Annotated in this window: 55 protein-coding genes (2 of these 55 only partly in view); 29 read left to right on the forward strand and 26 right to left on the reverse strand. The window is 60.0% G+C overall.

What is annotated here, in order from left to right; translation table 11 throughout:
* Nucleotides 1-267, reverse strand: the 5' portion of a protein-coding gene (locus ACR0E6_RS05620; protein WP_480581511.1) for an Lrp/AsnC family transcriptional regulator. Its footprint begins 162 nt before the window's first position; only the first 267 of its 429 coding nucleotides appear in the window; the start codon lies at nt 265-267; the stop codon falls past the left edge of the window.
* An 86-nt stretch (nt 268-353) separates the two neighbouring features.
* Here ACR0E6_RS05620 and rocF point away from each other — a divergent pair, with 86 nt between their 5' ends.
* Both rocF and ACR0E6_RS05630 read left to right on the forward strand, forming a co-directional pair.
* The gene (gene rocF, locus ACR0E6_RS05625) at nt 354-1,274 is read left to right on the forward strand and encodes an arginase (protein ID WP_170451277.1); all 921 of its coding nucleotides are present in this window, start codon (nt 354-356) and stop codon (nt 1,272-1,274) included.
* A complete protein-coding gene (locus ACR0E6_RS05630) occupies nt 1,274-2,317 on the forward strand; it encodes an ornithine cyclodeaminase (protein ID WP_170621676.1) in 1,044 nt (347 codons plus the stop codon). Before rocF ends, ACR0E6_RS05630 begins: the two co-directional genes overlap by 1 nt.
* A gap of 261 nt (nt 2,318-2,578) precedes the next feature.
* Here ACR0E6_RS05630 and ACR0E6_RS05635 read toward each other — a convergent pair whose 3' ends face one another.
* Genes ACR0E6_RS05635 through ACR0E6_RS05645 form a run of 3 tightly spaced genes read right to left on the reverse strand, consistent with a single transcriptional unit; the run spans nt 2,579 to nt 5,692 of the window.
* Entirely contained in the window at nt 2,579-3,982 is a 1,404-nt protein-coding gene (locus ACR0E6_RS05635; protein ID WP_170451282.1) for a TRAP transporter large permease, read from the reverse strand.
* A 3-nt stretch (nt 3,983-3,985) separates the two neighbouring features.
* The gene (locus ACR0E6_RS05640) at nt 3,986-4,615 is read right to left on the reverse strand and encodes a TRAP transporter small permease subunit (protein WP_480581513.1); all 630 of its coding nucleotides are present in this window, start codon (nt 4,613-4,615) and stop codon (nt 3,986-3,988) included.
* Between the two features lie 60 nt (nt 4,616-4,675).
* The gene (locus ACR0E6_RS05645; RefSeq protein ID WP_170621674.1) at nt 4,676-5,692 is read right to left on the reverse strand and encodes a C4-dicarboxylate TRAP transporter substrate-binding protein; all 1,017 of its coding nucleotides are present in this window, start codon (nt 5,690-5,692) and stop codon (nt 4,676-4,678) included.
* Nucleotides 5,693-6,120: 428 nt separating this feature from the next.
* Here ACR0E6_RS05645 and acs point away from each other — a divergent pair, with 428 nt between their 5' ends.
* From acs to ACR0E6_RS05685, 8 genes are all read left to right on the forward strand, one after another.
* Nucleotides 6,121-8,085 (forward strand): acetate--CoA ligase, encoded by a 1,965-nt coding sequence (gene acs / locus ACR0E6_RS05650; protein WP_480581515.1) that lies wholly within the window; start codon nt 6,121-6,123, stop codon nt 8,083-8,085.
* A gap of 7 nt (nt 8,086-8,092) precedes the next feature.
* Entirely contained in the window at nt 8,093-8,776 is a 684-nt protein-coding gene (locus tag ACR0E6_RS05655; protein ID WP_480581517.1) for an adenylate kinase, read from the forward strand.
* A 181-nt stretch (nt 8,777-8,957) separates the two neighbouring features.
* Complete coding sequence (locus ACR0E6_RS05660; protein ID WP_170451294.1) at nt 8,958-9,242, forward strand: DUF4212 domain-containing protein; 285 nt, start codon at nt 8,958-8,960, stop codon at nt 9,240-9,242.
* A gap of 15 nt (nt 9,243-9,257) precedes the next feature.
* Complete coding sequence (locus ACR0E6_RS05665; RefSeq protein WP_480581519.1) at nt 9,258-11,042, forward strand: sodium:solute symporter family protein; 1,785 nt, start codon at nt 9,258-9,260, stop codon at nt 11,040-11,042.
* 109 nt (nt 11,043-11,151) lie between these two features.
* Nucleotides 11,152-12,975 (forward strand): DUF294 nucleotidyltransferase-like domain-containing protein, encoded by a 1,824-nt coding sequence (locus tag ACR0E6_RS05670; RefSeq protein ID WP_480581521.1) that lies wholly within the window; start codon nt 11,152-11,154, stop codon nt 12,973-12,975.
* A gap of 93 nt (nt 12,976-13,068) precedes the next feature.
* Nucleotides 13,069-13,587 (forward strand): hypothetical protein, encoded by a 519-nt coding sequence (locus ACR0E6_RS05675; RefSeq protein WP_170451300.1) that lies wholly within the window; start codon nt 13,069-13,071, stop codon nt 13,585-13,587.
* Between the two features lie 2 nt (nt 13,588-13,589).
* Nucleotides 13,590-15,002, forward strand: a complete 1,413-nt coding sequence (locus tag ACR0E6_RS05680; protein WP_480581523.1) for a 3'-5' exonuclease — start codon at nt 13,590-13,592, stop codon at nt 15,000-15,002.
* An 88-nt stretch (nt 15,003-15,090) separates the two neighbouring features.
* The gene (locus ACR0E6_RS05685) at nt 15,091-15,591 is read left to right on the forward strand and encodes a flavin reductase family protein (RefSeq protein WP_170621669.1); all 501 of its coding nucleotides are present in this window, start codon (nt 15,091-15,093) and stop codon (nt 15,589-15,591) included.
* Here ACR0E6_RS05685 and ACR0E6_RS05690 read toward each other — a convergent pair.
* Genes ACR0E6_RS05690 through ACR0E6_RS05700 form a run of 3 tightly spaced genes read right to left on the reverse strand, consistent with a single transcriptional unit; the run spans nt 15,588 to nt 17,820 of the window.
* A complete protein-coding gene (locus tag ACR0E6_RS05690) occupies nt 15,588-16,067 on the reverse strand; it encodes a DUF6505 family protein (protein WP_170621668.1) in 480 nt (159 codons plus the stop codon). The two genes, ACR0E6_RS05685 and ACR0E6_RS05690, sit on opposite strands and share 4 nt — an antisense overlap.
* Complete coding sequence (locus tag ACR0E6_RS05695) at nt 16,067-16,762, reverse strand: biotin/lipoate--protein ligase family protein (protein WP_480581526.1); 696 nt, start codon at nt 16,760-16,762, stop codon at nt 16,067-16,069. The genes ACR0E6_RS05690 and ACR0E6_RS05695 overlap by 1 nt, the downstream gene beginning before the upstream one ends.
* Nucleotides 16,759-17,820, reverse strand: a complete 1,062-nt coding sequence (locus tag ACR0E6_RS05700) for an Mrp/NBP35 family ATP-binding protein (RefSeq protein WP_480581528.1) — start codon at nt 17,818-17,820, stop codon at nt 16,759-16,761. Before ACR0E6_RS05700 ends, ACR0E6_RS05695 begins: the two co-directional genes overlap by 4 nt.
* Nucleotides 17,821-17,925: 105 nt before the next feature.
* Between ACR0E6_RS05700 and ACR0E6_RS05705 the strand changes: the two genes are divergently transcribed.
* Nucleotides 17,926-18,654 carry a c-type cytochrome gene (locus ACR0E6_RS05705; protein ID WP_480581530.1) on the forward strand — a complete coding sequence of 243 codons (729 nt, stop codon included), beginning with the start codon at nt 17,926-17,928 and terminating at the stop codon, nt 18,652-18,654.
* Here the strand turns inward: ACR0E6_RS05705 and ACR0E6_RS05710 are convergent.
* The gene (locus ACR0E6_RS05710; RefSeq protein ID WP_480581532.1) at nt 18,648-20,603 is read right to left on the reverse strand and encodes a 4Fe-4S binding protein; all 1,956 of its coding nucleotides are present in this window, start codon (nt 20,601-20,603) and stop codon (nt 18,648-18,650) included. The two genes, ACR0E6_RS05705 and ACR0E6_RS05710, sit on opposite strands and share 7 nt — an antisense overlap.
* A 263-nt stretch (nt 20,604-20,866) precedes the next feature.
* Here ACR0E6_RS05710 and ACR0E6_RS05715 point away from each other — a divergent pair, with 263 nt between their 5' ends.
* From ACR0E6_RS05715 to ACR0E6_RS05760, 10 genes are all read left to right on the forward strand, one after another.
* Complete coding sequence (locus ACR0E6_RS05715; protein ID WP_170630211.1) at nt 20,867-21,421, forward strand: DUF3305 domain-containing protein; 555 nt, start codon at nt 20,867-20,869, stop codon at nt 21,419-21,421.
* Nucleotides 21,418-21,987 (forward strand): DUF3306 domain-containing protein, encoded by a 570-nt coding sequence (locus ACR0E6_RS05720; protein WP_170734577.1) that lies wholly within the window; start codon nt 21,418-21,420, stop codon nt 21,985-21,987. The genes ACR0E6_RS05715 and ACR0E6_RS05720 overlap by 4 nt, the downstream gene beginning before the upstream one ends.
* Before the next feature lie 3 nt (nt 21,988-21,990).
* The gene (locus ACR0E6_RS05725; RefSeq protein WP_480581535.1) at nt 21,991-22,602 is read left to right on the forward strand and encodes a TorD/DmsD family molecular chaperone; all 612 of its coding nucleotides are present in this window, start codon (nt 21,991-21,993) and stop codon (nt 22,600-22,602) included.
* 61 nt (nt 22,603-22,663) lie between these two features.
* Complete coding sequence (locus ACR0E6_RS05730) at nt 22,664-22,852, forward strand: twin-arginine translocation signal domain-containing protein (RefSeq protein WP_170451315.1); 189 nt, start codon at nt 22,664-22,666, stop codon at nt 22,850-22,852.
* Between the two features lie 132 nt (nt 22,853-22,984).
* A complete protein-coding gene (locus ACR0E6_RS05735; protein WP_480581537.1) occupies nt 22,985-25,879 on the forward strand; it encodes a formate dehydrogenase subunit alpha in 2,895 nt (964 codons plus the stop codon).
* 17 nt (nt 25,880-25,896) lie between these two features.
* On the forward strand, nt 25,897-26,493 hold the full coding sequence (gene fdh3B / locus ACR0E6_RS05740; RefSeq protein ID WP_039530246.1) for a formate dehydrogenase FDH3 subunit beta: 597 nt from the start codon (nt 25,897-25,899) through the stop codon (nt 26,491-26,493).
* Nucleotides 26,494-26,563: 70 nt separating this feature from the next.
* Nucleotides 26,564-27,772: a formate dehydrogenase subunit gamma gene (locus ACR0E6_RS05745; protein WP_170734574.1), complete on the forward strand. Its 1,209-nt coding sequence runs from the start codon at nt 26,564-26,566 to the stop codon at nt 27,770-27,772.
* Nucleotides 27,773-29,035, forward strand: coding sequence for a c-type cytochrome (locus ACR0E6_RS05750; protein ID WP_480581540.1), 1,263 nt, complete (start codon nt 27,773-27,775; stop codon nt 29,033-29,035).
* 14 nt (nt 29,036-29,049) lie between these two features.
* Nucleotides 29,050-29,175, forward strand: a complete 126-nt coding sequence (locus ACR0E6_RS05755) for a hypothetical protein (RefSeq protein ID WP_480581542.1) — start codon at nt 29,050-29,052, stop codon at nt 29,173-29,175.
* Nucleotides 29,176-30,048 carry a helix-turn-helix transcriptional regulator gene (locus ACR0E6_RS05760; RefSeq protein ID WP_170451319.1) on the forward strand — a complete coding sequence of 291 codons (873 nt, stop codon included), beginning with the start codon at nt 29,176-29,178 and terminating at the stop codon, nt 30,046-30,048. It begins immediately after the preceding gene.
* A gap of 52 nt (nt 30,049-30,100) precedes the next feature.
* Here ACR0E6_RS05760 and ACR0E6_RS05765 read toward each other — a convergent pair whose 3' ends face one another.
* The 10 genes from ACR0E6_RS05765 to ACR0E6_RS05810 all read right to left on the reverse strand — a co-directional run bounded on the left by ACR0E6_RS05765 (nt 30,101) and on the right by ACR0E6_RS05810 (nt 39,433).
* Entirely contained in the window at nt 30,101-30,916 is an 816-nt protein-coding gene (locus ACR0E6_RS05765; protein ID WP_170451320.1) for a substrate-binding domain-containing protein, read from the reverse strand.
* 20 nt (nt 30,917-30,936) lie between these two features.
* On the reverse strand, nt 30,937-31,671 hold the full coding sequence (locus ACR0E6_RS05770) for an ATP-binding cassette domain-containing protein (protein ID WP_170451321.1): 735 nt from the start codon (nt 31,669-31,671) through the stop codon (nt 30,937-30,939).
* Nucleotides 31,664-32,377, reverse strand: a complete 714-nt coding sequence (locus tag ACR0E6_RS05775) for an ABC transporter permease (RefSeq protein ID WP_170451322.1) — start codon at nt 32,375-32,377, stop codon at nt 31,664-31,666. The genes ACR0E6_RS05770 and ACR0E6_RS05775 overlap by 8 nt, the downstream gene beginning before the upstream one ends.
* A gap of 158 nt (nt 32,378-32,535) precedes the next feature.
* The gene (locus ACR0E6_RS05780) at nt 32,536-33,525 is read right to left on the reverse strand and encodes an ABC transporter substrate-binding protein (protein ID WP_170518045.1); all 990 of its coding nucleotides are present in this window, start codon (nt 33,523-33,525) and stop codon (nt 32,536-32,538) included.
* A 62-nt stretch (nt 33,526-33,587) separates the two neighbouring features.
* Nucleotides 33,588-34,433: an ABC transporter permease gene (locus ACR0E6_RS05785; protein WP_480581546.1), complete on the reverse strand. Its 846-nt coding sequence runs from the start codon at nt 34,431-34,433 to the stop codon at nt 33,588-33,590.
* Nucleotides 34,430-35,362, reverse strand: a complete 933-nt coding sequence (locus ACR0E6_RS05790; protein WP_480581548.1) for an ABC transporter permease — start codon at nt 35,360-35,362, stop codon at nt 34,430-34,432. Before ACR0E6_RS05790 ends, ACR0E6_RS05785 begins: the two co-directional genes overlap by 4 nt.
* Entirely contained in the window at nt 35,359-35,796 is a 438-nt protein-coding gene (locus ACR0E6_RS05795) for a GNAT family N-acetyltransferase (protein WP_480581550.1), read from the reverse strand. The genes ACR0E6_RS05790 and ACR0E6_RS05795 overlap by 4 nt, the downstream gene beginning before the upstream one ends.
* A complete protein-coding gene (locus ACR0E6_RS05800) occupies nt 35,786-36,583 on the reverse strand; it encodes an ABC transporter ATP-binding protein (protein WP_480581552.1) in 798 nt (265 codons plus the stop codon). The genes ACR0E6_RS05795 and ACR0E6_RS05800 overlap by 11 nt, the downstream gene beginning before the upstream one ends.
* Before the next feature lie 53 nt (nt 36,584-36,636).
* Nucleotides 36,637-38,091: a dihydropyrimidinase gene (hydA, locus tag ACR0E6_RS05805; RefSeq protein ID WP_170451328.1), complete on the reverse strand. Its 1,455-nt coding sequence runs from the start codon at nt 38,089-38,091 to the stop codon at nt 36,637-36,639.
* Between the two features lie 91 nt (nt 38,092-38,182).
* Entirely contained in the window at nt 38,183-39,433 is a 1,251-nt protein-coding gene (locus ACR0E6_RS05810; protein ID WP_480581554.1) for a Zn-dependent hydrolase, read from the reverse strand.
* Nucleotides 39,434-39,604: 171 nt separating this feature from the next.
* On the opposite strand from ACR0E6_RS05810, the gene ACR0E6_RS05815 reads away from it, so the two are divergent.
* Nucleotides 39,605-40,213 (forward strand): TetR family transcriptional regulator C-terminal domain-containing protein, encoded by a 609-nt coding sequence (locus ACR0E6_RS05815; protein WP_480581556.1) that lies wholly within the window; start codon nt 39,605-39,607, stop codon nt 40,211-40,213.
* A 3-nt stretch (nt 40,214-40,216) separates the two neighbouring features.
* Here ACR0E6_RS05815 and ACR0E6_RS05820 read toward each other — a convergent pair whose 3' ends face one another.
* From ACR0E6_RS05820 to ACR0E6_RS05835, 4 genes are all read right to left on the reverse strand, one after another.
* Nucleotides 40,217-40,696 (reverse strand): hypothetical protein, encoded by a 480-nt coding sequence (locus tag ACR0E6_RS05820; RefSeq protein WP_170451334.1) that lies wholly within the window; start codon nt 40,694-40,696, stop codon nt 40,217-40,219.
* Nucleotides 40,697-40,769: 73 nt separating this feature from the next.
* Entirely contained in the window at nt 40,770-42,074 is a 1,305-nt protein-coding gene (gene preA, locus ACR0E6_RS05825) for an NAD-dependent dihydropyrimidine dehydrogenase subunit PreA (RefSeq protein ID WP_480581559.1), read from the reverse strand.
* 20 nt (nt 42,075-42,094) lie between these two features.
* Complete coding sequence (locus tag ACR0E6_RS05830) at nt 42,095-42,931, reverse strand: methyltransferase domain-containing protein (RefSeq protein WP_170451338.1); 837 nt, start codon at nt 42,929-42,931, stop codon at nt 42,095-42,097.
* A gap of 43 nt (nt 42,932-42,974) precedes the next feature.
* Entirely contained in the window at nt 42,975-44,309 is a 1,335-nt protein-coding gene (locus tag ACR0E6_RS05835) for an NAD(P)-dependent oxidoreductase (RefSeq protein ID WP_170451340.1), read from the reverse strand.
* A 277-nt stretch (nt 44,310-44,586) separates the two neighbouring features.
* Between ACR0E6_RS05835 and ACR0E6_RS05840 the strand changes: the two genes are divergently transcribed.
* From ACR0E6_RS05840 to ACR0E6_RS05850, 3 genes are all read left to right on the forward strand, one after another.
* Complete coding sequence (locus ACR0E6_RS05840; RefSeq protein WP_480581561.1) at nt 44,587-45,582, forward strand: hypothetical protein; 996 nt, start codon at nt 44,587-44,589, stop codon at nt 45,580-45,582.
* 70 nt (nt 45,583-45,652) lie between these two features.
* Nucleotides 45,653-46,945: an O-acetylhomoserine aminocarboxypropyltransferase/cysteine synthase family protein gene (locus ACR0E6_RS05845; RefSeq protein WP_170518006.1), complete on the forward strand. Its 1,293-nt coding sequence runs from the start codon at nt 45,653-45,655 to the stop codon at nt 46,943-46,945.
* A gap of 3 nt (nt 46,946-46,948) precedes the next feature.
* Nucleotides 46,949-47,659, forward strand: coding sequence for a GNAT family N-acetyltransferase (locus ACR0E6_RS05850; RefSeq protein ID WP_480581564.1), 711 nt, complete (start codon nt 46,949-46,951; stop codon nt 47,657-47,659).
* Between the two features lie 2 nt (nt 47,660-47,661).
* Here the strand turns inward: ACR0E6_RS05850 and ACR0E6_RS05855 are convergent, their stop codons facing one another.
* Nucleotides 47,662-48,357 (reverse strand): SIMPL domain-containing protein, encoded by a 696-nt coding sequence (locus ACR0E6_RS05855; protein ID WP_170630232.1) that lies wholly within the window; start codon nt 48,355-48,357, stop codon nt 47,662-47,664.
* Between the two features lie 164 nt (nt 48,358-48,521).
* Here ACR0E6_RS05855 and ACR0E6_RS05860 point away from each other — a divergent pair, with 164 nt between their 5' ends.
* Nucleotides 48,522-50,483 (forward strand): hypothetical protein, encoded by a 1,962-nt coding sequence (locus tag ACR0E6_RS05860; RefSeq protein ID WP_480581566.1) that lies wholly within the window; start codon nt 48,522-48,524, stop codon nt 50,481-50,483.
* Between the two features lie 23 nt (nt 50,484-50,506).
* On the opposite strand, the gene hppD is transcribed toward ACR0E6_RS05860, so the two are convergent.
* On the reverse strand, nt 50,507-51,604 hold the full coding sequence (gene hppD / locus ACR0E6_RS05865; RefSeq protein ID WP_480581568.1) for a 4-hydroxyphenylpyruvate dioxygenase: 1,098 nt from the start codon (nt 51,602-51,604) through the stop codon (nt 50,507-50,509).
* Nucleotides 51,605-51,751: 147 nt separating this feature from the next.
* Here hppD and ACR0E6_RS05870 point away from each other — a divergent pair, with 147 nt between their 5' ends.
* Together ACR0E6_RS05870 and ACR0E6_RS05875 are read left to right on the forward strand one after the other, a co-directional pair.
* The gene (locus ACR0E6_RS05870) at nt 51,752-52,207 is read left to right on the forward strand and encodes an Lrp/AsnC family transcriptional regulator (RefSeq protein ID WP_170451354.1); all 456 of its coding nucleotides are present in this window, start codon (nt 51,752-51,754) and stop codon (nt 52,205-52,207) included.
* A gap of 19 nt (nt 52,208-52,226) precedes the next feature.
* Nucleotides 52,227-54,107 (forward strand): monovalent cation:proton antiporter-2 (CPA2) family protein, encoded by a 1,881-nt coding sequence (locus tag ACR0E6_RS05875; RefSeq protein ID WP_480581571.1) that lies wholly within the window; start codon nt 52,227-52,229, stop codon nt 54,105-54,107.
* A gap of 31 nt (nt 54,108-54,138) precedes the next feature.
* Here the strand turns inward: ACR0E6_RS05875 and cobT are convergent, their stop codons facing one another.
* Nucleotides 54,139-55,149: a nicotinate-nucleotide--dimethylbenzimidazole phosphoribosyltransferase gene (gene cobT / locus ACR0E6_RS05880; protein WP_480581572.1), complete on the reverse strand. Its 1,011-nt coding sequence runs from the start codon at nt 55,147-55,149 to the stop codon at nt 54,139-54,141.
* 78 nt (nt 55,150-55,227) lie between these two features.
* On the opposite strand from cobT, the gene cobS reads away from it, so the two are divergent.
* Complete coding sequence (gene cobS / locus ACR0E6_RS05885; RefSeq protein ID WP_480581574.1) at nt 55,228-55,992, forward strand: adenosylcobinamide-GDP ribazoletransferase; 765 nt, start codon at nt 55,228-55,230, stop codon at nt 55,990-55,992.
* On the opposite strand, the gene ACR0E6_RS05890 is transcribed toward cobS, so the two are convergent.
* Nucleotides 55,989-56,294, reverse strand: the 3' end of a protein-coding gene (locus tag ACR0E6_RS05890) for a potassium channel family protein (RefSeq protein ID WP_480581576.1). It continues 456 nt past the right edge of the window; only the last 306 of its 762 coding nucleotides appear in the window; its start codon lies off the right edge, out of view; the stop codon is at nt 55,989-55,991. The genes cobS and ACR0E6_RS05890 overlap by 4 nt on opposite strands.

Raw genomic sequence — 56,294 nt, forward strand, 5'->3', positions numbered from 1 at the left:
TACCTGCTGCATTGCAGCGATACGGGCCATCGTACGCTCGGTCCCGCGCCCTTCGATTTCCAACATCATCAACCCACGCACCGGGCTTTGCGCCACGTCGCGGCGGGTCAGGACCGTAAAGCCGACAACCTCACCCGACTGTTTCAACCGCTGCATCCTGCTGCGCACGGTTGTGCGGGTCACCCCCAGCGTCTCAGCCAGTTCCGACAGCGACGCCCGTGCATCCCGGTGCAGCGCGCTGATCAGTCGATTGTCCAGTTCGTCCATAACTTGTTTCCGTTTCGGATTTCTTAAGTTCATTTTGAACAATTTGCCGTCTTCCAGCAAGATATATCGAACGGTTAAATGGACACATGGATATCAAGAACATCATATTGATCGGTGCACCCCTGGATGCCGGCAAACGGCGTCAGGGGTGCCGAATGGGCCCCGATGCCTATCGTGTTGCCGGGTTGGAAACCGCGCTGGCCGAGTTGGGGCATACTGTCACCGATTGGGGCGATGTGGCCCCTGACGCGGTGCAGATGCCGGAACATGAACACCTGTTTTCGCTGCCCGAATGCGTGGGTTGGACAAGCGCGCTCAGCCGCGCAACGCAGAAGGCCGCGCCCGAGGGAACACCGGTCTTTTTGGGCGGGGATCACGCCTTGTCGATGGGCACCGTTGCCGGAATGGCAGCATATGCACAACAGATCGACCGCCCGCTATTTGTCCTGTGGCTCGACGCCCACAGCGATTTTCATACGCCGACCAGCACCGGCAGCGGAAACCTGCACGGCACGCCGGTCGCCTATTTCACTGGCCAGCCGGGGTTCGAGGCGTTTCCGCCCCTGCCCGCCACAGTGCCCACAAATCGGGTCGGCATGATCGGCTTGCGTTCTGTCGATCCCGCCGAACGCGCGGTTCTCGAGCAGGACCAGGCCATGCTGGCCGACATGCGCAGTATCGACGAACACGGGATCAAAGCACCTCTGATGGCATTTCTGGATCGGGTTCGGGCCGAAAACGGCCTGCTGCACGTGTCGCTGGATGTGGATTTCCTCGATCCGGCCATTGCGCCAGCGGTCGGAACCACCGTGCCCGGCGGCGCAACTGAACGTGAGGCGCATCTGGCCATGGAACTGCTGCATGAAAGCGGATTGGTCAGCTCGCTCGATCTGGTGGAACTGAACCCGTTTCTGGACGAACGCGGGCGCACCGCACGACTGATGGTGGATCTGACCGCGTCGCTGATGGGACGCCGGATCTTTGACCGCCCCACACGGAGCTTCTGATGACTGCACCTTCCGACAAGGCCCTGGTCCCGTTCGTGTCCGTCGACAACATGATGCGGCTGGTCCACCACATCGGCGTCGAAGCGATGATCGCCAAAATCGCCACTCAGATCGAAGCCGATTTCAAACGGTGGGAAAGCTTTGACAAAACCCCGCGCATCCCAGCGCACTCACCACATGGGGTGATCGAGCTGATGCCAACATCGGATGGTGAGGCTTACGGGTTCAAATACGTCAACGGCCACCCGAAGAACACGTCCGAGGGGCTGCAGACTGTCACCGCCTTTGGTTTGCTGGCAGATGTTTACACCGGCTACCCCACTCTGTTGACGGAAATGACCATTCTGACGGCGCTGCGAACTGCGGCCACTTCGGCACTGGTGGGTCAATATCTTGCGCCCAAGGGCGCGACCACCATGGCTATGATCGGCAATGGCGCGCAGTCCGAATTCCAATGCCTTGCGTTCAAGGCAATGTGCGGGATCGAAACCGTTCGCCTCTACGACATCGACGCAAACGCGACCGCCAAATGCGCGGCAAACCTTCACGGCAAGGGCTTGAACGTGGTGGCTTGTAAAACGGCCGAGGAAGCGATCGAGAGTGCTCAGATCATCACCACCTGCACTGCCGACAAGAAATACGCCACCATCCTGACAGACAACATGGTCGGACCCGGTGTTCACATCAACGCAATCGGCGGCGATTGCCCCGGCAAAACCGAACTGCACCGCGATATCCTGCTGCGCTCGGACATATTTGTGGAATACCCCGAGCAGACGCGGATCGAGGGTGAGATTCAGGCGCTTGAACCTAATTACCCCGTCACCGAGATCTGGCAGGTTATGACCGGCCAGATCGAAGGTCGCACCGATGACAGGCAAATCACCCTGTTCGACAGCGTGGGTTTCGCAATTGAGGATTTCTCGGCCCTGCGCGTGATCAAAAGCGTGGTCGAGGGGACCGATTTCTACGAACCGCTGGATATGCTCGCTGACCCCGACGACCCGCGCGACCTGTTTGGGATGCTGATGCGGGCGGGATAGTAGCCCAACCGATCACTGCTTGAGCCATGGCCGGCAAAGGGGGCTCTGCCCCCGCCGCCCTGCGGGCGACTCCCCCGGGATATTTATAGCCAGATGAAGCAGGGATCCGCCCTCTGACCGACCGGCCAGAGAGCTTCACCTGGCGCGGTCATCGGCGTCCCCGCCTGTACCGCAGAACTCTTTTCCATCAGAATGGTTAAGGATCCGTTTCTTCATCTGGCCAAAAATATCCCGGAGCGCGAGGCAGAGCCTCGCATGGCTCTACCCGGCCAAAGACGGCAGGTAGAGAACGATCCCCGGGAACGCCACAAGCAAGGCAATCGTCGCAGCATCTGCGATGAAGAAAGGTGTGACGCCTTTGAAGACATCCTGAACACTCAGATCCGGCCGCACGCCTGCGACGACGAAACAGTTCAATCCGATTGGGGGCGTGATCAAACAGAACTCGGCCATTTTAACCACCAGTATTCCGAACCAGATGGCGCACATGGGGCCGGACATGCCAAAGGCGCTCTCGGCCGCGCTGACGGTTTCACCGCCGTTCAGGGCCATGACCGCCGGATAAACCACCGGAAGGGTCAGCAACAGCATGCCGATTGCGTCCATGAACATGCCCAGCACGGCATAGGCCAGAAGGATGCAGATCAGGATCAGCATCGGGGACATTTCCAAAGAGGTAATCCAGTCCGAGAACGCGCCCGGCAGGTCGGCGAAGCCAAGAAAGCGCACATAGATCAACACGCCCCAGATGATCGAAAAGATCATGGCCGTCAGTTTGGCCGTTTCCAGCAGGGCGGATTTGAACTCGGGCCAGCGCATGCCGTGAAACAGAGCAAAGCAGAACACGATGAAAGCGCCAATTGCGCCGCCTTCGGTTGGGGTACCCCAGGCTTTGTCTCCGAACGGGTTGTAGACAAAGCAGATGATGATCAGGATGACGGCAACGATGGGGATTGCTCCCGGCAGAGCAGCGAAACGTTGCTTCCAACTGAAGCCGGTGACGGGGGGGCCGACGGATTTGAACACGACCGCGATCCCAACGATCAATAGCCCGTAGACAAGGGCTGAAAATGCCCCCGGTATGAACCCGGCCAGAAGCAGTTTTCCGACGTCCTGCTCGACGATGATTGCGTAGATCACAAGGATCGCTGATGGCGGGATGAGAGAGGCCAATGTGCCCCCAGCGGCCACAACACCAGCGGCGAAGCGTTTGTTGTATCCGACGCTCAGCATCTCGGGGATGGCGATGCGGGCGAACACGGCAGAGGTGGCGACTGACGCGCCGGACACGGCGGCAAATCCTGCGGTGGCGAAGATGGTCGAGACGGCCAACCCGCCGGGCACCCAGGCAATCCAGCGTTTGGCCGCTTCGAACAATGCTCGGGTCAGACCGGCGTAGTAGGCCAGATATCCGATCAGGATGAAGGTCGGGATCAGGCTGAGTGTATGGGCGGCCACCTTGGAATGCGGCACCTGCCCCGCCGTTTTGACGGCAACGGTGACGGCCTTGCCGAACCGGTCGGGGTCGTAGCCGAACTTGGCCCAGAAGATCCAGATCAGGCCGAACAACCCGGCCAGACCCGCTGCAAAGGCCACTCGCATACCGGTTACAACCAGAACCAGCAGGCCACCCGTGACCCAAAGGCCGATCTCGATCGTGTCCATGCGCTAGTCCTGCCCTTCGAACTGATCGGCCTCGGCAGCGGCCTGTGCGGCGGCGTCCTGGATCAGGGGCACGGCCACCGGCGCATCCAGCCCCAGTACAAAAGCGCGCCCGTATCCCCAGATCTGCAAGACCAGCCGCAGACACAGCACCGAGAACGCCACCGGTGCCAGCAGTTTAGCAGGCCACAGAGGTATTCCGATGTCGATGGAACTGTCGCGGCTCCATAACGGCGCACCAAAATCGAATGACCGGTCGAAATGGGACCAACTGCCCCAGACCAACGCCAGCATCAACACCAGGATCAGGATGACCGACACCGTCTCGAATAACCACAAAGCACGTCCCCGCAGGCGCGAGATGACAATATCCATCCGGATATGTCCGCCGTCCCGCTGAACGTAGGAGATGCCCAGAAAGGCAATCAGGGGCATGGCCTGCTCGATCCAGTCCACATAGCCGGGCAGAGGTGCGTTGATTGCGTTTCGCCCGCTGACCGAGACGACGGCCAGAACCATCAGACCAAATACGGCAAGACCGCTGATCAGCGCCAAAAAACGCTCGACCGTCAGCAGACGCTGATCCAGCTGGCTGAGGCGGCTGCCGTCTTCCAGCACCGTGGCTGTACCTGCCATTCCGGTGATCCTTTATGTCAGGGATCTCCGGGCACCCTGACCGAGCGCCCGGAGATACGATCAGTTGCCGCCGCGCTGTTGCTGCAACGTGGACTGAACCAGATCATAAAGCTCTTGCGCGGGAAGGCCTTGCGCGGACATGTCCGCAATCCACTGTTCACGGATCGGATCAGCGGCCTTGGTACGGAACTCTTCGATGACCGCATCATCGATCATCACCTTGGTCACGCCCTTTTCTTCCAGAACGCTGTCCCACTGTTCCAGCAAGCCGCCGTAATTGGCCAGATAGTGATCAATGGCTTCGTCAATCGAGCTGTCGAGCGCTTCGCGGTGTTCCGGTGACAAAGCCTCATACGCGTCGATATTGACCACAACCGGGCAGTTCACCGTGCCGGGGTTCAGGTTTGCGGTCCACCAGTCGGCCTCATTGATCGTGCCAAAGGACAGATGCGCGTGCTGGGCAAAGGCCACTGTGTCGACCACGCCGGATTCCATCGCGTTGAAGGCTTCGGTGGCCGGAACCGAGGTCGGGACCCCTCCAACCGCTTCAAACGCTTGCCCCAGACCACCGGTTGCACGGACGCGCATGCCTTCGAACTCGGCCAGTTGATCGCGTGGGTCGCCGGTGCCAACCAGATTGTATTGCGGCATGGGCGAGGTCATGAGCAGGCGCGCGTTCCACTGCGCCATCTCATCCTGCACGGCGGGATGGTCATAGACCGCGTGGCTGACGGCAACCTCTTCCGCCAGGTTGTTCACGCCAAGGAATGGCAGTTCCAGCACAGTGATCGCCCGGTTCTTGTCGCGGTGATAACCTGCGCAGAACTGCGCCATCTCGAAGGCACCGATCTCGATCCCGTCCAGATTCTCACGCGGCTTGGACAACCCGCCATAGCTGACATTGATGGTAAAATCCCCGCCGGTTTTTTCATTCACCAGCTCGGCCAGTTTTTCGACATGTTCGGTAAAGGCCCGGCGCTTGCCCCAGACCGAGGCATTCCATTCGGTCGCTGATGCCTCGGCGACAAAGGCAATGCTTATTGCGGCGGCGGCAGCACCGCTCAACATCTTTTTCATGTGATCTCTCCCTTATGTGCACCTCCTCCCGAGGCGCTTGGAAAAAAGCTAGCGCCAACATTCGCCGATGCCAACCCTGCACAGAGATTGGCAAAGTTTTGCCGGACACTTCGAGAGGCGCTTGATCGGTACATCCAGCGGATCCACCCACCCATCATGGAAGCCTGAGGGCAAGCCAGCGCCGTTATCATCATTACAACTTAGCTTTTGTTTTTTAACAATATTTAATCAAAAGTTTAGGCTTTGTTTACACATTTACCCAACGGAAAGAAATTTTTTGACAAACAAATTCAAGGATTACGGCAATTTATTTCATTATTTTCTGAACCCGGCCATACTGCGATCGGGGAGGAATGGGATCGACTTTGCCCGATCTTGGGGAAAGAAATGACCCAGTGAAATCCAGTCCAGAGGGAGGAGCCTCAAAAATGACCACCGCTGCCCAGGCAGATGCCAAGACTTATCCGCCATCCGCAGAAACCGTCGCACGTGCGCATGTCGATGCTGCGAAATATGACGCGATGTATGCAGCTTCGATCAGCGACCCTGACGCGTTTTGGGCCGAACAGGGCAAGCGCGTTGACTGGATCAAGTCTTTCTCTCAGGTCAAAGACGTCGATTACAGCTTTGGCTCGGTCAAGATCAACTGGTATGCCGATGGTACGCTGAACGTCTCGGCCAATTGTCTGGACCGTCATCTGGAGACGCGTGGAGATCAGACAGCGATCATCTGGGAACCGGATGATCCAAACGACCCTGCCCAGCACATCACCTATGCCGAGTTGCACCGCCGCACCTGCCGGATGGCGAATATTCTGGAATCACTGGGTGTGCGCAAAGGCGATCGCGTGGTGATCTACCTGCCGATGATCCCCGAGGCGGCCTATGCCATGCTGGCCTGCGCGCGGATTGGTGCAATCCATTCCATCGTTTTCGCCGGATTCTCGCCCGACGCGCTGGCGGCGCGGATCAACGGCTGCGATGCCAAGGTTGTCATCACCGCCGACGAAGCGCCGCGTGGAGGGCGCAAGACGCCACTGAAATCGAACGCGGACGCGGCCCTGTTGCACTGTAAGGACACGGTGAAATGTCTTGTCGTCAAGCGCACCGGAGGTCAGACCACGTGGATCGATGGACGCGACTATGATTACAATGAGATGGCCTTGGAGGCAGACGACTATTGCGCGCCCGCCGAGATGAGCGCCGAGGATCCTCTGTTCATTCTCTATACCTCCGGTTCGACCGGACAACCGAAAGGCGTTGTGCACACCACCGGCGGCTATCTGGTTTACGCCGCCATGACGCACGAGATCACGTTCGATTATCACGAAGGCGACGTGTACTGGTGTACGGCGGACGTGGGCTGGGTGACCGGCCACAGCTATATCGTCTACGGCCCGCTGGCCAATGGCGCGACCACGCTGATGTTCGAAGGTGTGCCGACCTATCCGGATGCCAGCCGCTTCTGGCAGGTTTGCGAAAAGCACAAGGTCAACCAGTTCTACACCGCGCCGACTGCAATCCGCGCCCTGATGGGTCAGGGCAACGAGTTTGTCGAGAAATGCGACCTGAGCGATCTACGCACACTGGGTACCGTGGGTGAGCCGATCAACCCCGAAGCCTGGAACTGGTACAACGACGTTGTCGGCAAGGGCAAATGCCCCATCGTGGATACATGGTGGCAGACCGAAACCGGCGGTCACCTGATGACCCCCCTGCCCGGCGCACATGCGATGAAGCCCGGTTCGGCGATGAAGCCGTTCTTTGGCATCCAGCCCGTGGTTCTGGACCCCCAATCCGGTGTCGAGATCGAAGGCAACGGCGTCGAAGGCGTTCTGTGCATCAAAGACAGTTGGCCCGGTCAGATGCGCACCGTCTGGGGTGATCATGAGCGGTTCGAGAAGACCTATTTCTCGGACTACAAAGGCTATTACTTCACTGGTGACGGCTGCCGTCGCGACGAAGATGGCGACTACTGGATCACCGGCCGTGTGGATGACGTGATCAACGTATCCGGTCACCGCATGGGCACGGCCGAGGTGGAAAGCGCTCTGGTCGCGCATGCCGCTGTGGCCGAGGCCGCCGTTGTGGGCTATCCCCATGAAATCAAAGGACAAGGCATCTATTGTTATGTCACTTTGATGAATGATCGCGAACCTTCGGATGATCTGCTGAAAGAGTTGCGCACATGGGTTCGGACCGAGATCGGCCCGATTGCCTCGCCCGATGTAATCCAGTGGGCCCCGGGCCTGCCCAAGACCCGTTCAGGCAAAATCATGCGCCGTATCCTGCGCAAGATTGCCGAGAACGACTTTGGCAGCCTGGGCGATACGTCGACACTCGCCGATCCTTCGGTTGTCGAAGACCTGATCGAAAACCGCGCGAATAAGTGAGGATGTGATGGACGCTGCCACGACCATATCCCCCGCTGTTCTGATCCTTCTCGGCCCTCCGGGCGCCGGGAAGGGTACGCAGGCCCGGATGCTTGAGGACAAATTCGGCCTCGTTCAACTCAGCACGGGCGATCTTTTGCGCGCCGCCGTGGCCGCAGGCACCGAGGCCGGTAATGCGGCAAAAGCAGTAATGGAGGCTGGTGATCTGGTCAGTGACGAGATCGTCATCGCCATCCTGCGCGACCGTATGGCCGAGCCCGATTGCGCCAAGGGCGTTATCCTAGACGGCTTCCCCCGCACAACCGTTCAGGCCGAGGCTTTGGATGGGTTGCTGGCGGAAAGCGACCAGAAGATCAGCGCCGCAATCAGCCTTGAGGTTGAGGACGCCGAAATGGTGATCCGGATCTCGGGCCGCTACACCTGTGCAGGCTGTGGCGAAGGCTATCACGACCGGTTCAAACAGCCCGCCGTTGAAGGCACCTGCGACAATTGCGGCGGCACCGAGTTCAAGCGTCGCGCGGATGACAACGCGGAAACGGTGGCTTCGCGCCTGACCGCCTATCACGCGCAGACCGCACCGCTGATCAGCTACTACGAAACCCAAGGCGTGCTGAAACGTACAAACGCCATGGGCCAGATTGAGGACATCGCGCGCGACCTGGAGGTGATCGTCAGCGACGCGATGAAGTAAGGGGAGGAGAAAGGCCGCAAGGCTTTGATCCCACAACAGAATACTTCAATGAACCGCCCTGGCGGAACAGAGAAGTTATGCCGGACGTCACGGGGCGTTTGGAAACATCGAGAAGCGGCCCGCAGCACTGGAGGAGTTGGGCAACGGGTCGCCCAACGAGGAAGCGAAGGAGGAAACCGCAATGGCGGATCAATCTACAAACTCCGCGCAGACTGCCGAAGCCGATAAGGGCTATTGGCAGGCCAACCTGCGCCTCATCTACATCAGCCTCGCGATTTGGGCGCTGGTGTCGTTTGGATTCGGCATTCTGCTGCGTCCGCTGCTGTCCGGCATTTCTGTTGGCGGCACCGATCTGGGCTTTTGGTTCGCCCAGCAGGGATCGATCCTGGTCTTTCTGGTGCTGATCTTCAACTACGCCTGGCGCATGAACAAGCTGGACGCCGAATACGGCGTGGATGAAGAGTAAGGGAGAGCGGGGATAATGGATCAGTTTACCATCAACCTGCTGTTTGTTGGCGCATCCTTCGCGCTATACATCGGCATCGCGATCTGGGCCCGCGCGGGTTCCACATCTGAATTCTACGCCGCCGGTCGCGGCGTTCACCCGGTCACCAACGGTATGGCAACAGCGGCAGACTGGATGTCTGCGGCCTCGTTCATCTCGATGGCGGGCCTTATTGCCTTTACCGGCTATGACAACTCGACCTTCCTGATGGGTTGGACCGGTGGCTACGTGCTGCTGGCTCTGCTGCTTGCGCCCTACCTGCGTAAGTTCGGCAAATACACCGTCTCGGAATTCATCGGCGACCGTTTCTACAGCCAGACCGCACGTGTCGTTGCGGTTGTCTGTCTGATCGTTGCGTCAGTGACCTACGTGATCGGTCAGATGACCGGCGTGGGCGTGGCCTTTGGCCGCTTCCTCGAGGTTGACAACACTACCGGCCTGCTGATCGGTGCCGCTGTTGTGTTTGCCTACGCGGTGTTTGGTGGGATGAAGGGCGTGACCTACACTCAGGTCGCTCAGTACTGCGTGCTGATCACCGCCTACACCATCCCGGCCATCTTCATCTCGCTGCAGCTGACAGGCACGCCGATCCCGGCGCTGGGTCTGTTTGGCGATACCGCAAGCGGTGAGCCGCTGCTGACCAAGCTGGACGCGATCGTGACCGAGCTGGGCTTTAACGAGTACACGGCCCACCACTCGAACACGCTGAACATGGTGCTGTTCACGCTGTCGCTGATGATCGGTACCGCCGGTCTGCCGCACGTGATCATGCGCTTCTTCACCGTGCCGAAAGTGTCTGACGCACGTTGGTCCGCTGGCTGGACGCTGGTCTTCATCGCTCTGCTGTATCTGACTGCCCCTGCGGTTGGTGCTATGGCGCGTCTGAACATCAGTGACATGATGTGGCCCAATGGCGGCATCGAAGGCGGAGCCGTGTCGGTCGAGGAAATCAACAACGATCCGCGCTATGACTGGATGGCCACATGGCAGAAAACCGGTCTGCTGGATTGGGAAGACAAGAACGGCGACGGCAAGATCCAGTACTACAACGATGCCAATGCAGATATGCAGGCACTCGCTGAAGAAAAAGGCTGGGTCGGAAACGAGCTGACCAAGTTCAACCGCGACATCCTGGTTCTGGCGAACCCGGAGATTGCCAACCTGCCAGGTTGGGTTGTGGGTCTGGTTGCTGCCGGTGGTCTGGCCGCTGCCCTGTCCACGGCTGCGGGTCTGTTGCTGGCGATCTCGTCGGCGGTGTCCCACGACCTTGTCAAAGGTGCGATCAACCCGTCGATCTCTGAAAAGGGTGAACTTCTGGCGGCGCGGATCGCAATGGCCGTGGCTATCGTGGTCGCAACATGGCTGGGTCTGAACCCACCGGGCTTTGCGGCGCAAACCGTGGCCTTGGCCTTTGGTCTGGCGGCAGCCTCGATCTTCCCGGCGCTGATGATGGGGATCTTCTCGACCCGCATCAACAACACCGGCGCGGTTGCTGGCATGATGGCTGGTCTGGTTGTGACCCTGGTCTACATCTTCCTGCACAAGGGCTGGCTGTTCATTCCGGGTACCAACTCGTTCACCGATGCTGACCCGCTGCTGGGTCCGATCAAGTCGACCTCGTTCGGCGCAATCGGTGCGATGATCAACTTCGGCGTAGCTTACATCGTTGCCGGTATGACCAAAGAGACTCCGCAGGAGATCAAAGATCTGGTCGAAAGCGTTCGCATTCCCCGTGGTGCTGGCGCAGCTCAGAATAAATGAGCATGATGCGGTGCATGGATAACCTCTATGTGCCGCGTCTTTCGACTTACTGTTCCCGCCCGGCATTCCACCGGGCGGGATTTTTACTCAGACCACCCGGAGGTATCTGATGCCCCTGTCCCACGACCAGATCACCCGGTTTCTGAAATCCGTTCACCCCTATGACGCGCTTCCCGACTCGGTGCTGGCGGATATCGCCCAGCAGATCGAGGTGTGGGAGGTCGACGAGGACTCGGAAGTCTACGATCTGGGCCATACCCTGCCCGGCGTATTTCTGATCTACGAAGGTCAGGTCGAAATATCCGATGAAAACGGCGCTGTGGTTTCGCAACTTGGGCTGCGAAATTCCTTTGGCGAGCGCGGGCTGCTGAAGGACGGCAAGGCAGCCACCAAAGCGCGGGCGCATTCGCCATCTGTGCTGATCGTTCTGCCGCCTGATCTGGTGCGCGAGCTGATCGACGGGCACGAAATCGTATCGAAATTCTTTGACCGGTCGCGCGGCGACCGGGCCGGGCCGCAAAGCCTTGCGACCAGTGCCATCGACACGCTGATGGCGCATAACCCGGCCACCTGCCCCCCTGCGACGCCGGTGCAAGACGCAGCGCGCATCATGCGTGACAAGCGCATTTCATCCCTCTGCGTGACGGATGCCGATGGCTTGGTGGGAATTGCCACGCTGCGGGATATCTCGGGCAAATACGTGGCGGACGCGCTTCCGGCGGATACCCCGGTCTCGCAGATCATGACGCCGAACCCCACGACGCTTTCGCCTTCGGACATCGGATCGGATGTGCTGCATGTGATGATGGAGCGTGGTATCGGCCATATCCCGATTTGCGAAGGGGGACGTCTGGTCGGGATCGTAACGCAAACGGATCTGACCCACTATCAGGCCGTCAATTCGGCGGAGCTGGTGCGCCGCATCGCCAATGCCAACAACGCCGAGGACATGGCCAAGGTCACGGCAGAGATCCCACAGCTTCTGGTGCAGCTTGTGGCCGGGGGTAACCGGCACGAGATCGTGACAAGGCTGATCACCGATATTGCCGACACAGCCACAAGACGGCTGTTGGCGCTGGCCGAGGAAAAACTGGGCCCACCACCTGTTCCTTACCTGTGGCTGGCCTGCGGTTCACAAGGGCGGCAGGAACAGACAGGCGTGTCCGATCAGGACAATTGCCTGATGTTGGATGACAGCGCCTCCGACACCGATATGCCATATTTTCAATCGCTTGCGAAGTTCGTCTCGGACGGGCTGGACGTATGCGGATATTTCTATTGCCCCGGCGACATGATGGCGACCAATCCGCGCTGGTGCCAGCCTGTGCGGGTCTGGCGCGAATATTTCGGCGGCTGGATTACCAAACCCAACCCCGAGGCGCAGATGCTGGCCTCGGTCATGTTTGACCTTCGCCCCATCGGCGGCGCGTTCGAGCTGTTTGCCGATTTGCACGCCAACACGCTGAAAGCGGCCAGTTCGAACTCGATCTTTGTGGCGCATATGATCTCGAACTCGCTGAAGCATACTCCGCCGCTGGGCTTGCTGCGCGGGTTTGCCACGATCCGGTCAGGCGAGCATCGCAACACATTGGATCTGAAGCATAACGGCGTCGTGCCCGTGGTCGATCTGGCCCGGATTTACACCTTGCAAGGGCAATTGACCGAGGCAAACACCCGCGCGCGCCTTAAAGCTGCCGAGGCGGCAGGTGTTCTCAGCCCGTCTGGGGCGCGGGACCTATTGGATGCCTATGACCTGATCGCAGAAACCCGGCTGGAACATCAGGTCCGGATTGTGAAAGCTGGACGGGAACCGGATAATTACCTGCCGCCCTCGGACCTGTCGGATTTTGAGCGCAGCCATTTGCGGGACGCGTTTGTTGTCATCAAGACGATGCAATCGGCTGTGGGTCACGGCAAGGGGATGCTAGGCTAAACCTGCGCCTGTGTCGCACAAGGGATCGCCTTCGGCGACCGTATTTGGAACGAGAAGAAGGGGCGTGTCGCGCCCGAAAACTGGAGGAACCGCATGTTTCTGGAATTGATCGGCACAATATTCGCGGGTTTTGCATTCGCCGGGATCGTGATGGTGCTGAACAAACTGACGGGCGGTCTGTTGCCGCGTTGGGCCACTCCGGTCGCGGCAGGTTTGGGGATGATCGGGATGACGATCGCCAGCGAGTATTCCTGGTATGATCGCACCCGGGACACTCTGCCCGACAGTCTGGCGGTGATCCAAGAGGTCGAAAGCCGCGCGTTTTATCGTCCCTGGACCTATGCGGTGCCCTTCGTGGACCGGTTCGCCGCGATTGATACGGTCTCCGTGAAGACCAACGATCAGGTGCCAGATCAGCGTCTGGTCGATCTGTATTTCTTTGGCCGCTGGTCACCGGTCTCCAAACTGCCCGTCGCCGTGAACTGCGCCGAATATCGCCGTGCGAGCCTGGCGGATGGGGCCGAATTTGGCGATGACGGTCAGTTGCTGAACGCCGACTGGATCACAGCCGAGACCGGCGACCCGATTATCGAGGCAACCTGCGGAGTGTAACCATGCTGACCCGCCTCAGCCTTCGGATCCGGATTTTTCTGTTCTTCTGCCTTCTTGCCGCTGGCGGGGTGGTCGTCAGCACCGTTGCGCTGTGGGTCAGCTATGCCCGCGCAGACATGCCGGAATTGTTGGATGCCTTTGTCTTCTCGGGCCTGTTGATCGGGTTTGGGTTGCTGGCGCTTATCGCGGGGGTTTGGCTGTTGTTCGACGACAACGTCGCCAAGCCCATTGAGCGCCTCTCGGCTGAATTACGGGCCCGCGCGCATGCCGGGGTCAGCACCGATATGGATGTTGATGCGGCGAAATATCTGGGTGATCTGGCCCCTGCCGCTGCGGGCTTGGCGGATCAGCTATCCGACAAAACCCTGAATATCGCCGAGGCAGTCGCCGCCGAAACCGCCAATCTGGCCGCGGAAAAGCAACGCCTGACCGCGTTGTTGACCGAAATCCCGGTGGCCATGCTGCTGTCCAGCCCATCGCACAAGATCGTTCTTTATGACGCGCAGGCGGCAGAGGTTTTGGCGCAGATCGCACACCCACGCCTCAACGCGTCCCTGTTCGAATACCTCAATCCCGAGCCGCTGGAAAAAGCTTATGCCCGATTGACCAAGACCGGCATGGATGTCGAATGCACCCTGATCAGCATTGACGGCAATCAAAGCTATCAGGCTCGTATGAAGCCTTTGGGCGATGCGCCGGGCTATATGCTGATCTTCGACGACAGCGCCGCGCGGATTGCGCCTGAGGCCGCCCGCCCCCTGGTTTATGACTTCGACCTGCTGACCACGGCTGCAGAGGAATCGTTCGAGCAGCGCGCCCTGTCGGATTTGTGCTTCGTCGTCTTTGATACCGAAACCACCGGCCTTTTGCCGCACAAGGATGAAATCGTTCAGATCGGCGCAGTGCGTGTCATCAAAGGGCGCATCGTTGAGGGTGAGCAGTTGGACATGCTGGTCGATCCGGGCATCCCGATCCCCGCAGCCTCGACCAAAGTGCACAAGGTCAGCGACCACATGGTTCAGGGCGCGCCGGATATCGCGCAGGCCGGACGGGTGTTTCATCAATTCGCCCGCGACGCCGTGATCGTGGCGCATAACGCGCCGTTCGACATGGCCTTTTTGCGCCGTCATGCGAAACGCATGGATGTCGAATGGGATCACCCCATTCTGGACACCGTTCTGCTGTCGGCGGTCCTGTTTGGGGCCAGCGAAACGCATACGCTGGACGCTGTGTGTGACCGGCTGGACGTCACCATCCCCGAGGCGCTGCGCCACACCGCCCTTGGGGACGCCGTCGCAACGGCCGAGGCCTTGGTCAGGATGCTGCCGATGTTGCAGGCAAGGCAGATGACCACGTTTGGCGCGGTTATTGCCGAGACACGCAAACATGGGCGTCTTCTGGAAGACCTCAACTGATCGGGAAATATGCGCGCGACATTAAGCTTTTGATGGACAAACCAGATGGCGCGTGGCACCTCAGGCGCGCCGGAACCAAGAGCGTGCAATGACCGAAAACACATTCACCCCCAGCCCCGAACAAAGCACCGCCTTTCGCGAGGCATTGGGCTGCTTCGGAACGGGTGTCACGGTCGTAACAACGCACACGGAAAACGGCCCGCGGGCGATCACCGTGAACTCTTTTGCCTCGGTCTCGCTGGATCCGCCTTTGGTGCTTTGGTGTCTTGCCAAGGATTCATACCGTTTCAACGCCTTCAACGGGTGCCAGCACTATGCAATCCACGTCATGGCACAGGAACAGCAGGACGCCGCGCTGAAATTCGCGCGCGACGGCACCGATTTCTCTCATGCCAAATGGGAACTGGATGCGGCCGGTCGCCCACAACTGGCCGAGTGTCTGGCCCGGTTCGACTGCCAGCTTCATGCCAAACACGAGGCCGGGGATCATCTGATCCTTGTCGGTCAGGTGGAGCAGGTGATGTACCGCACCGGCAAGGGCCTGATCTTCAAGCGCGGTCAGTTCGGCGGCTTTGTCGACAACGTTTAATCGTCTAGCGACCCATGAACCGCCAGCGCCTCTAGCTGGGTTTCTTGCGGCGTGATCACGCGGAACGCCTCGTGCACGCCGCTTTCGGTCAGCTCACGCGCCACGGTCAGCAGGGTGTTCGGCGCGTGCTCATCGCACAGTTCCGACATATGCTCGATTTCCGCCTGCGCCACGCCCAGCGCATCCTCGACCGATGGCGCGCCATAGAACTGCACGAAATGCTCGGCCAGGTTTTGGATGATCTGATCTTTTTCCGCCGCTTCGATCTGGGTCACCGCAACAAATGTCACGCGCCCGAAGGTCTCTAACCCCAACCAGCCATTGGCGAAGGCCTGCCGGGATTTCCCTTCCAGATCGCCCTGCCCCCAGTTCGAGAATTCGAACCCGCCCGAGATGCACCATTCGCCGGTCCGTGCGGGGGAATGAAACACATTCATGTCGCTTTCATCGAAATGGATCGCACGGGCGAGTTTCATCAGGTCGTCTCCAATAATTCTGTCAGCGGGCGCAAGTGGGTGTCATCGCCGTCCCGGATCAGCATACCGAACCGCTCATCCGTGCCCAGAAAGACGCCCCGGTCGGCCAGCGGTTCCCCGACGCCACGCAGAAGACCCAGCCATTCGCCGTGCAATGGCGCGTTGCCGTCCTCTTGCCAGCGGTTGAGCCATGTCAGCATATGCCGTGACCAGCTTTCCACCAGTTGGGTTGCAGATACGTCGGCGCAGCCTTCGTCATACAGCGCAGTGATGTCCGGAGTGTTCCCCGGTGCATCGCTGGTTTGCAGCAGCGCCAGTTCCCATCCGATCACCAGCCAGTCGGGCATCTGATCCGGGTCTGTGGTCGAGGCTGCGACGTGGAACTGTCCACATTTCGCGCCATTCACGCAGATCAGCCCGTCCCAACCAAGATGCACGGCCACTTCGGGCGGGGCCAGCGCGCCCAGCGCATTCTGGAACCCCACAGCGCACAACGGCAGCATCGCCATGGCATCCTGCAATGGCACCTCGGGCGCGAAGACGATGGCCACGCGCAAGCGGTCGGCCTGAATGTTGTAGACCACCGACCCTGCATCACAGCCCAGCGCCGCCATGGCCTGCGCCTTCTCAAACGGGTCTTCCCCGCCCTGCGCAGGATGGCCCGTCAGCAGCGGAGGGAAGACCGGTTCGGTCATGCGTTCCCCTTGGCAATCATGTCGCGGGCGATCTTGCGGAACGCTTCGGCCTGCGGGCTGTCGGGCTTGGTGACGACGATGGGCGCGCCTCCGTCAGCGGCCAGACGGATGTCCAGATGCAGCGGAATTTCACCCAGCAGCGGGACGCCCAGCGCCTCGGCCTCTGCGGTGACACCGCCATGGCCAAAGATATGCTCCTCATGCCCGCAATTGGTACAGATATGGGTCGACATATTCTCGATCATGCCCACGATGGGCGTTTTGAGCTGATTGAACATGTCGATCCCTTTGCGGGCGTCGATCAGGGCCACATCCTGCGGGGTCGAGACGACAATAGCGCCGTCCACCTGGAACTTCTGGCTCAGCGTCAGTTGCACGTCGCCAGTGCCGGGTGGCAGATCGACGATCAGCACGTCCAGCGCACCCCATTGCACCTGGCTCATCATCTGTTGCAGCGCGCCCATCAGCATGGGTCCGCGCCAGACAACCGCCTGCCCTTCGTTGGTCATCAGACCCATCGACATCATGGTGACGCCATGGTTGCGCAGCGGCAGGATCGTCTTGCCATCCGGGCTGGCCGGACGGCCCGAGACACCCAGCATCCGGGGCTGCGACGGGCCATAAACATCCGCATCCAGCAGACCCACGCGCCGACCCTCGGCCGCCAAGGCGCAGGCGAGGTTGGCCGAGACGGTGGACTTACCCACCCCACCCTTGCCCGAGGCAACGGCGATGATCCGATCCACACCCGGAACCGCCTGCGGCCCGGTTTGCGAGGGTTTGGGCTTGGGCTTCAGATCCGGCGGGGCCTTGTCGGAATGCGCGGTCAACATGGCCGAGACCCTGGCGACACCGTCCACCATCTGCGCGGCGTGTTCGGCAGCGGCGCGCACAGGTTCCATGCGTTCGGCCTGCTTGGGATCGATCTCGAGCACAAACCGCACGGTGTCACCTTCGACATTCAGCGCGCGCACGACACCGGCGCTGACGATATCCTGACCGGACACCGGGTCGGTGATCTTTTTCAGGTTTGCAAGAACCGCGTCACGGACACTCATGCCTTCATCCCCTTACCCTGCATCGCATGGTTGCTTTTCATTGCATGTGTCTCCGTCTTTCTTCGTTCATTTGACGCATTTGCCAATTGGCCGTTAGGTTTGGCCATGCGCTTTGTCCTGTTGTGCCTCAGCCTGACGCTCACCGCCACCCCTTCCGGGTCGCAAGAGGCCATCGGCCTTGCCGCCCCGCCCGAGGTTTCAGACACGGGCCTTTTGCAACATATTCTTCCGCGCTTTTCACTCAAGACCGGGATACGCGTTATTGCCGCAGAAGACGGTGTTATGACGCTGTCGGCTGAACCCGGCGGCGATCCGGTCTTTGCCCGCGATACGGTGATCTATCATCTGAGCATTCAGGACGACCCGCGCCAGTCCCGGTTCCGTGACTGGTTGCTGTCGGACATTGGCAAGCGCACGGTCGAGAGTTTTGCACCGGATCAAGGTGCGCCGTTCAGCGCCAGTTTCGAAGTTGTCACTACCGACGATACCCCGACCACCGATGGTGACACTGCATTGGGCGAGGAACTGTCGATGACCCATTGCGGCAGGTGCCATGTGATCGGCCCTCAGAACCGGATGAACGGCCTGGGCTCGACCCCGTCTTTTGCGGTGTTGCGCACCCTGCCCGACTGGTCCGAACGGTTTCAGGCCTTCTTTGCGCTGAACCCGCACCCGGCCTTTACGCAGATCGATGGATTGACGCCGCCGTTCGACCCGTCGCGCCCCTCGCCCATTCATCCGGTTGAAATGACGCTGGACGATCTTGAGGCCATCCTTGCCTTTGTCTCGGTCATCGATGCGGCGGATCTGGGCGCGCCGCTGCAGCATCAATGATCCTTCCGTTTTGAGAAATAGTCGTCCGTCGTGACCACCCGAGGTTTCGGGTTGGACTGGAACGGATTGTCCTGGATCTTGAACTGCGCATTCACCCGGCAATTGTCACACATCTGGATCATTCGCGCCTGCTCGGACGAGGCAAACATCGGATGCGTGCCTGAAAGTTTCTCCATGATGCGCTCGACCGTTGACTTCACCCCGAACAACGCACCGCATTCCACGCAGGCAAACGGCTCTTCTTCGTTCAACACCTGCTGGGACAGGGCCGCATCGCTCAGGTCAAGTTGCGGCACCAAAGCAATTGCATCTTCCGGGCAGATATTCCGGCAAAGGCCGCATTGCAGGCAGGCGTCCTGCTGGAAGTTCAGTTGCGGTTTGTCCGGGTTGTCGATCAATGCCCCCGATGGGCAAAGCGACACACAGCTGAGACACAAGGTGCAGGCGTCGGTGTTCACCGCAACTGCCCCATATGGCGCACCTTCCGGCAGTGACAAAGGCGCGTCGGCTTCTGGGTTCAGGGCCTGCGCAGCCAACCGGGTGATTTGCCGACGGTTGCCCAAGGGCAGAACCGGATCGGCCAGCGGTGTCGGAACCTCTTGCGCGTAAAGCTGATCCGACACGGTGTCCGGGTCAGCCTCATCAATTAGTCCCAATGCGCCATCTCCGGCTATGGCTTTCGCCAGTTCAAGCTCTTGGTCCAGCGCGTCCCGCTCGGTTGTGGGGGCAAGCAGTATATCGACCCGCGCAAAGCCATGGGCCAGGGCGGCCAGCATTTCTGCATGGCCAAAGCCTGAAATCACGCTCAACTCCATCGGGATCACGTTAGCGGGCAGACCCCGGCCAAAGCGCGCGGCCAGACGGATCATCTCGGCCCCGTGGGCATCATGCACCAGCAGGCGCGGCGCTGCACCTCCGGCCCGGCGGTAAGTGCGGGCCAGAACATGCATCCGGGACAGGATCGCCGACACGGGCGGGTCCTCATAGGTAATCGCGGTCGAGGGGCACAGGGCGGCGCAAGCCCCGCAACCCGCGCAGATCATCGGGTCAATCGCAACATGCTCACCCGCCGGGGTGATTGCGCCAGTCGGGCAGATGTCGAGGCAATTGGTGCACGCAACCTGTTCGGCGCGGGAATGAGCACACAGGGTTTCCTCCAACCGGACATATAGCGGCTTTTCGAAGGTCCCCACCAACTGCGCGGCGTCAAAGGCCAGACGGGCAACCGCCACCGGATCGCGCGGGTCAGCGCGCAGATACCCTTCGCGCTTGGTCGGGGCCTGAACCAAGGCCGTGCCGCCGGTCAGGTCAATCAGGATATCGCATGCGGATTTCGCACCATCGCGGGGATCTGACCATGTGAAGGCCCCGCGCCCACCCGGTTCGACCTGCTGAACCTGATCGATCTGCAGCGAGAATCCCCCCAAGGCACCAGTGACCGAACGCACTTGCCCGCGCACCACATCAAAAGCGCGGCTGAAGGGAACACTGTCCTCGGACGTCAAAACCGTGACCGCCAAGGTACCGGACAGACGTTCCGCCAATTCAAACGCAGCCTCGGCGGGGCCAATGATGCAGCATGTCCCTTCGCTGATCACATCCACGCTGGGTGTGATTGGCAAGGGCACCAACACCTCGGCGGCCAACGCGGCCATCTTGGGCGCAGCGTCCCGGGCCTGATCCGACCAACCCGCGCGGTCCCTCAGGTCTACAAAGGCGGGTATGTCGACCTCAAGATCCCCGGCCAGATCGCGGAACACTTCCTGCTCTTGCCCGCAGGCGATCAGAACCGGATCATCGCCTTTCATGAACTCGGCCACCACGCCAAGCTCGCGGGTGCACAGGGCTGTGTGGGTTCTGGAACACTCGACTTCGCAGGCAGAGCCTATCCGGTCGGCGTCAACGGGCTGTGACCCTTCGCAGTCACATAGGATGAGTTTGGTGGCCATGTCCCTCCCCCGGACAGCTTCCTTACTTGTCTACATTAGATGGTATCCTGCCGCTGGCAATCCAGCCCCTGCGCGCAGGCAGCGGCAAGTTGTTGGATAATTCGGAAATCCCCTTGTTTTCCGACTGAATCGGTCGGAATTTCACATGTTAAATTCTAGGTGATCACGCCCGTTTTCACGTGATTGAGACTTGGCATGATAGCGCTATGTGTACCATAGTAGACGCTAGGTAAGGCAGGGGAGAGCCTTACGGGGAGGAGCCAGTGGCCAAGGCCGCAAGCCGTATCGAAATGCCTGTTGGCGTCGTTGTGCGCAAAACACCCGGTGTGACCCGCTGGGCCAAGTGGAACTGGCGCGCTGTCGCGGCGCTGCCCGGAGCGGGCCCAGCCGATTGGCTGGAGTTGCGGCGCGAAGGCGAGGCGGTTGAATATCACGCCGCCACCCTGCCCCTGACCTTGTGGGCAGATGAGACCGAGGCTTACATGGTCAACCTGTCTGACGGTCAGCCGTCGATCTATCTGGTTCTGCGCGATGCTTTGGACGGGAAACGCCCGATGGATGCGGTGCTGATCACCGCCTCGCCCTTCGAAGGTCAGGATTACGCCGATACCGGCGAAGAGATCGTCGAAAAAATCCCGATGACAGACGGACTGATCGCCTGGATGCGGGACTTTACCCTTGAACATCACCGCGATGAGGTTTTCGTCAAACGCCGTCGCGACAAGAAACGGACCGATCTGGTTGAAGACGGCAAGGGCGACGCGCGGATCCGGCAGGACTCGGACGTCTACCGCGCCCCGCGGAGGGTTGTGCAATGACCCAAGTCCGCGATTTCTGGTCCCGCCGCAAAGCTGCCGTTCAGGCCGAAGCCGAGGCCGAAGTGATTGCGGCAGAAGAACAGGCTATCGCAGCACAGCACACCGAACTGGAAGAAAAGACCGACGCCGAGATATTGGCTGAGTTCAACCTGCCCGACCCGGATCATTTGCAGGCGGGCGACGATGTGTCGGGCTTCATGGCCAAGGCGGTGCCGGACCGGCTGCGTCGTCGTGCGCTACGTCGGTTATGGCGGCTGAACCCGGTGCTGGCCAATGTGGATGGGCTGGTCGATTACGGCGAGGATTACACGGACGCCGCCTGCGTCATCGAGAACCTCCAGACAGCGTATCAGGTTGGCAAAGGCATGCTGGCGCATGTTGAAGCACTAGCTGCGGAGGCAGAGGAAGAAACGCCGCAAGACCTGGCTGAGCCACCTGAGATCGAACAGGAACCGGCTTTGGATCAAGACCCTCCCGAACCAGTTTTGGTAGCCGCCGCCCACGAGCCGGAAGAGGCCGAACTGCCCCCTTCCCCGCGCCGTATGAGATTTGAATTCGAAGGATAACGCATGACCGCAGATAACGCGCAGACCATAGACATCTCAGCCGAAGATCGGCTGCGCGCGGATTTCTACAATTTTCTGGGTCTGCTGCTGGCTGGCCCGCCCGATCAGTTGCTTTTGGACCAGATGGCAGGCCTAAGCGGCGATGACACCGACCTGGGTCAGGCCATTCAGGCGATGGCGCGGGTGGCAAAAGTCACCAAACCCGCTGCCGCCGAGCGTGAGTTCAACGCGCTGTTCATTGGACTGGGTCGTGGAGAATTGCTGCCTTACGCAAGTTTCTACTTGACTGGGTTCCTGAACGAAAAACCCCTCGCGCAGCTTCGCAACGACATGGCCGCGCGTGGGATCACACGGGCGCAGAATGTGTTCGAGCCCGAGGACAACATCGCCTCAATGATGGAGATGATGGCGGGCATGATCGTAGGCCGCTTTGGCTCACCCGCCACGCTGGAAGACCAAAAAGCGTTCTGGAACAAACATATCGGCCCCTGGGCCGCACATTTCTATTCGGATTTGGAAGCCGCCGAAGCGTCGGTTCTCTATGCCTCGGTCGGCACAGCCGGTCGGGTGTTCATGGAGATCGAACGCGAGGCATTCCGAATGACGACAGCGTGATGCGCTGTCACTCGCCAGCGCCCCGTTTGGCGCTAGATCGCAACTGGGACAGGAGGAGCCCATGAGCAAGACCAAGGAAGAAGGCACCACGCGCCGGAACTTCCTCAAACTGGCCGGAACCGCAGCACCCGCTGCCGTCGCCGCCGCCAGCCTGAGCGGTCAGGCCGAAGCAGCCGAGCTGCCAACGGATGAGACCCGCATGCAGGACACCGCGCACACCCGCGCATATTTCGAAAGCACGCGCTTTTGAGCGACGATGAAAGCACCCGGTTCTAGGATCGGACGCTTTCACCATCCGACTGACGGTTGCGATTGGCCCTGACGTCGGCATCACCAGCACCAAGCCAGCCATGGCTTACATGGCCAGCAAGGGAGGAAACCAATGTTAAGGAAAAAGACCAACGGGGTTGCGAGACGCCCCCAGCGGACAAGTATCCTGTCCCAGGTCGGCGAGAAAACCGTCGATCGCCGCGCATTTCTGCGTGGCTCGGGCCTGACGATCGGTGGCCTAGCCGCGATCAGCGCCACAGGTGGAACCGTGACGCAAGCCAGCGCCCAAACAGCGGCCAACACCGCCGTTGAGAATATCAAGTCCGTATGCACCCACTGCTCGGTCGGCTGTACGGTCGTTGCCGAAGTTCAGAACGGTGTCTGGGTCGGGCAGGAACCTGGCTGGGATAGCCCGTTCAACTTGGGTGCACACTGCGCCAAGGGGGCCTCGGTCCGCGAGCACGCCCATGGTGAACGCCGCCTGAAGTATCCGATGAAAAAGGAAGGCGGCGAGTGGAAGCGCATCAGCTGGGAACAGGCGATCGACGAGATCGGCGACGGCATGATGAACATCCGCGCCGAATCCGGGCCGGACAGCGTGTACTGGCTGGGCTCGGCCAAACACAATAACGAACAGGCCTATCTGTTCCGCAAGTTCGCCGCCTACTGGGGCACGAACAACGTGGACCATCAGGCCCGTATCTGCCACTCGACCACCGTTGCGGGTGTTGCGAATACATGGGGCTACGGCGCCATGACCAATTCGTATAACGACATCCACAATTCACGGGCCATCTTCATCATCGGCGGCAACCCGGCCGAGGCGCACCCCGTCTCGCTGCTGCATGTTCTGCGCGCGAAAGAGCAGAACAACGCCCCGCTGATCGTCTGCGACCCGCGCTTTACGCGCACCGCGGCCCACGCGGATGAATATGTCCGCTTCCGTCCCGGCACAGACGTTGCGCTGATCTGGGGTATCCTGTGGCACATCTTCGATAACGGTTGGGAGGACAAAGAGTTCATCCGCACCCGTGTCTGGGGTATGGATCAGATCCGCACCGAAGTTGCCAACTGGAACCCGGAAGAGACCGAGCGTGTGACCGGTGTTCCCGGCTCGCAGCTCAAGCGCGTTGCCAGGACCATGGTCAACAACCGCCCCGGCACCGTGATCTGGTGTATGGGTGGGACGCAGCACACCAACGGCAACAACAACACCCGCGCCTATTGCGTGCTTCAGCTTGCGCTGGGCAACATGGGCACCTCGGGTGGTGGCACCAACATCTTCCGCGGCCATGACAACGTGCAGGGCGCAACGGACCTTGGTGTTCTGTCCCATACCCTGCCCGGCTATTACGGCCTGTCCGCAGGGGCATGGGGCCATTGGAGCCGCGTCTGGGGTGAGGATCTGGATTGGCTGAAAGGTCAGTTCGCCACGATCAAGGACAAGGAAGGCAAGGACAAGCCGCTGATGAATGAGCGCGGCATCCCGGTCTCTCGCTGGATCGACGGTGTTCTGGAAGACCCGGCCAACATGGATCAGGACAACAATGTCCGCGCTATGGTTCTGTGGGGCCACGCGCCCAACTCGCAGACCCGGATGACGGAAATGAAAACGGCGATGGAGAAGCTGGACATGCTGGTCGTGATCGACCCGTATCCCACCGTCTCGGCCGTTCTGCATGACCGCACTGATGGCGTGTACCTGCTGCCCGCCTGTACGCAGTTCGAAACCCGTGGTTCTGTCACGGCCTCGAACCGATCGCTTCAGTGGCGCGACAAGGTGGTGGATCCGCTGTTCGAAAGCCTGCCGGACGAGGTCATCATGGCCAAGTTCGCCAACAAGTTCGGCTGGGCGGACCGTCTGTTCCGCAATATCGAGATGGAGGATGCCGAGACCCCCAACGTTGAAAGCATCACGCGTGAGTTCAACGCAGGCCTCTGGACCATCGGCTATACTGGTCAGTCGCCGGAGCGTCTGAAAAGCCATATGGCCAACCAGCACACGTTCGACAGAACCACGCTGCAAGCCATTGGTGGGCCAAACGACGGCGAGTATTACGGACTGCCATGGCCCTGCTGGGGCACGGCCGAGATGGGTCATACGGGGACACCGAACCTCTATGATATGTCCAAGCCGGTGGCCGAAGGTGGCCTGACTTTCCGCGCTCGTTTCGGGGTGGAACGCGATGGTGACAACCTGCTGGCCGAAGGGGTCTATAGCGTCGGATCGGAAATTCAGGATGGTTATCCCGAATTCACGATGCAAATGCTGATGGACCTTGGCTGGGACGGTGACCTGACGGCTGAGGAACGCGCAGCCATTGACGCTGTTGCGGGGCCAGAGACCAACTGGAAAACCGACCTGTCCGGCGGCATCCAGCGGGTCGCAATCGAGCATGGCTGTGCACCCTTCGGGAACGCCAAAGCCCGCGCGGTTGTATGGACCTTCCCGGATCCGATCCCACTGCATCGCGAGCCGCTGTATACCAACCGGCGCGATCTGGTGGAGGACTATCCGACCTACGAAGACCGGCACGCGTATCGCCTGCCCACCCTTTATACTTCGATCCAAAAGAACGACTTTTCAAAGGATTACCCAATAATCCTAACGTCAGGTCGTCTGGTCGAATATGAAGGCGGCGGCGATGAGACACGGTCGAACCCGTGGCTGGCCGAGCTTCAGCAGGACATGTTCGTCGAGATCAATCCACGCGATGCCAACAACCTTGGCATTCGTGACGGATCACAGGTCTGGGTCGAAGGTCCTGAGGGTGGCAAGGTCAAGGTGATGGCGATGCTGACCAACAGGGTCGGTGCCGGTGTCGCCTTCATGCCGTTCCACTTTGGTGGCCATTTCCAGGGCGAGGACCAGCGGCACAAATACCCCGCCGGTGCAGACCCATATGTGCTGGGTGAAAGTACCAACACCGCCCAGACCTATGGCTACGATTCAGTGACCCAGATGCAGGAGACCAAAGCGACTCTCTGCAAAATCTGGTCAGCGTAAGGGAGGAGAAGAGAAAAATGGCAGCAAGAGCAAAATTTCTCTGCGACGCCGAACGCTGCATCGAGTGCAATGCCTGCGTCACCGCGTGTAAGAACGAACACGAGGTGCCGTGGGGCGTGAACCGCCGCAGGGTGGTGACGATCAATGACGGTGACCCGGGCGAACGCTCGATCTCGGTGGCCTGTATGCATTGCTCGGATGCGCCCTGCATGGCGGTGTGCCCGGTCGACTGCTTCTATCAGAACGAAGAAGGGGTTGTCCTGCACTCCAAGGACCTGTGCATTGGCTGTGGTTATTGCTTCTACGCGTGCCCGTTCGGCGCGCCACAATACCCGCAGGCGGGCAACTTCGGATCGCGCGGCAAGATGGACAAATGTACCTTCTGCGCCGGTGGTCCCGAGGAAACGCACTCGACCGCAGAGTTCGCCAAATACGGTCGCAACCGGATCGCCGAGGGCAAACTGCCCATCTGCGCCGAGATGTGTTCCACCAAGGCCCTGCTTGCCGGTGACGGCGACGTGGTCTCGGCCATCTACCGCGAGCGCGTCGTCGCGCGCGGGTTTGGTTCGGGCGCATGGGGTTGGGGCACGGCCTACGACCAGAAAGACGGATAAACCGTCTGCATCAAACTCAGGTGACCCGCCCGCGCGGGTCGCCTGCTTTGGAATTTTGACCGAGGTTCAGATGTTCCGCTTATTCTTCGCATTATTGCTTACGATTGGACTGGCGCAGGCCGCACTTGCGCAATCCGACGAGACCGAAGTACCTGCCCCCACGACCGAGCGCAGTTCGACCGGCGGCGCGACGACGCTTGAGGATATTCTGGCTCGACAGCGCGGCGAACTGGTGGATAACGCCTATCGTTCGGAAAACACCGGCCAGGGCAATGTCGAGGGTCTGCTGGGCCAGTTTGGCCCAAGCGGCGTGTCATCGGACAGCGATGTCTACCGTGCGTTGCGCTTTGGTTCGGCAGACGTCACCGTCTCATCCCGTGGGCCTGCCGACAGTGTTTTGATACAGGACGGCGGCATGTGGTGGTGGGAATTCCGCACCGGACCGTTACGCGAATACGGCGGCTATATTATCGCAGGAATGCTTGCGATCATCGTCTTGTTCTTTCTGATCCGCGGAAAAATCCGCATCGATGGCGAGAAAACCGGCCGGACTGTCCTGCGCTTCACCAGTTTTGAACGCTTCGGGCATTGGCTGTTTGCCGGGTCCTTCCTGATCCTTGGCCTTACCGGCCTGCTGACGCTTTATGGGCGCGACTTCCTGATCCCGATCTTCGGCAAGGAAGGCTTCGCGACCATCGCCCAGGGCTGCAAATGGCTGCACAACAACCTGGCGTGGGCCTTTATGCTGGGGCTCATCATCGTCACCGTGAACTGGATCGCCCACAACATACCAAACCGCACAGACCTGAAATGGCTGGCTGCCGGAGGTGGGCTGTTCACCAAAGGCTCTCACCCGCCCGCCAAGAAATTCAACGCCGGGCAAAAGATCATCTTCTGGGCCTGCATCCTGCTGGGCGTCTCGATCAGCCTGTCGGGCCTGTCACTGCTGTTCCCGTTTGAATTGCCGATGTTTGCCAAGACTTTCTCGGTCGCAAACGCCACCGGTATTCCGCAAGCATTAGGCCTGAACCTGCCGACACAAATGGCACCGCAGGAAGAGATGCAGTATGCGCAGGTCTGGCACGTTATGGTGGCTTATGTCTTCATTGCCATCATCATCGCCCACATCTACCTCGGCTCGGTCGGGATGGAGGGCGCATTCGACGCCATGGGCACCGGTGAAGTCGAAGAGCAATGGGCGCGCGAGCACCACTCGCTGTGGCTGGAAGAGGTGCAGGATAAAGAGGCCGGTAAAGCAGCGGCTTCACCCGCAGAATAGATGCGCGGGCTGATCCTGGCCCTGGTGCTGGTCCCCCTGCCCGCCTGGTCCGAATTCTTCACGCTCAAAGGTCATGGCGGCCCGATCATGGGGATCGCCACCGCGCCGGACGGGCGCATTGCGACGGCCAGTTTCGACAATTCCGTGGGTCTATGGTCGGGCAAATCCCCCGAATGGCTTGAAGGCCACGAAGCCGCCGTCAACAGCGTCGTGTTCAACGGAACCGCGATCTATTCCGCCGGGGACGATTTCACCCTGCGTCGCTGGCCCGGCGGTGAGATTGTCGGCCAACACAAAGGCAAGATCGTCGGGCTTGCTGCCTCGAAAACCCATGTCGCCACGGCCAGTTGGGATGGCACCATCGGGCTTTGGCCGGTCGACGGGTCAGACCCTGTTTTGCTTGGACCAACCGGCAGCGGTGTGAACGCAGTGGCCTTTTCGCCGGATGGCGCGCATCTTTATTCAGCGGGGGTCGATGGCGCTCTGCGGCTTTGGGATGTTGCCAGCGGTCAGGAAACAGATCGGTTGGTCGAGCATGGCTTTGGCATCAACGAATTGATCCTGAACACGCAGGATAACTGGATCGCCTATGGCGCGGTTGACGGCGTCACGCGCATTCTGGACCTGTCCACGCGGGAAGAACGAGACTTCACCCTGGACCGCCGCCCGATCCTTGCGCTTGCCCTCACCCCCGACCGCAGCCTGCTGGCGGTTGGTGATGGCGAAGGCTACATCATGGTCATCGACACGACCGAATGGCGCATCGCGCAGGACTTCCGCGCCACCCTGCGCGGGCCGGTCTGGGCGCTGGCCTTTTCCGCCGACGGGCAGAACATCCACGCGGGCGGCATCGACGACGCCATGTATAGCTGGCCGGTTTCAGCCCTTGGCGATCAGGACCAAATGGCCGCTGTCGAGCCAAGCTTTCTGAAAAACCCAGACGAAATGAGCAATGGCGAACGCCAATTCGCCCGCAAATGCTCGATCTGCCACAGCCTGACACCTGATGGGCAACGACGCGCCGGTCCGACGCTGCATGGACTGTTCGGTCGCCCGGCCGGAACCTTGCCGGGCTATTTCTACTCGGAAACCTTGCAAGACTCTGATATCATTTGGAATGATGAGACGATAAATGCCCTTTTCGACGAGGGGCCGGATCACTACATTCCAGGGTCAAAGATGCCGATGCAGCGGATTACCCAAGCACAGGACCGGGACGATTTGATCGCCTTTCTGCGCCGCGCAACGGTTGACCAGGACTGAACCCGGAGGAGACCATGAAAGCCTTTTTTGCCGCCCTGGCCGCGATGGTCGTCATCACCGTTGCAGCCCCTTACACGCTGGAGCAGATGGGCTTCAGCGCCGAAGAGGCCACTTCCGGCTCAGCCGTGCGCCTTGACTGAATGTCCGACTACCTGACCACCAAAGAACTGGCCGACCTGCTGCGGATCGGCGAGCGAAAGGCCTACGATCTGGCCTCCTCGGGCGAGGTGCCCTGCGTCCGCGCCATGGGCAAACTGCTGTTCCCCCGCGCCGAGGTGATCGCATGGCTCAACGCCTCTCGATCCGGTCCACAGGTGGCCGAACCACCCCTGCCCGCCATCGTCGCGGGCAGCCATGATCCTCTGCTGGACTGGGCGCTGCGGGAAAGCGGATCGGGGTTGGCGACTTATTATGACGGTTCTTTCGACGGGCTGACCCGCCTTGCAGATCGCAGCGCGCAAGCTGCGGTCTTGCACATCCACGAAGAAGATGGGTTCAACACAACCTCCCTGCGCGATGCGTTGGGCGAAGCGCCCATGGTTCTGGTCGAAATTGCCCAGCGGCAGCGCGGGTTATTGCTGGCCCCCGGCGTCACCGACATTACTGGGTTTGCCGATCTTAGAAATCGGCGCGTCATCCTGCGCCAGAACAGCGCCGCAAGCCAGCGCCTGTTTGATGCGCAGCTCGAAGCGCATGGCATGGCACGGGATGATCTGAACGCCTTGCCAAACTGCGCCCGCACCGAAGAGGAACTGGCCATATCCTTACATGACGGCAAGGCCGAGGCCGGGTTCGGGTTGGGTGCTCTGGCCAGTCTCTACAACCTTGGCTTTGCGCCGACTCATTCCGAAAGGCTGGATCTGGCCATCTGGCGACGCGCCTATTTCGACCCGCCGATGCAGAAACTGCTGCGCTTCTTGCGCTCCGACCAATTCCACGCCCGGGCTTCCGAATTCGGCGGCTACGATCTGAACGGATTGGGACAGATCCACCATAATGGCGCCAGCGGGTAACGCTTCATCTTTTCAAAAATACTCTCGCCGAAGGCATTGGCCGCAGGCCAATTCACTGCGCGTTGGGAAAGAACACCTGCTGCCCCTGCAGCCGGAATGACTCGATGGCCGCCTGGCCGTCCGGCCCCAGCAGCCAGTCGATAAACCTCTGCCCTGCGTTGGCGCGCACGGTGGGGTGTTTGTCGGGGTTCACAAGGATCACGCCATATTGGTTGAACAAACGCGGGTCGCCCTCGACCAGTATTTTAAGATCGCCCCGGTTGCCAAAGGACAGCCAGGTTGCCCGGTCGGTCAGCGCATAGGCCCCCATGCCGCTGGCCACGTTCAACGTCGCCCCCATGCCCGAGCCGGTTTCGCGATACCACGTCCCGGACGCCTCGGTCGGATCAATACCGGCCTCCGCCCAATGGCCGAGCTCGGCCTTGTGCGTACCGCTGTCATCCCCGCGCGAGACAAAAACGGCCTCTACCGCCTCAATCGCCGCCAATGCAGACAGAATATCCGACCCGCCCTTGACGCCAGCCGGGTCCGATTTCGGTCCGACCAGAACAAAATCGTTATACATCAGGTCAAATCGCTCAACGCCCCAGCCATCGGCCACGAACTGCTCCTCGGCCGGCTTAGAATGCACCAGCAGCACATCCCCGTCCCCATTGATCGCGTTGCGAATGGCCTGACCGGTTCCAACAGCCACGACGCGCACATCGATCCCGCTCTCCGCCTCAAACCCCGGCAGGATATAGTCCAACAGGCCCGAGTTCTGGGTAGACGTGGTGGATTGCACGACAATGAACGGCTCCTCTGCCAAAGCAGTCCCTGCCATCAGGCCAAGACCCACCAGTGCTGCGCGCAAAACTGCCCGAACCATCGCGACCTCCAAGTTTCCTGCTAAGTGACCAAACCGCCTGCCAGGTAGCGCCGGGATGCCTCGCTTTGCGGGGCATCCAGAACCTGCTTTGCGGAACCATGTTCAACCACATGGCCGCCCTGCATCATGACAATATCCGCCGCAAGCCGCCGCGCCTGCCCGATGTCGTGGGTGACCATCACAATCCGCACACCCCGAGACGACGCGCGCAGGATCATACGTTCGATCATCTGCGTGGCACTTGGGTCAAGCGCGCTTGTGGGTTCGTCCAGAAACAAAGTCTCGGGGTTCACCGCCAGCGCGCGCAGGATCGCAAGCCGCTGCGCCTCACCGCCTGACAGTGAACGCGCGGATTGCCGGGCTTTGTCCTCAAGCCCACCCTCGGCCAGCAATTCAACGATCCGGGCTTTGCGCGCGGCGCGTGCCAGCCCCTGACGTTTCAGTACAAAATCCAGATTGGCGGAGACCGAGCGTCGCAGCAGAACCGGCTGCTGAAACACCATCGCCTGCCGCGACAGATGATCAGCGTTCAGCGGTGTGTCGTCCTGCATCACCCTCCCCTGATCCGGCGCAATCAGCCCGTGCAAACAGCGCAGCAACAGGCTTTTGCCGGCCCCGTTCGGCCCTAGCAAAAGGGTCGGCCCCGGCCCGTCCAGCACCAGACCGGCGACATCCAGCAATGCTTTCCCGTTGCGGCGGATCTGCACGTCGCGGACATGAAGGCGATTTGTCATATCCGAGACCAGATCACGCATGGCGCAATCCCTCCTGCTCGGCCCGCAGGCTGGCGGCGCTGACCATCGCATTCACGGCCACCGCAATCCCGATCAGGATCGCACCCAAAGCCAGCGCCAGCGCCAGATTGCCTTTCGAGGTTTCCAGCGCGATCGTCGTGGTCATCACCCGCGTCACGTGGTTGATATTGCCGCCCACGATGATCACCGCGCCGACCTCGGCAATCGCGCGGCCAAACCCGGCCAGCAACGCGGTGATCAGGGCAAGCCGCGCGTCCCACAGCAGCACCGGAACCGAGGCCAGACGCGACACCCCAAGCGAGCGGAGTTGTTCTGAATACTCCTCGGCCAGCATCTCGACCACTTGTCGGGTCAGCGCGGCCACGATGGGCGTCACCAGCACGACCTGAGCAATGATCATCGCGGTCGGAGTATAGAGCAGTTCCAGCACACCCAGCGGCCCCGAACGGGACAGCATCAGATACACCAGCAACCCCACCACCACCGGCGGAAAGCCCATCAGCGCGTTCATCAGAACGATCAGAACCCGCCGTCCGGGGAACCGGGCAACAGCCAGAGCTGCCCCAACCGGCATCCCGATCAGCGCAGAAATCAGTACCGCAAACAGGGAAACTTTCAGGGACAGAAGCACAATGGCCCACAGCTCTGCATCCCCATTGAGGATCAAAGACAGCGCGCCGCTGAATTCTGATGCAAATCCCTGCATTATTTTCCCAGTTGCAACGCAAATCGGATGAAATGCGATAAATTACAAGGAAATACTAGCTCGGTTTGACCCCAAGTACATACACATTTCCGACAGTCGGAATGAAAAACGCGGCCCCGTTTGGGACCGCGTCGTGACGTGCGAAATGCCTTTTTGGTTTAGTTCAATGCCGCATCGGTGATCTGATGCGTCCAGGCACCTTCGGGCTGTTTGGTGATAACCGGGTCAGAGCCACCGGCCAGCAAGGTGCCAACGGTCCGCTCGAAATCCGCCGGGTCCAGCGCGCCGTTCGAGCCTGCGGTCAACTTGGCGATCTCACCCATCATGCGCTTTTGATGCTCTTCGGTCTGCGCACCGGTCGCGTCATTGTCCAGAACGATCAGAGCGGCCTCTTCCGGGTTCTCCTCGGCATATTTCCAGCCTTTCATCGAGGCGCGGACGAAGCGCTGCATCTTTTCAACAAAAGCCTCATCGCTCAGGTTCTCTTCGAGCACATAAAGACCGTCTTCCAGCGTCGCGACGCCCTGATCTTCGTACTTGAAGGTCACCAGCTCATCCGGGCTGACGCCTGCATCGATGACCTGCCAGTATTCATTGTAGGTCATGGTGCTGATGCAATCGGCCTGACGCTGCAACAGCGGATCGACGTTGAAACCCTGTTTCAGAACCTCAACCCCGCTCTCGCTTTTGCCGCCGGTATCGATGCCAAGCTGGCTCATCCAGCTCATGAACGGGAATTCGTTGCCAAAGAACCAAACACCCAGGGTGCGGTTTTTCAGGTCCTCCGGCGCCGCAATCCCGGCATCCTTCCAGCAAGTCAGCATCATGCCCGAACTTTTGAATGGCTGCGCGATATTGACCAAAGGCAGGCCCTTTTCGCGGGCAGCCAATGCGGCAGGCATCCATTCGACGGTCACATCGGCCCCGCCACCGGCGATCACCTGCGTCGGTGCAATATCCGGACCACCCGGCAGGATGGTCACGTCCAGATCTTCTTCCTCATAAAACCCCTTGTCCTTCGCCACATAGTAGCCAGCGAACTGAGCCTGCGTGACCCACTTAAGCTGCAAGGTCACCTCATCTGCGGCCAGTGCTGAACTGGCGGCCAGGCTAAAGGCGGCAACCGCCCCGCTGAGTAGCTTTTTCATCTTCATCTTCTCCTAGTTGCGTGTTGTGCCCCGTTTTCGGGGTCTGTTAAGTCTTCTTTTTGTTATCCGCGTTGTGAGGGGTGCCAGAAGGTTACCACCTTTTCGAGCCCCGCCACCAATGTATAGAACACCGTCCCCGCCATGGCCGCCACAGCAATCTCGGCCCAGACCAGATCGATGGACAGGCTGCCCACCCCGGTCGAAATCCGAAAGCCCATGCCGCGCGTGGGCGATCCGAAATATTCGGCCACGATAGCCCCGATCAGCGCCAGCGTCGTGGCGATCTTGAGGCCGTTGAAAACAAACGGCATCGCCGCAGGCAGGCGCAGCTTGATCAGCGTTTGCATATAACTGGCCGCATAGGTGCGCATCAGATCGCGCTGCATGGCGTCCGCTTCGCGCAGGCCCTGCACCGTGTTCACGAGGATCGGGAAAAACACCATCACGACGACAACAGCCGCCTTGGATTGCCAGTCAAACCCGAACCAACTGACCAGAATGGGCGCAATCCCCACGATGGGCAGGGCCGCGACAAAGTTCCCGATGGGCAGCAGCCCACGTGTCAGGAACACCGACCGGTCGATCAGGATTGCAGTCACGAAAGCAGCGCTGCTGCCGATGGCAAAGCCGGTGAACGCCCCTTTAAAGACAGTCTGGGTAAAATCCTGCCACAGAATATCCGTCGAATTCGCAAAGGTCTGCGCCACCATAGACGGCGGCGGCAGGATCACGGGTGAGACGTTCAGCCCCCGCACCAGTCCCTCCCACAGGATTAGCAGCGTGACACCAAACAGCACCGGCACAAAGACCCGTATACCTTTCGAGTCGCGATAGATCGACCGCGCCAGCCAGGCATTCAGCAACCAGGCACCGGCCCAGAAGATCAGGGAAAAGATCAGCCAATTCATGCGCCCATCCCCATGCGTTTCAGGGTCACCCGTTGCAGCACGTCCAGCAACGTCACCAGGATGCCTGCCAAAATCGCCGCCGCAAACAGCGCCGCCCAGATGGCCAGCGGCGTGCCGAACTGATCCCCGATCAATATCCGCGCACCCAGGCCCGAGATTGCACCCGTCGGCAACTCGCCCACAATCGTCCCCACCAAGGCCGCCGCGATCCCCACCTTCAGCGAGGTAAACAGATACGGCACCGAGGACGGCAGGCGCAGCTTCAGAAACGCCTGCAGTCCGTTTGCATTGTAGGTTCTGAGCAAATCCAGTTGCGAAACGGCAGGCGACCGCAGCCCTTTGACCATCCCGACCAGAACCGGGAAGTAACACAAGTAGGCCGAGATAATGGCCTTGGGCACCCCACGCCCCTCGATTCCCAATTGCGAACTCAGGACAATGATCATCGGGGCCAGCGCCACAATCGGCACCGTTTGGCTGATGATGGCCCATGGCATCAGGCTCATGTCGACAACGCGGGAATAGACAATGGCGACGGCCCCCAGAATGCCCACGGCAGTGCCCAACAAGAAACCCCAAAGGGTGGATTGCAGCGTGATCCAACCGTGATAGATCAACGACCGCTTTGACATGGCCCGCCCGCGCATTGCCATCTCACCAGTGGTTTTCCACAGCTCCTGCCCCACCTGAACCGGGGTCGGCAAGCGCGGACGGTCGAGTTCGTAGCCGCGAACGATATGTGCTGAATTCTGCGTCATCAGAACCCAGACTGAGACCTGCTGACGGTCCCGTGACGCCTCGGGCGTGACGGTTTCGCCTGCGCGTTCGGCCTGATCCAGCGAGACACGGATATTCATCGGTGCAACCGCCAGATACCACAGCACAACAATGGCCAGCAGAACGGTGATGACTGCAAAGAACTGTTTCATGCCCACCACTCCATCCGGAGGACAGGAACGGTGTCCGGAGGCACCGGCGGTTCCTCGGCCGTCACCTCAAACCCTTCGCGCCGGTAAAATCGCTGCGCCGCCGTGTTGGGGGCATGGGTGGTCAACCAAAGAAAGTCCCGCCCCTCTTTGGCCTGATCGACAAATCTCTTGCCGATCCCCTGTCCGGTTCGGCTGCAATAGAGTCCACCGATTTTGTTTTCCTTTGGATCGACCGACATATAGCAATCAATCGGGTCTCCGGTGACCCAGATTTCGCGCGCATCAAACGCCTTGCGGATCATGTCGGCGATTTGACCTACGGGCAGTTCGTCCGGCATCCAGTCGGTTTGGCTGGCCCAGTCATGAACCACCCGGGCGCATGCCGCCACATCCTCGGGCCTTGCGCGTCTGATCTGGACGGCGTCAGTCATCATAGGAATGCCCCGCCCGCAGCCCGTCGCGCACCCGATGCGCAACCTCGATAAACTCCGCCGTATCACGAATGTCCAACGGCCGTTCCTTGGGTAAGGGGCTGTCGATCACATCCGTAATCCGCCCGGGACGCGGGCTCATGACCACGATCTTGGTGCTCAGATACACCGCCTCGGGGATCGAGTGGGTCACGAAGCCAATCGTCTTCTCGGTCCGTGCCCAAAGTGCCAAAAGCTGCTCGTTCAGGTGGTCACGCACGATCTCGTCCAACGCCCCGAACGGTTCATCCATCAGCAGGATATCGGCATCAAAGGCCAAGGCTCGCGCGATGCTGGCCCGTTGCTGCATGCCGCCGGACAACTGCCATGGAAATTTCCCACCAAACCCTTCAAGATCAACAAGTTCCAGTACGTTCCTAACGCGCTCATCCTGTTCCGCCGAGGAATAACCCATAATCTCAAGCGGCAGTTTGATGTTCTTGGCAATGGTCCGCCACGGATACAGGCCCGCCGCCTGAAACACATACCCATAAGCCCGCTTGCGCCGCGCCTCATCCGGGGTCATGCCATTCACGGTCAGCGTTCCTCCGGTCGGGGTCTCCAACGCCGCAACGCAGCGCAGGAACGTGGTTTTACCGCAGCCCGAGGGGCCGATGAAGCTAACAAAATCGCCCTTGTCGATTGTCAGGTTCACATCCTTGAGGGCATGAACCGGGCCGTCATTCGTCTGGAAGGTCAGGTCAAGTTGCCTGGCTTCGATCACGGACGGGGTCTTACTTTCAGTATTCATTCCATTGCCTTGAAAAGAGTGGATTTGAGCCGCCGCAAGACGGCTCATCTGCGTCATACGCCCGTTGCCGGAATACCCGTCCGCTCGACCGGTCGGGGCGCGGTCAGCTCTTTCCATGTGCTCAACGCCTTGTTCACGGTCGTATTCGCCTCACGCGCTACAAAGTCACCATGGCCTTCCTGCGTGCGGATCTCTCCATCATGCACAGCGACCTGACCACGTGTCAGGGTAAAGCGTGGCAGGCCCTTGACCTCTTTGCCTTCGAAGACGTTGTAGTCGATGGCCGATTGCTGAGTGCCCGCGCTGATGGTCTTTGATTTCTCAGGATCCCAAACCACCAAATCGGCATCCGCGCCAACCAGAACAGCGCCCTTTTTCGGATAGCAATTCAATATCTTGGCGATATTTGTTGAAGTTACCGCCACGAACTCGTTCATGGTCAGACGCCCGGTATTCACCCCATGCGTCCACAGCATCGGCATCCGGTCTTCAAGCCCTCCGGTCCCGTTCGGGATCTTGGTGAAATCCCCCACGCCATAACGTTTCTGTTCCGTGGTAAAGGCACAATGGTCCGTGGCCACAACGCTCAGCGTGCCGGATTGCAACCCGTTCCACAGGCTATCCTGATGCTGCTTGTTCCGGAACGGAGGGCTCATGACCCGCCGCGCCGCGTGATCCCAGTCCTGATTGAAATATTCGCTTTCATCCAGGGTCAGGTGCTGGATCAGAGGTTCTCCCCACACCCGCTTGCCCTGCATCTTGGCCCGGCGAATGGCCTCATGCGCCTCTTCGCACGAGGTATGCACGACATAAAGCGGCACGCCCGCCATATCCGCGATCATGATCGCCCGGTTGGTCGCCTCGCCTTCCACCTGCGGCGGGCGGGAATAGGCATGCGCCTCGGGGCCGGTATTGCCCTCGGCCAGCAGTTTGGCGCTCAGTTCCGCCACCACATCGCCATTCTCGGCATGGACCATCGCGGTGCCGCCCAGCTCGGCCAGACGCTTGAACGAGGCGAACAACTCATCATCGTTCACCATCAGCGCGCCTTTATAGGCCATGAAATGCTTGAACGTGTTGATCCCGCGCGTCTCGATCACCGTCTTGAGGTCATTGAACACCTGCTCGCCCCACCAAGTCACCGCCATGTGAAACGAGTAATCACAATTCGCACGCGTCGACTTGTTGTCCCAGCGCTTCAACGCATCCAGCAGGCTCTCGCCCGGGTTTGGCAGCGCAAAATCGACCACCATGGTCGTCCCACCCGCCAAAGCCGCCCGCGTGCCGCTTTCGAAATCGTCGCTGGAATAGGTCCCCATAAACGGCATCTCCAGATGCGTATGCGGATCGATGCCGCCCGGCATGACGTAACATCCGGTCGCGTCCAGCTCGGTATCGCCTTTCAGGCCCATCCCGATCTCAATGATCACGCCGCCTTCGACCAGCACATCCGCCTTGTAAGACAAATCTGCCGTAACAACGGTTCCGTTCTTGATGACTGTGCTCATGTTAAACTCCCTGATGTGGTCTGCGCCACTTGCTTCTTCTGTTCAAAAATACCTCGGGGGAGTCGCCCTTGGGCGACGGGGGCAGCGCCCCCTATTCCACGATCTCCGCCGTCTCGACGACCGCATGAAACAGAACATCCGCCCCGGCAGCGGCCCAGTCCTTGCTGATCTCTTCGGCCTCGTTATGGCTCAGCCCATCCACACACGGGCACATCACCATCGCTGTCGGTGCCACCCGGTTGATCCAGCAGGCATCATGCCCGGCGCCCGAGATGATGTCCGTGTGCGAATAACCCAACCGTTCCGCCGCATCGCGAACGGCTGCAACACATCCATCATCGAATTTGACCGGATCAAAACCGCCGACCTTCTCGAACTCGATCTCAAGGCCCATCTCATTGACAATGTCCTCGGCCGCGACGCGCAGACGGTTCTCCATATCGGTGATCACATCCAACTCGGGCGAGCGGAAATCGACCGTGAACACCGCCTTTCCCGGGATCACATTGCGCGAGTTCGGGTAAACGTCGATATGCCCCGCTGCCCCCACGGCGTGGGGCGCATGAGACCAGGCGATCTCATCCACCTTCTCCAGTATCCGCGCCATCGCCAGACCTGCATTCTTGCGCATCGGCATCGGCGTCGATCCGGTATGCGCATCCTTGCCGGTCACGGTTATCTGAGTCCAACTCAGCCCCTGACCATGGGTGACGACCCCGATATCCTTACCTTCGGCCTCCAAAATCGGCCCCTGTTCAATGTGCAACTCAAAGAACGCATGCATCTTGCGCGCGCCGACCTCTTCATCGCCGCGCCAGCCGATCCGTTGTAATTCATCCCCGAATTTCTTGCCTTCCGCATCTTCGCGACCGTAGGCCCAATCCTGCGTGTGCATCCCGGCAAACACGCCCGAGGACAGCATGGCAGGCGCGTATCGCGTGCCTTCTTCATTGGTCCAGTTCGTCGCCACGATGGGATGTTTGGTCTTGATCCCCAGATCATTCAGGGTCCGAATGATCTCCAATCCCCCAAGCACGCCCAGAACGCCGTCATATTTGCCACCCGTCGGCTGCGTATCAAGATGAGATCCCACATAGACCGGCAGCGCATCCGGGTCCGTCCCCTCGCGCCGGGCAAACATGTTACCCATCTGGTCCAGCCCCATGGAACAGCCCGCATCCTCGCACCATGTCTGGAACAGGGCGCGGCCTTCGGCGTCTTCATCGGTCAATGTCTGACGATTGTTGCCGCCCGCGACGCCGGGCCCAATCTTGGCCATTTCCATCAGGCTGTCCCACAACCTGTCGCCATTGATCCTGAGATTCTGCGCCGGAGCTGCCATTGTCTTTTTCCCTGTCGCTTGCGATTTGGCTCGCTTTTGGTGTCTTGATTTGACCATCTGGTCAAACTCACGCTATCACGGGTTCAACATCAGTCAAGAAATTGCGAAACACAGCGGAATTTTTCCGCATAATTCACACTCACTTGGCGTAAAAAGAGACACGCAGGAACCATGCCCAAAGACCGCGCACCAACCCGAATTCAGAAAAAGAACCGCGCCGCGATTCTCGAAGCCGCTTTGAACGTGTTCTCGGCGCATGGGTTTCGCGGAGCGACCGTCGATCAGATCGCGGCCGAGGCCGGTCTGAGCAAGCCCAACCTGCTGTATTATTTCCCCTCGAAAGAGGCGATCCACACCGCGCTTTTGTCCGGTTTGCTGGACGTTTGGCTGGCCCCTTTGCACGATCTGGACGAAAACGGCGATCCGATGCAGGAAATCCTGTCCTATGTTCAGCGCAAACTGCAGATGAGCCGAGAGTTGCCGCGCGAAAGCCGCCTGTTTGCCAATGAACTCGTACAAGGCGCGCCGCGCATACATGATGCCCTGTCCACCGACCTCAAGGCCTTGGTCGACTCGAAATCCGAGATCCTGACCAGGTGGATGGATGACGGAAAAATTGCCCGCGTGCACCCCTATCATCTGTTCTTTTCGATCTGGGCCCTGACCCAGCACTACGCCGACTTTGACGTGCAGGTCCGCGCCATTCTGGGCGAGGAAGACCCGTTCGAAGGGGCCGAACCCTTTGTCGAGATGCTCTATCGCAAACTGCTGACACCCTAAGGTTTATTTCGCGGGTTTCAGAGCCAGTATTCGTTTCAAAATCACGATGGCCATGGCCAGCAATATGGTCAGATCGCCCATTGTGTTAACCGTGTTGATCTTGGGCACTTTCCCGGCATCCCGTACGATGGCGGTATACATCTTGGGCTGCTGGACGCCGATGGAATGCTCACGCTCGGACGCTTTGATGAATTTGTCAAAGTCCTGTAATGCTTTGACCTTTTTCTTGACCTGCCCCAGAAAACGCTGATCCAGCTGACGATCCTCTTTCAGCTTTTTCAGCATTTCTTCGATCGAGCGGCGCAGCTTGATCATCTGATCCAGGTCCTTTTTGACCTGCTTCTGGTGCAGCACGAAATTCTTTGCCGCCAGCGCGTCTCGCTGTTTGGCTTTGGACAGGGCGACGTTCTTTTTGGATGTGTCCCGGTCAAGCTTTGTGACCCGGTTGCCACCCTTGTTCCGGCCCGGTGGTGCCGCTGGCATGACATTCTCCTTTGATCCTGTCTATCAGCGGCACTGTATCACCGAACCGGTTTTTGCGGGATACCGGTATCTCTTACTCGGCGGCTTCCGCCATCGGGTTGTTCGGGTGGGACGTCCAGTTGGCATATTCCTCCTGAACAACCTTGCCGGTGCGCGGATCCACCGCGCCCGCGGCCATCGGCTCCATCGAGATGCAGCCTTCGACCGGGCAGACATCCACGCAGAGGTTGCAGGCGACGCATTCCTCGTCGATCACCTCGAACACGCGATCTGGCGACATCGAAATTGCCTGATGACTGGTGTCCTCACAGGCGGCATAGCAACGGCCACATTTGATGCACTGGTCCTGATCAATCTTGGCCTTGGCGATGTAGTTCAGGTTCAGATACTGCCAGTCGGTCACATTCGGCACCGCCCGCCCAACGACTTCTGAGACGCTGGTATAGCCTTTCTCATCCATCCACTCGGACAGGCCTGCCGTCAGTTCATCGATGATCTTGAACCCATAGGTCATGGCCGCCGTGCAGACCTGCACATTGCCACAACCCAACGAGATAAACTCTGCCGCGTCGCGCCAAGTGGTGACGCCGCCAATGCCCGAGATTGGCATGCCATGCGTCGCCTCGGCCCGTGCGATTTCAGAAACCATGGACAACGCAATCGGCTTCACCGCCGGGCCGCAATACCCACCATGGCTGCCCTTGCCATCAATCGAAGGCTCGGGGCTGAACGTGTCCAGATTGACGCTGGTGATCGAGTTGATCGTGTTGATCAGCGATACCGCGTCTGCCCCACCATTCCGAGCCGCAGCCGCAGGTTTGCGGATGTCGGTGATGTTCGGCGTCAGCTTCACGATCACCGGGCGGTCGTAATACATCTTGCACCAGCGGGTGACCATTTCGATATATTCCGGCACCTGCCCCACGGCAGACCCCATGCCCCGCTCGCTCATCCCGTGGGGGCAGCCGAAGTTCAGTTCGATCCCGTCCGCGCCCGTTTCGGCAACACGAGGAAGGATGGCTTTCCACGCTTCTTCCTCGCACGGCACCATGATCGAAGCGATCAGCGCGCGATCCGGGTAGTCCGCCTTGACCCGCGCCATTTCTTCAAGGTTCACATCCAAGGGCCGGTCGGTGATCAGTTCGATATTGTTGAGCCCCAACAGCCGCCGATCCGCGCCATAAATGGCCCCGTAACGCGGGCCGTTGACGTTCACGACCGGAGGGCCCTCGGCCCCCAGCGTTTTCCAGACAACACCACCCCATCCGGCCTCGAAGGCGCGGCGGACGTTGTATTCCTTGTCGGTCGGCGGGGCCGAGGCCAGCCAGTAGGGGTTGGGGCTGGAAATGCCCAGAAAGTCTGTCGTCAGGTCAGCCATGGGTACTCCTTTCCGGCTCCTCAGCCGGTTTTCTTGAAAATCATCTCGGTCGGGCGAATCCGCCCGGCATGCAGGTTTGCGACGTAGTTTTGAAACTTCTCTGGTGCCGTATCACCCATCATCAGGTGGATGCCCAACGGCGCGGGGCCGGTTTCGGCAATCTTTGCAAAGACTTCCTCGAAGAACTTGATGGCGAATTCGGTACGATCCGTCTCGGTCACCAATTCAAGCCCCGCCGATGCGGCTGCGTCCTTATAGACCTCTGGCGCGTGCACAAACGAAGTCTCGGCCACAGTCGACCAAGGCAAGGGGAAAGCCAACGGTTCGTCTGTTGCACCAGCCATCACGTCGAACAGGGCAAAGCTGCCACCCGTGGCAAGTGCGCGCGACACCTCGGCAAACAGCCCGGCCTTGTCTTCGATGTTCATGCCGACATGCAGCATCACCGCCAGATCGAACCCGGCATCCGGTACTGGCATGTCCAAAGCACTGCCGACGTGGAACTCGACCTTGTCGGAATGCCCCACGATCTCGCTGAGTGCCGTTGCCGTTTCGACAAACTCAGGTGTCAGGTCGACCCCTGTCACCCTCGAGTCGTACCGGTCCACGACATAACGCGATGTCCCGCCGATCCCGCAGCCCACATCCAGCACCCGCGTCGCATGGGTGGGCGACAGCTGGGCAAACAGATGATCCGTGGCGAGAACCCCGCCAGTGTGAAACTCGTCACCGGCTTTCAGGTCCGCGACCGTGGCCGCGTCGGGGTCAACGCCACTGGCTTTCAGGGCATCGCGCACGCGATCCGTCAGAGCGCCGGTAGTGTAGTGTTGGGCAACTGCGTTTTCGATCTGGGACATAGCGGTACCTCAGCGAATGGGATGAGTTGAATGCCTCACCCTATCACGAAACAAGGCTCGCGTGGATGTCCATCGCCGCGTCCCGGCCTTCGGCAACGGCGGTCACAGTCAGGTCTTCCCCGCCCGCGGCGCAGTCGCCGCCCGCCCAGACACCAGCCATCGAGGTGCGTCCGGCCCCGCTGACGGCGATCTTGTTGCCGTCCAGTTCCAGACCTTCGGGCGCGCCGTCCAGCGTTTGACCAATCGCTTTCAGCACCTGATCTGCAGGCAGGCGAATGGTCTCGCCGGTTCCAGTCAGCTGACCATTCTGGCTTGAGGTATATTCCAACTCGACCTCGACCGCCGCACCGTTGCCATGAACCGCAACAGGCTGAACATTAGTCATGATCCGAACCCCGTGCGATGCCGCGAGATCCTGCTCATACCGGCTGGCACCCATTGCGTCCCGCCCACGGCGGTAGGCAATCGTGACATGCTCGGCACCCAGCAGTTTCGACTTCACCGCCGCGTCAACAGCAGTCATGCCGCCCCCGATCACAACGACATTGCGCCCCACTGGCAAATCGGCCAGATCCGACGCTTGCCGCACGTCCGAGATGAAATCGACCGCAGCGCGCACGCCGTCCTTGTCTACCCCTTGCGCCCGCAGCGCGTTCACGCCAGCAAGACCGATGGACAGGAACACGGCGTCGTAATTCTCGATCAGGCCTTCAAGCGAGAGGCCCTCGCCCAACAGCGACCCCGTTTCGATGGAAATACCGCCGATCTTCAGCAGCCAATCCACCTCGGCCTGCGCGAAGTCATTGGTCGATTTGTAAGCGGCAATCCCGTATTCGTTCAGACCGCCGGGCTTAGGTTTGCCTTCATGGATCACCACATCATGGCCCAGCATTGCCAGCCGATGCGCGCAGGCCAGACCGGCAGGCCCTGCCCCGATCACAGCGATGGTTTTGCCCGTCGCGGCGGCACGTTCGAACGGATGAACGCCCGAGGCCATCACATCATCAGTCGCAAAGCGTTGCAGACGCCCGATCTCAACCGGTTTGCCTTCGGCTGTTTCGCGCACACAGGCCTCTTCGCACAAGGTCTCGGTCGGACAGACACGGGCGCACATGCCGCCCAGAATGTTCTGGTCCAGAATGGTCCGTCCCGCAGATTGCGGCTGACCCGCCTGAATCTGGCGAATGAACAACGGAATATCGATATCCGTCGGACAGGCCGTCACACATGGCGCGTCATAGCAGAAATAGCAGCGATCTGCGGCCACGGCGGCCTCGTGCGGGGCCAGCGGCGGATGCAAATCGGTAAAATTCGAGGTCAGCTCATCGCTGGAAAGCCGCCCGGAAACGATTCCGGGTGCCATCTGGCCCTGTGCCATCGCTCTACTCCCTGTAGATATGTTTGTTGTGACCTCAGCTTGCCACATTTTGATTTTTTATCAATTGGTAAAATTTGCCAAGTGGTCAAAAATTTGAAATCGACACGGCTTTCACCGAAAATAGCGGCGGTTTTGCTCAAATTTGGTGCAATCCGGGTATCCTAGCCGCCTCCATGAGCCTTCTGGCCCCGCAACTGGCTTTTGACGCCCTACCCCGGTTGCTGTAAGCCCGAAGGCAGGTGCGCGAGACAAGCGCGCATGTTTGGGACGGGCACAGATGCGGGCAGATTCGCAAGACTTCAACATCGTCATCGTCGGTCAGAATAACCGCCTGCAATATGAGGCTGTGCTGTTTGCGGCTTCGCTGCGCCATTCCTCTCCCGATTTCAAAGGACGGCTGTTTGTCGCCACGCCCAAACCTAGTCCACGTTGGGGCCAGAACCCCGACATTCAGGACGAAGATGTACTTAAGGCGCTGAAGCATCTTGATGCAGAAGTCCTGCCGTTTGAATCCGAGGTCTTTGGCGAAAGCTATCCTCATGGCAACAAGATCGAAGCGCTGTTGGCCCTGCCCGAAGGAGAGCCTTTTGTTTTCTTCGACACGGATACGCTGATCACCGGTGACCTTGGCAGTGTTCCCTTCAATTTCGACCGCCCCGGCGCATCGCTGAAGGTCGAGGGCACATGGCCCAAACCCACGCTTTATGGGCCGGGGTTCGAAGGCATCTGGTCCGCGCTGTATCATCGATTTGGGCTGGATTTCGAAAGCTCGATCGACACCAGCCAACCGCATGAGCACTGGCGGCGATACCTGTATTTCAACGCAGGCTATTTCTTCTACAAATGCCCGCGCCAGTTCGGCGCGCGCTTTCTCGACTACGCGCGCACGATCCGCGACGAAGATATCCCGGAACTGAACGGGCAAAACCTTGACCCGTGGCTGGATCAGGCCGCCCTCCCCTTGGTGATCCATTCCCTTGGCGGCGGTCGTGATGCATTGCCCGAAGGGCTTCTGGATGGTTCGGTCAGCTGCCACTATCGCCTTTTCCCGCTGCTTTACGCGCGCGAAAGCGACCATGTGATCGATGTTCTGGAAACCGTCACGGCGCCGAACAAGATCAAGAAGGTTCTCAAGCAATACGATCCGATCAAAAGGCTGGTGATTCAGGGCAAAGGTCAGAAAATCCGGGATTTGTTCGACCGCAACGCCCTACCCAGCCGCGAACAGGTCATTCGCAACCGGATCAAAGCGCAAGGCCTGTGGATGCGCTGACAGCAGCGTTGTGTGACGGCGGTCAATGTCCTACAGATTCGGCAACACGTAGTCCAACAGGAGAATTTCGATGTCTGACGGCCCCACCTACGGTTTCGACACGCTACAGATTCACGCGGGCGCGCGCCCTGATCCGGCAACAGGCGCGCGGCAGACACCGATTTATCAATCCACAGCCTATGTGTTCCGCGATGCTGATCACGCGGCGGCCCTGTTCAACCTGCAAGAAGTTGGGTTCATCTACTCGCGCCTGACCAACCCAACGGTGGCCGTGCTGCAAGAGCGTGTGGCGACTTTGGAAGGTGGCGTCGGTGCGGTTTGCTGTTCCTCGGGACATGCGGCGCAGATCATGGCGCTGTTCCCGCTGATGGGACCGGGCTGTAATGTGGTGGCCTCGACCCGTTTGTATGGCGGCACCGTCACCCAGTTCAGCCAAACGATCAAACGCTTTGGCTGGTCGGCCACGTTTGTGGACACCGACGATCTTGACGCCGTGAAGGCCGCCATCGACGAAAACACCCGCGCGGTGTTCTGCGAATCCATCGCCAACCCGGGCGGCTATGTCACCGACATCCGCGCGCTGGCGGATGTGGCTGACGAGGCAGGCATTCCGCTGATCGTCGACAACACCTCGGCCACGCCCTACCTGTGCCGCCCGATCGAACACGGGGCGACGCTGGTGGTGCATTCGACCACCAAGTATTTGACCGGCAATGGCACTGTCACCGGCGGTTGCATTGTGGATTCGGGCAAGTTCGACTGGTCGGCGAATGACAAGTTCCCCTCACTCAGCGAACCGGAACAGGCGTATCACGGGCTGAAATTCCACGAAACCTTCGGCCCGCTGGCCTTCACCTTCCATGGCATCGCCATCGGCCTGCGCGATCTGGGCATGACCATGAACCCGCAAGCCGCGCATTACACGCTGATGGGGATCGAGACCCTGTCACTGCGGATGGAGCGTCATGTCGAGAATGCGCAGAAGATCGCCGCGTGGCTCGAAGCCGATGATCGCGTGGACTACGTGACCTATGCGGGCCTGCCCTCGTCACCCTATCACGACCGAGTCAAGGCGCAGTACCCGCGCGGGGCCGGTGCGCTGTTCACCTTTGCCGTCAAAGGCGGCTACGACGCTTGTATCAAGCTGGTCAACGCGCTGGAGATTTTCAGCCATGTCGCCAATCTGGGCGATACGCGGTCGCTGATCATCCACTCGGCCTCGACCACGCACCGGCAACTGTCGCCGGAACAGCAAGAGGCTGCGGGCGCAAGCCCCAACGTGGTGCGTGTATCCATCGGGATCGAGGATGCCAATGACCTGATCGCCGATCTGGATCAGGCCCTGGCCAAAGCCAGCAGCTAAACCATGAGCGGGCACGACACAAACGCACTGGGTCAACCCATCGGTCTGCCGGTCACAGGCGATTTCCCGCGCCCGACACCGCCTTATACGCCGATGATAGGCCAGTATTGCTCGGTCGTGCCGCTGGACGTGAACCGACATGCGCCCGGATTGTTCCGGGCGTTTGCCAATGACACCGATCATCGGAACTGGACCTACCTGCCCTACGGCCCGTTTGACTCGGAGCCGGATTTTGAAACCTGGGCGCGCGCCAACTGTATGGATGCGGATCCGATGTTTAACACAGTTTTGGATGCGGATGAGGTGCCGGTGGGCATGGCCTCGTACCTGCGGATTGCGCCTGCGGCCGGGGCAATTGAGGTGGGGCACATCCACTTCTCCCCCCTGTTGCAGCGCAAGCCGCAATCGACCGAAGTCATGTACCTGATGATGAAACGTGTCTTCGACGAGTTGGGCTATCGCCGGTATGAATGGAAATGCGACGCGCTCAATGCCGCCTCGTGCCGGGCGGCGCAGCGATTGGGTTTCACGTTCGAGGGCATCTTTCGGCAGGCGACCCATTACAAGGGCCGCAATCGGGATACGGCGTGGTATGCGATCATCGACAGTGACTGGCCCCGTATCAAGGCCGCGTTCGAAGAATGGCTGTCGCCCGACAATTTCGACGCGGCGGGCCAGCAACGAAAACCGCTGATGACCCGCGCTGAGGCGTAGTCTTACTCGGAAATCTCGAATTCCATCGAGACGCTGACCGAAACCGAAATCTCTCCGCTGGCCACGGGTACACTACCGGCATCCGCCGCGCTGAAGGCGCGCATCTCGGCCATCGGGCGCACACCGCCACCGCGTTCCGAGATTGTCTGGACCGGACCCAAAGTGACATTTGCCGCTTGCGCCAGCTGCTCGGCCTTGGCTGTAGCTTCGCCCACCGCCTTGGCGCGGGCCTGCACCTCGATCGGTTTGGGGTCCTGCAGACCAAAGCTGAGGCCGCCAAAATCATTGGCCCCGTCCTGAATGACGGCATCCATGATCTGTCCCAACTGGGTCAGATCACGCACCCGCACAAATACCCGGTTCGACGCAACAAAGCCTGTGATCTCGGGCGCGCTGCCGTCCCGCTGATTTCGATTCGACCAGACCGGCGACAGCGACAGGTCGCGCGTTTGCACATCCCGATCCTCGATCCCCATATCCGTCAGCCGCGCCAGAACCTGCGCCACAGCGTCCGATGTCGCCTGCATCGCCACCGAGGCTTCGGCGTTTTCGTTTGTCACGCCCAACGTAATCGTCGCCATATCGGGCGCGACCTGCACGGTTCCCGTGGCGTCCACATTGATGCGACGTTCTTCCGCATGGGCCAGCCCGGCGGTTGTTGCGGCCATCATGGCGGCCAGAAAAGCGAATGTCTTCAAGGTCATCCCTCCAAACTAATTGCCTACAACATGGGTTGGCAGGGCTTTGCCATACAAGGGGGGTGCTTGGCTTTTTCTTTCCCTCGGCGGCTTCCTGCTTTAGGGTCGGTCTGCAGGCGTGTTATCGTTTGCGCTGATGATATGAGTTATGGTTCCACGGGATTATGAAACCCGCCTTTGCGCTGTCATTTTCTACAACCGGAATTTCGCTGCACCACCTGTCCGAGGGCGAGTGGTACAGTATTGGAACCGTTTCTCTGGATGCGGATGATCTGAACGCGCAGATCCATGCGTTGCGGGATCAGGCCTTTGCGCTGGAAAATGACCTAAGCTGCAATGTGGTGATTCCGGCGGATCAGATTCGCTATCTCTCGGTCGAGACGCGTGGTCTGTCGCCTGAGGACAGCGCACAGAAGGTTCGCGATGAGCTGGTTGCAGCAACGCCGTATGAGCAATCGGAACTGAGTTTCGCCACTGTCCGTCAGGACCGAACGACATTTGGCGCGGCGGTGTCGCTGCAAACGCTGAACGAAGCGCAGAGCTTTACTGCTGAACACGGGTTTGTCCCCGTTGCCTACACGGCAGACCCCGACGAAGACACATTTCCCGGCAAGCCGATATTTGATCTGGAGCCTGCGCCGGTTGCGCCCGTTGCAGTGCCCGAAATCGAACATCCTGCTGCACAGGTAGAGCCCGAGGTCGAGGAAGAACCAGAGCCAAAGGTCCACGTCATTGCCGAAACGGCAGCACCCGATGCTTTCCGCTCGCCCGCTCCGCCGGATGCTGATGTGCCTTCGGGTGGCAAAGGTTTTGATCCCAAACGTCTGACCGTTCCAGCCATCGCAGCGGCTGCTGTGTTGGCGGTGGCAATCGGCGCATGGTCCCTGATGGGCGCGCAGGATGAGGATGTTCTGGCCGAAGGCGAGCCAGACCTACTGACCGCGACACCGGATGAAGAGGCCGCTCAAGACCTCGCCGAAACACCGCCGATTGAAACCGAGGTGGTGGGTGCGCCAACAACCGACCTTGTGCCGGATGAGGATACCTTGGCCTCGGTCGAACCTTCTGCGACACAACCGCAGGCGCCCGACGACCAGCCCGCCTTATCGCCAACAGACGCGGCGATTCTGGAAGCGTTGAAGGTGCAGCCAACCCCGGTGGAAGAGATCGAACGGGACTCCGACACCGCGCAAGACGTTGAACCGGGCGTCGTGGTTGTTGATCTTGCACCCGACCGCCCCAGCGAACCATCTCTGATCGAGCCGGACGATCTGTATCTTGCCTCAATCGACAAGTCCGATTTCTCGAACGACGCAGTGGCGCTGGCACCTGCCGAAAGCTTCGAAACGGATCTGCCGTTTGACGCCCCTGCCCTGACGCGCGCAGCCGTGGCGGGTTTCGATCTGGATGAGCGTGGGCTTGTGACACCTTCCCCGGACGGCACCCTGAACCCTGACGGCATTATGGTCTATCTCGGTCGCCCCGCCTCGGTTCCGCCGGATGTTCCCACGCGTTTCGAAGAGGAACCCGTGGTCGAGGAAACCGACACACGCCTTGCCGGGTTCCGCCCGAAACCCCGCCCGGACAATCTGGACGAACGGTTCGAGCGTCAGCAGTTGGGCGGTCGGTCCCTGGAAGAACTGGCGGTAATGCGGCCAAAACTCCGGCCCGAATCCCTGCAAGCCGCGCCCGAGGTGGATGACACGCCCACCGCCCTAGCCGTTGTGCGCGTGCCGCGCCCCAAAACCCGGCCCGCTGGTCTTGTGCGCGTCGCGGCAGCAGCCCCGGCTGCGTCCAATCTGGGCTCAACCGCTGCTGTTGACCAAAACAGTGACGAGGCCGGATCGTTCCAGCCCAAGGCCGTCGCCCCCAAAATCCCGTCCACCGCGTCTGTTGCGCGGCAGGCGACCATCGACAACGCCATCAACCTGCGCAGGCTGAACCTGATCGGGGTCTACGGCACGCCCGCCAACCGGCGCGCTTTGGTTCGCTTGCCCAGCGGTCGGTACAAAAAGCTGAAGGTCGGTGACCGGGTTGACGGCGGCAAGGTCATCGCCATCAGCGACAGTGAGTTGCGGTATCAGAAAAAGGGCCGCAACGTGACCCTGTCGATGCCGCGTGGATGATCACTTTGCCTATCAGGCGCGCGTCAAGCCGCCGAAATCTCGCCGCTTTCGATCTGCTCACGCTCGATGGATTCGAAAAGGGCCTGAAAGTTACCCTCGCCAAATCCGTCATCACCCTTGCGCTGGATGAATTCGAAGAAAATCGGCCCGATCACGGTTTTTGAAAAGATTTGCAGCAAAATCCGGGTCTCACCCCCGTCCACAACGCCTTCACCGTCGATCAGGATGCCGTGTTTCATCATCCGCTCCAGCGGCTCATCATGATCTGTCACGCGCTCTTTCGACATGTCGTAATAGGCGCGGTTCGGGCCGGGCATGAATTTCAGACCGTTCTCGGCAATGGCATCGGTCGAGGCATAGATATCCTCGCTGCCCACTGCGATATGCTGGATGCCTTCGCCCTTGTATTTCTTAAGGTAAGACACGATCTGCCCGGTCTCGCCGCGATCCTCGTTGATCGGGATACGAATGCGGCCACAGGGTGAGGTCAAGGCGCGGCTGTAAAGACCGGTGAACTTGCCCTGAATGTCGAAGAACCGGATTTCGCGGAAGTTGAACAGATCGCCGTAAAACCTGAACCACTTGTCCATGTTGCCCTTGTAGACATTGTGGGTCAGGTGATCGAGGTAATAGAACCCCTCGCCCCGCGGCTTGGATTCCTTGATCCACTCGAATTCCTGATTGTAGGGCGATGTGTCGTAATACTGATCGATGAAATACAGCAACGATCCACCAATGCCCTTGATGGCAGGCACGTCCATGGTTTTGTCCGCCCCGTCATAGGGTTCGGCCCCTTTGGACACCGCGTGCTCATACGCCTTTTGCGCATCCACCACGCGCCAGCCCATCGCGGGCGCGCAGGGCCCGTGCTCGGCCACGAACTTGTCGGCAAAGCTGTCCGGGTCGGCGTTCAGAATATAGGTGACATCGCCCTGCTGCCACAGCTCGACCAGGGGTTTGGCCTTGTGGCAGGCGACCAGATCAAAGCCCATCTTGGCGAACAGGTCGCGCAGCTCTTGCGGGTTCGGATGGGCGAATTCGACAAATTCAAACCCGTCGGTGCCTGCGGGGTTTTCTGAACTGATAACGGATTTCGGGGCGTTGTGCGGGAAAGGACCCATGGCGCGTCTCCTTGGGAAGCCGGTAATTCTTTGCTGATTCTAAAATACGCCTTAACCAACGCTGTTTCTGCGCATTGTTTTCATGTAAAATAAAGAAAGACGCGCAAAACTCGCATCCAGTAAAAGAAAACTGAGAAAACGCCGCACATGCTTGATCATATCGATATCGGATTGCTTGCAGCTTTGCAGCGGGACGCGCATCTGACGGCGCAACAGTTGGGCGAGGTGCTGAACCTGTCGGCCAGTCAGGCGGGTCGCCGCCGTCAGCGGCTTGAGGCCGAGGGTTATATCACAGGGTACGCTGCCCGGCTGGACCCACTAAAGCTCGGGCTACATGTTCAGGGGTTCATCCAGGTTCATCTGGGCACCCATGGCCCCGAACAATCCGCCAGCTTTGCCCGAATGGTCGACGCCCGCCCCGAGATCACCAGCGCCTGGACGATGACGGGTGAGGCAGATTACCTGCTGCATGTCTATTGCGACGATCTTTCCGCGCTCAACAGCTTGCTTCATCAGGTGATCCTGCCGCATCCTGCTGTAGCACGGGTTCAAAGCCAGATCGTGATGGACCAACTGAAACGCGACGCCCCCCTGCCGACCTGAGCGGGCAACGAGGACACATATGGACGATTTCCTTTACCAGGCTTCAATTTATCTGGCTGCCGCCGTGATTGCCGTGCCCCTGTCGGCACGTCTGGGGCTGGGGTCAGTGCTTGGATACCTGGCCGCCGGCATCATCATCGGCCCCATTCTTGGCCTGGTCGGCGCGGAGACCGAAGATTTGCAGCACGTGGCCGAGTTCGGCGTCGTCATGATGCTGTTCCTGATCGGTCTTGAGCTGGAGCCACGGGCCTTGTGGGACATGCGGGACAGGCTGCTGGGGCTGGGCGGGCTGCAGGTTTTGCTGTCCACCGCCGTCATCGCGGGCGTTGCCTTTTATGCTAATCACCCTTGGTCCGTCGCCTTGGCCGTTGGTTTGACCTTATGTCTGTCCTCGACGGCGATTGTGCTGCAAACCCTGTCGGAAAAGGGCTTGATGCAGACAAATGGCGGGCGGGCCACCTTCTCGGTACTGCTGACGCAGGACATTGCGGTCATCCCGATTCTGGCCATGCTGCCCCTGCTTGCCCTGCCCGCCATCCCTCATATCGAGGCTGACGGCTCGATCGATCGCGGCGCTGAGCATCTGCATGACGCCGGACATCACAGCCTGTCTCTGGTCGAAGGGCTGCCGGGCTGGGCGGTGACACTTGTGACCATCGGCGCGATTGCTTTCGTCATTCTGGCGGGCGTCTACCTGACCCGCCCCTTGTTCCGCTTTATCCACGCCACCCGCCTGCGCGAGATGTATACGGCGCTGGCGCTGATGATCGTGGTGGGCATTTCCTTCCTGATGACCTTGGTGGGCCTGTCCCCCGCTCTGGGTGCCTTTCTAGCGGGCGTTGTGCTGGCCAGCTCGGAATTCCGGCACGAGATGGAAAGCGACCTTGAACCCTTCAAAGGGTTGTTTTTGGGGCTGTTCTTCATCACCGTCGGGGCCGGGATTGACGTTGCCTATTTCTTCAACGACCCGCTGGACCTGATTGGCTTGGCCCTTCTGGTGATCCTAGCTAAGGGGATCATCCTGTATATCGTCGGCAAGGCCTTCAAGCTGAAAGGCCGGGATCATTGGCTGTTCACCCTGGGTCTTGCGCAGGCAGGCGAATTTGGCTTTGTGCTTCTGGCCTTTTCGCGGCAGCAGAACGTCATCCCGCAGGATCTGGCCCAGAAACTGCTGATGATCATTGCCCTGACGATGCTGATCACGCCCCTGCTGTTCATCATCTATGACGTGCTGTCGCGCAAAATCGGCGAACCCACCACCACGATGGAACCCGATGAGATCGACGAGAGAGGCCCGGTGATCATCGCTGGCATCGGGCGGTTCGGTCAGATCGTCAACCGCCTTGTGGTGGCCAGCGGCTTCAAGACCATCGTTCTGGACCACGATATCGAGACAATCCAGTTGATGCGGCGTTTCGGCGTTAAAGGCTTTCTGGGGGATCCGACACGGCCCGAACTTTTGCGCGCTGCGGGGCTCGAGAAAGCCTCGGTTCTTGTCGCCGCAATGGATGACCGGAAAACGGTGACACGGCTGGTCGGCTTTGCCAGAAGGCAGCGCCCGGACCTGCACATCATCGCGCGCGCCCATGACAGAACCCATGTATACGAGTTGTATCAGGCCGGAGCCAACGACATTGTCCGCGAGATGTTCGACAGTTCCTTGCGTGCCGGGCGCTATGTTCTGGAGAACATCGGCCTCAGCGAATACGAGGCCGCGCAGGCCGAGCAGACCTTTTACCACCACGACCGGACGTCAGTGCGCGAACTGGCCGAGCTGTGGATCCCGGGCATGCCGACGGCCGAGAACAAAAAGTATATCGAGCGTGCGCAGAAACTGGAAAAGGATCTGGAAACGGCGCTTCTGGAACTGGCCGAAGAACACGCCAAGAAATCCGCCTGACCGGGGCCGCAGCCCGGGTCAGGCGCTTTGTTTATCCGTCCGAAACGCCTGCCTCGGCAAAGGTTGCCATGCCCGAATGGCAGGCAACCGCGCTTTTGAGGATGTTGATCGCCAGCGCTCCGCCCGAGCCTTCGCCCAACCGCAGGCCAAGGCTCAGCAGGGGATCCTTGCCCAGCTTCGACAGCATGGCCCCATGCGCGCCTTCTGCGCTTTGGTGACCGGCAACCGCGTGATCCAGCGCCGAGGCGGACACGCGCGCCAGACAGGCGGCAGCCGACGTGCAAATGAACCCGTCCAGAATGACCGGGATGCGCAGGACGCGCGCAGCGGCGATAGCGCCTGCCATTGCCGCTATCTCGCGCCCGCCGAGGCAGCGCAGAACTTCCAGCCCGTCCGCGCTGGCATGGCGCGCCACGCCTTCGGCCACAACGCGGGTTTTGTTGGCAAGGCCCACATCGTCAACACCGGTCCCGCGCCCGGTCCAGTCCGAGGCATCCCCGCCGAACAGCGCACAGGCAATGGCCGCTGCGGGGGTGGTGTTGCCGATCCCCATCTCGCCGACCACCAGCAGATCGGATTGCGGGTCCACGGCATTCCAACCGGTTTGCAAGGCGCTGAGAAGTTCGGCCGCGGTCATGGCAGGCTCTTGCGTGAAATCCGCCGTGGGGCGATCCAGTTCCAGCGCGTGGACGTCCATCTTGGCTCCCGCTGCCTTGGCCAACTGATTGATCGCCGCGCCGCCATGTTCGAAATTCATCACCATCTGAACGGTGACCTCGGGCGGAAAGGCCGAAACGCCCTGCGCCGTCACCCCGTGGTTGCCCGCAAATACGATGACCTGAGGGGCTTCGATCTGTGGCCGCGCATCCCAGCGCCATGAGGCGTACCAGATCGCCAAATCCTCAAGCCGCCCCAGCGCGCCGGGGGGTTTGGTCAACTGACCATTACGCTCGGCTGCTCCGGTCGCCGCGGCGGTGTCCGGTTCCGGCGCGTTGGTCAACGCTTCGCGGAACGTGTTCAAATCATTCAGTTCGGGCAGCATCAAAGCCTCATTGCATCAGAGTGGTCCTGTGTGTTTAACCGAAGCTGAGATACCAACAAGACCCCGAAAGGCGCGAGGGTGCATAAAAACGACACCAATCCGGTTTCCGTACGGGATATACCGCTGGCGCTGGTCCTGCTGACTCGCCTGCCCCTTCCCCGCTTGCCTAAGCATGTATTTGCCCGTCAGGCACAGGCGGTTTGGGCCTTTCCCATCGTCGGGCTGGTGATCGGCGCATTGGCCTGCTTTGTCGGCTGGATCGCGCTGACGCTTTCGGTGCCGCCATTCATTTGCGCCGCGTTGCTGGTGGCAACCCTGATCATGACGACCGGAGCGATGCACGAGGACGGGTTGGCGGACACGTTCGACGGGCTGTGGGGCGGGTTCACGCGCGAACGACGGCTGGAGATCATGAAGGACAGCCAGATCGGCACTTATGGCGTGTTGTCCCTGATCACCTCGCAACTGATCCGCATTTCGGCAATCGCAAGCCTTCTGGATGCCGGCGCGGTCTGGAGTATTTTGGCGGCCTGCGTTGTTTCACGCGCTGTCATGCCCGTTCTGATGGCCGGGCTTCCAAACGCACGGCAATCGGGGCTAAGCCATTCTGTTGGCGCGCCGACCCAAGTGGCTGTTGTCATATCCTTGGGTTTGGCTCTTGCTTTCGGTCTGCTGCTGATCGGTGCGCAATTCCTACTGCCTGCCTTGTGCGCGGCGTTGGGTGCCGCGGGGCTGGCGCTTGTCGCCAAAGCCAAGATCGGCGGGCAGACCGGGGATATTCTGGGCGCGTCCCAGCAACTGGCCGAGATCACTTTCCTGATCGCCCTGACCGCTTTGATCTAGGAAACGCCGCCCGTCTTGATGTGCAGGGTGCAACCGCAATGTTTGCAATGCACCGCGTCCGGGTCGTGCCGGTACAGGCCACAGCTGGGGCATTTGTGGCGCACTTTCTGCGGCATGAAGATCGCTTGTGCCAGCCGCACAAACAAGGCCACGCCAACCACCATGATAAAAACCGAAAACAGCTTGCCCCACGGCGTGGACAGCGTGATGTCGCCAAACCCTGTCGTGGTCAGGGTCGCCATCGTGAAATACAGTGCATCAATATAGGGGTTTGACGTGTTCTCGGGGATGAAGAACACCAG

It is taken from the genome of Ruegeria sp. AP12 (assembly GCF_056540025.1).

Excerpts from the sequence above, each read along its gene's own strand:
- ACR0E6_RS05765 (WP_170451320.1), bottom strand. The coding sequence starts at position 30,916 with ATGGTTCGGGCAGTTTTGCGCGCAGCACTGGTGGGTCTTGGCCTGATG.
- ACR0E6_RS05875 (WP_480581571.1), top strand. The coding sequence starts at position 52,227 with ATGGACGATTTCCTTTACCAGGCTTCAATTTATCTGGCTGCCGCCGTG.
- ACR0E6_RS05690 (WP_170621668.1), bottom strand. The coding sequence starts at position 16,067 with ATGAAACTCGCCCGTGCGATCCATTTCGATGAAAGCGACATGAATGTG.
- ACR0E6_RS05635 (WP_170451282.1), bottom strand. The coding sequence starts at position 3,982 with ATGGACACGATCGAGATCGGCCTTTGGGTCACGGGTGGCCTGCTGGTT.
- hydA (WP_170451328.1), bottom strand. The coding sequence starts at position 38,091 with ATGAGCACAGTCATCAAGAACGGAACCGTTGTTACGGCAGATTTGTCT.
- ACR0E6_RS05660 (WP_170451294.1), top strand. The coding sequence starts at position 8,958 with ATGGCGGATCAATCTACAAACTCCGCGCAGACTGCCGAAGCCGATAAG.
- ACR0E6_RS05835 (WP_170451340.1), bottom strand. The coding sequence starts at position 44,309 with ATGGCACAGGGCCAGATGGCACCCGGAATCGTTTCCGGGCGGCTTTCC.
- fdh3B (WP_039530246.1), top strand. The coding sequence starts at position 25,897 with ATGGCAGCAAGAGCAAAATTTCTCTGCGACGCCGAACGCTGCATCGAG.
- ACR0E6_RS05745 (WP_170734574.1), top strand. The coding sequence starts at position 26,564 with ATGTTCCGCTTATTCTTCGCATTATTGCTTACGATTGGACTGGCGCAG.
- ACR0E6_RS05845 (WP_170518006.1), top strand. The coding sequence starts at position 45,653 with ATGTCTGACGGCCCCACCTACGGTTTCGACACGCTACAGATTCACGCG.
- ACR0E6_RS05710 (WP_480581532.1), bottom strand. The coding sequence starts at position 20,603 with ATGGCCACCAAACTCATCCTATGTGACTGCGAAGGGTCACAGCCCGTT.
- ACR0E6_RS05815 (WP_480581556.1), top strand. The coding sequence starts at position 39,605 with ATGCCCAAAGACCGCGCACCAACCCGAATTCAGAAAAAGAACCGCGCC.
- ACR0E6_RS05775 (WP_170451322.1), bottom strand. The coding sequence starts at position 32,377 with ATGCAGGGATTTGCATCAGAATTCAGCGGCGCGCTGTCTTTGATCCTC.
- ACR0E6_RS05705 (WP_480581530.1), top strand. The coding sequence starts at position 17,926 with ATGCGCTTTGTCCTGTTGTGCCTCAGCCTGACGCTCACCGCCACCCCT.
- ACR0E6_RS05670 (WP_480581521.1), top strand. The coding sequence starts at position 11,152 with ATGCCCCTGTCCCACGACCAGATCACCCGGTTTCTGAAATCCGTTCAC.
- rocF (WP_170451277.1), top strand. The coding sequence starts at position 354 with ATGGATATCAAGAACATCATATTGATCGGTGCACCCCTGGATGCCGGC.
- ACR0E6_RS05830 (WP_170451338.1), bottom strand. The coding sequence starts at position 42,931 with ATGTCCCAGATCGAAAACGCAGTTGCCCAACACTACACTACCGGCGCT.
- ACR0E6_RS05665 (WP_480581519.1), top strand. The coding sequence starts at position 9,258 with ATGGATCAGTTTACCATCAACCTGCTGTTTGTTGGCGCATCCTTCGCG.
- ACR0E6_RS05735 (WP_480581537.1), top strand. The coding sequence starts at position 22,985 with ATGTTAAGGAAAAAGACCAACGGGGTTGCGAGACGCCCCCAGCGGACA.
- ACR0E6_RS05730 (WP_170451315.1), top strand. The coding sequence starts at position 22,664 with ATGAGCAAGACCAAGGAAGAAGGCACCACGCGCCGGAACTTCCTCAAA.
- ACR0E6_RS05685 (WP_170621669.1), top strand. The coding sequence starts at position 15,091 with ATGACCGAAAACACATTCACCCCCAGCCCCGAACAAAGCACCGCCTTT.
- ACR0E6_RS05695 (WP_480581526.1), bottom strand. The coding sequence starts at position 16,762 with ATGACCGAACCGGTCTTCCCTCCGCTGCTGACGGGCCATCCTGCGCAG.
- ACR0E6_RS05645 (WP_170621674.1), bottom strand. The coding sequence starts at position 5,692 with ATGAAAAAGATGTTGAGCGGTGCTGCCGCCGCCGCAATAAGCATTGCC.
- acs (WP_480581515.1), top strand. The coding sequence starts at position 6,121 with ATGACCACCGCTGCCCAGGCAGATGCCAAGACTTATCCGCCATCCGCA.
- ACR0E6_RS05780 (WP_170518045.1), bottom strand. The coding sequence starts at position 33,525 with ATGAAAAAGCTACTCAGCGGGGCGGTTGCCGCCTTTAGCCTGGCCGCC.
- ACR0E6_RS05840 (WP_480581561.1), top strand. The coding sequence starts at position 44,587 with ATGCGGGCAGATTCGCAAGACTTCAACATCGTCATCGTCGGTCAGAAT.
- ACR0E6_RS05680 (WP_480581523.1), top strand. The coding sequence starts at position 13,590 with ATGCTGACCCGCCTCAGCCTTCGGATCCGGATTTTTCTGTTCTTCTGC.
- ACR0E6_RS05810 (WP_480581554.1), bottom strand. The coding sequence starts at position 39,433 with ATGGCAGCTCCGGCGCAGAATCTCAGGATCAATGGCGACAGGTTGTGG.
- ACR0E6_RS05640 (WP_480581513.1), bottom strand. The coding sequence starts at position 4,615 with ATGGCAGGTACAGCCACGGTGCTGGAAGACGGCAGCCGCCTCAGCCAG.
- ACR0E6_RS05725 (WP_480581535.1), top strand. The coding sequence starts at position 21,991 with ATGACCGCAGATAACGCGCAGACCATAGACATCTCAGCCGAAGATCGG.
- ACR0E6_RS05790 (WP_480581548.1), bottom strand. The coding sequence starts at position 35,362 with ATGAAACAGTTCTTTGCAGTCATCACCGTTCTGCTGGCCATTGTTGTG.
- ACR0E6_RS05770 (WP_170451321.1), bottom strand. The coding sequence starts at position 31,671 with ATGCGTGATCTGGTCTCGGATATGACAAATCGCCTTCATGTCCGCGAC.
- ACR0E6_RS05675 (WP_170451300.1), top strand. The coding sequence starts at position 13,069 with ATGTTTCTGGAATTGATCGGCACAATATTCGCGGGTTTTGCATTCGCC.
- ACR0E6_RS05850 (WP_480581564.1), top strand. The coding sequence starts at position 46,949 with ATGAGCGGGCACGACACAAACGCACTGGGTCAACCCATCGGTCTGCCG.
- ACR0E6_RS05755 (WP_480581542.1), top strand. The coding sequence starts at position 29,050 with ATGAAAGCCTTTTTTGCCGCCCTGGCCGCGATGGTCGTCATCACCGTT.
- ACR0E6_RS05820 (WP_170451334.1), bottom strand. The coding sequence starts at position 40,696 with ATGCCAGCGGCACCACCGGGCCGGAACAAGGGTGGCAACCGGGTCACA.
- hppD (WP_480581568.1), bottom strand. The coding sequence starts at position 51,604 with ATGGGTCCTTTCCCGCACAACGCCCCGAAATCCGTTATCAGTTCAGAA.
- ACR0E6_RS05630 (WP_170621676.1), top strand. The coding sequence starts at position 1,274 with ATGACTGCACCTTCCGACAAGGCCCTGGTCCCGTTCGTGTCCGTCGAC.
- ACR0E6_RS05750 (WP_480581540.1), top strand. The coding sequence starts at position 27,773 with ATGCGCGGGCTGATCCTGGCCCTGGTGCTGGTCCCCCTGCCCGCCTGG.
- ACR0E6_RS05720 (WP_170734577.1), top strand. The coding sequence starts at position 21,418 with ATGACCCAAGTCCGCGATTTCTGGTCCCGCCGCAAAGCTGCCGTTCAG.
- ACR0E6_RS05700 (WP_480581528.1), bottom strand. The coding sequence starts at position 17,820 with ATGAGTGTCCGTGACGCGGTTCTTGCAAACCTGAAAAAGATCACCGAC.
- ACR0E6_RS05870 (WP_170451354.1), top strand. The coding sequence starts at position 51,752 with ATGCTTGATCATATCGATATCGGATTGCTTGCAGCTTTGCAGCGGGAC.
- ACR0E6_RS05800 (WP_480581552.1), bottom strand. The coding sequence starts at position 36,583 with ATGAATACTGAAAGTAAGACCCCGTCCGTGATCGAAGCCAGGCAACTT.
- ACR0E6_RS05795 (WP_480581550.1), bottom strand. The coding sequence starts at position 35,796 with ATGATGACTGACGCCGTCCAGATCAGACGCGCAAGGCCCGAGGATGTG.
- preA (WP_480581559.1), bottom strand. The coding sequence starts at position 42,074 with ATGGCTGACCTGACGACAGACTTTCTGGGCATTTCCAGCCCCAACCCC.
- ACR0E6_RS05860 (WP_480581566.1), top strand. The coding sequence starts at position 48,522 with ATGAAACCCGCCTTTGCGCTGTCATTTTCTACAACCGGAATTTCGCTG.
- cobT (WP_480581572.1), bottom strand. The coding sequence starts at position 55,149 with ATGCTGCCCGAACTGAATGATTTGAACACGTTCCGCGAAGCGTTGACC.
- ACR0E6_RS05760 (WP_170451319.1), top strand. The coding sequence starts at position 29,176 with ATGTCCGACTACCTGACCACCAAAGAACTGGCCGACCTGCTGCGGATC.
- ACR0E6_RS05785 (WP_480581546.1), bottom strand. The coding sequence starts at position 34,433 with ATGAATTGGCTGATCTTTTCCCTGATCTTCTGGGCCGGTGCCTGGTTG.
- ACR0E6_RS05655 (WP_480581517.1), top strand. The coding sequence starts at position 8,093 with ATGGACGCTGCCACGACCATATCCCCCGCTGTTCTGATCCTTCTCGGC.